The organism is Microcystis viridis FACHB-1342 (assembly GCF_014698335.1).
Classification (GTDB): Bacteria; Cyanobacteriota; Cyanobacteriia; order Cyanobacteriales; family Microcystaceae; genus Microcystis; species Microcystis ichthyoblabe_A.
In genome coordinates, this window is sequence record NZ_JACJSV010000032.1 from 1 (window position 1) to 53,803 (window position 53,803).

A 53,803-nucleotide genomic window follows, 5' to 3' on the forward strand; every position below is an offset into this window, starting at 1 on the left:
ATTTTGGGTCTGATTTGTTTTTGTTAATGATCAGACAGTACCTGATGAGCCTTTCTTTGTCAACTCTTGAGGTTGATGCGTTTCATTTTTGAATTGGCGAACCTTAACGGTCTCTTTGGTTTCCATTCAATTAATTTCTCTAGCGAGTAGAGAGCGGAATACTAAACGTCACCGATAACGGCGATTACGTTGTTTCCATTCAATTAATTTCTCTAGCGAGTAGAGAGGAGACAGCAATCGTTATCTTGCCGAATTTAACCCCAAGTTTCCATTCAATTAATTTCTCTAGCGAGTAGAGAGAGTAAAAAATGAAGACGGGTATTCGCATTGAAGGCATCTCGTTTCCATTCAATTAATTTCTCTAGCGAGTAGAGAGTTATCGAGGGGGATAGAGGCGCGGATCGACCTCTAGATTTCCATTCAATTAATTTCTCTAGCGAGTAGAGAGGTTTATCATCAGCCCAATAAACTGTATCTCCTTGTCTATTTCCATTCAATTAATTTCTCTAGCGAGTAGAGAGTTGACAACGGCGGCTACTATGATCTTTTTGATTACCATTTCCATTCAATTAATTTCTCTAGCGAGTAGAGAGTAGATTTAAGTAAGTCAAATATAGTTTAGCACTACTTTAATTTCCATTCAATTAATTTCTCTAGCGAGTAGAGAGAGCCGGTAGGCAAACGTCCGAACAGGATTGGGGTTCGGAAGCCAGTTGCGACGGATAAGTTAATTATAGCTAGATACGGTCGCACAGTCAACCCCATAAACCACAAAACCCTTATCCTGTGGTAGATCGAGGGATTTTACCGGAAACCGAGGTTATCTGCTCCCACCCCTATCCGTCGCTAGTCGATGATACCGAATCAGATGATCGTAGAACTTGGCGCTTTAGTTAGCGGGACACCGCCTAAAGTCTCTATTTGTGCTAAAGTATGGCCAGAGATGGGGTAAAATCGAATACTATCCTCGTTTTCTTTGATTTGCTTTTGCAGGCGTTCTCTTAACTGATTGTATAGAGATTTGCTTAAAACACACTCGAAAACTGAATACTGAACCCGTTGGCCGTATCCTTCTAGTAAATCAGCCACTTTTTTACGTCTTTTATTGCAGGGAATATCATAGGCGATGACATAAAATAACATGATTAAGTAGGTAGGTATTGAAAACTTTCAGATACCCCCCTTATTAAGGGGTGTGCCTGAGTTATTGGGTATTTCGCAATCTTAAAGTTTACGGCAGGAAGTATTGAAAACTTTCAGATACCCCCCTTATTAAGGGGGGATTAAGGGGGGATCCCCCCGCCTATCGGCACCCAAAGAGATCGCCCATAAAGAAAATCGGGTTCATGGCGAGGGATTAAGGGGGGATCCCCCCGCCTATCGGCACCCCCCTTATCAAGGGGGGCAGGGGGGATCGAACCTAAAATCCATTTTTAATTTAATTATAACCAGCTACTTAACGGATCAAATAGGGCTGATACCCATTACTGGGGGAATAAACAAAGGATTTAAAGCATTTAACCTGTTGGTATAACAAATCCCAGCGCGGTTGTTTTTCCTCCTCGCCGGATTGTACTTCTTCTTCCATTCGCTGAACAAAAGCTCTTAACATTTTTTTTCGCCCGGAACTATTTAAATAACAGCCACCATTTCGATAGTCAAAATCTTCCAGAACACTGATCACACTTCGATTAACAAGATACAACATCAAAGAATCGATAATCGGTGCGCGAAATTCCTCGATTAAATCAGACGCTAAGGCAGCGTGACGTTCCGAACTTTGATGCAAACAAGCATCATAAGGATCGAGTCCTTGAAGCTCGATTAAAGCCAGCAAATGGTTCCATAGTATCTGATAACCGAAACTCAAAATCGCATTGACCGGATTACCCGGAGGACGACGGGAACGACCTAAAAAGGTGAAATCAGGATTGATCAAACAGTCTCCCAACGCCGAAAAATAACTGTGGGCTGCCGCTCCCTCAAAACCGATCAGACGATCAATACTCTGGGCCTTGGCCGACTGTTCGATCAGATACTCGATACTTTGAATCGATCGAGCCATATTATCCGTTCCCCTTTTCCTCTGTTGTCGGAGCAGAATAACCCGACTATTTTTTAATTTAGCCCCCACGATCGCCCTAGCTACTATTAATCGATCGCTCGCGCTCAACTGCTGCTGGTAACGACTTAGATAACGATAACCTCGCTCGATCGAGATCGAGCGCCCGTAACAATAACCCATGCGTGACAGATAAACGATCGGGATATTTTTCCGTAAACAAGCGCGGATCGCCTCGGTCGTCATCTGAGACTTGCCGAAAATTAAAACCTGTTCCACCAGAGGTAATTGTACCGACCCTAGAACCTGCCCTTCTCGCTTAACTAGCAGGTTTTCCCCCTTGACAGACACATAACAACCCTGTTGGGAAACATACAGACATCTCATCTGGATACCTCCCTCACTCGTCCCGTCTTCTTTCGATCGAGCGATTGGCTTCCCGATGGGTGAGTCTGTATGTTTCTCTGATACTATCTGGTAATCGATCTCGCCAGAGCCAGATCACCACTCGATCGCCGAGAGAAACAACGATAAATGTGGAAAGCGTGATCAGGGCCGTGTTCACAATCACCGCCAGTAGTCCTAAAGGTGCAATTAAGAGGATAATCAGCGTAATTGTTCCATTAACTCCCGATACCGTACAATTCCGAATGAAAGCACTCCTTTTGGATATATACATAACCTTTTTCTCCTAGATAGAGAGCGACACTCCCTACCAAGATAGCCCTAAATATCTCTTCAATACCCTAAAAAGCCAATAATTTAACCCCTCGATCGATCGGCTAATTTTTCCAGTCCTGATCGGATTTTCTAGCCCTCGGGGTGAAGTAAATTTATATCGGCTTTCCCCTTGACTGAACCGATTGCATCTGTATGACTCAGCACCTCAAATCCCCTAGGGAAAGAACACTGCGTGAACGAGATAGTCGCGAGTTCCAGCGACTTATGCTCCTGATCGCCACCCTCGTCCGACACCCCGGAGTCGGTTATCAAACCCTCGATCCCTCGGAAAATTACCATTCGGGGAAAGATCACAACGCATTAACAGAAGTACAGGAACGGGTGAGAGAACTCGCCGCCACCCTCGCCCTCGGTTGGCCCGCGGAATATCCCTCCATTGCCACCCTGAGAAAAGACATAACGACCCTACGGGATTACAAAATTCTCGATCGCCACGTCTATCGCTGGGGGTATTATCTCGGCACCGGGGTTATGAGTCCCGACGAACTTAAAATCGCCTTTGATGCACTCCGCTCCCGGGCCCTCTATCAGGGTGATCCGAGAATCCGTCAGATCTATCACCAACTCGATCGCCGTCTTCAAGGGTTTACACTCGGCTCCCGGGCTGACTTTCTCTATCCCGTCTGGGAACAACTCGATCGACCGATCAACTATACCGATCCGGAAGAGATGATGGAACGGGGAAAATATCGCCAAACTTTATACGAGAAAATCGACACCCTAGAACAGGCCATTGTCCGGGGAGAGGTAATCGAGATCGCCCGACCGATCGATCCCTATCAAAAGAAATTTACCGGGCTTTTCCCGATCTATCCCCTCCAGCTAATTTACCGTGACATTGGCTGGTATCTCCTCTATGAAACCTATCCCGATGGCTGTCTGGCCATCGGCCGACTCAATCGTTTCGCCGGTCATTGTCGAATCCTCCCAGAACCCTCTCGCTCCCTCGAAGAACAGCGCCACAGCCTCAATAATGCCCACAAACTGATTAAAAATGGCTGGGGCTTGAATTTGGGGGATTTAGCAGCGCAAAAATTGGAATTAGCGGCACAATTAACCCTAATTACCGTTAAAGTTCGCTTTTTTCATCCTGTGAGTTACTTTATCCGGGAGGGAGAAGCACGTCACCCCCGGCAGCAGTTGACAAATCCCCAGATCGACCCGCAGACGAAAATCCTTAACTCGATCGATTACCACATCGCTCTCCCGTCCCGTTCCCTGGAAGAATTTCTCTGGTGGGTACAGCGTTATCTCGAACAGGCCCAGATTCTCTCTCCCCCAGAAATGGCCGAAAAACACCGGCGATCGGCGCAAATGTTGGTCGATCGATATTCTCCCCAAAAAGACGATAATCATAGTAAAAAATTCATACCACCAGAAACTTAGACAGGATAAGCTTTTGAAGCTTTTTAGAAAAAATCTTCAAAATATCGTGTTATCTCTAGCAGTTACTAGGGCATATTGATATACTGAGAACATCGGTCAGCAAGGAGTTGAGGCGTTTATGGCCCTAGGATACTGGCAAGCGAAAATCTGGGGATTACTCCACGATCCTATCTTCAAAGCCCTACATAGCAACTCAGGACGCGCTGATAACAGCTTCTGGAGAGATTTAGAAGTAATGAAGTTGTGGGGAAAACATAACCCCGAAGAATCGACTAAAAAAATTCTCAAACAAATCAAACTAGCTGACTATATCACCTCAGCCAGCGATCGATCGGCGATCGGTAGTTTAACCCAATTCGTTAACTACGATCGAGAAACAGGTCTAGAATTGCGTCACCTCCTCTCCGGAGAACCCTTAGATCTCAAATTAGCCGACACAACCCATCAGAAAATCGCTTCTAACCGCACAGATTACTTAAAAGAACAGGAAAAACGGCTATTTAACCAAATTCCCGACAGATTACGCACAGGAATCTCAGAAAACGAAGCTAAAGAACTATTTTGGTGGTTATGGCGCTGTCTTCCCCAAGCGGCGACGAAATTACTCGATGACGAAAATCTGCTTTTAATGCCCGCCGAAACCAGAATACCGGACGGATCGATCTGGAGTCATGCCAGTTTAACGGCAGCCATCGCCGGGGCCCTAGCGGGATATGATCTCACGTCCGAGGATGTGGTCAATAAATGGCCGACGGGAAAACAATTATCCCACGCTTATCTCGTTAGTTTCACCTTTTCCCCTGTGCAAGAACTAATCAAAGCCAGCCGCAAAATGCGCGATTTTTGGGCAGGTTCTTGGATTCTGCACTATCTATCTGCTCAAGTCTGCTGGCAACTGGCCCAACAATACGGTCCTGATAGTTTGATCTATCCCTCTCTCTACGCACAACCCTTAATCGATCGATGGTTACTAGAGAAATATCCCGATTTTAAACCCTGGATCGACCCACCGAGCGATCGACAATTACTAACCGCCGGATTTCCCAACATTATTATCCTCGTCTTGCCCAAAGATAAGGTGGCAGCGGCCATGCAAACCGCTAAATCTAGTTTATTAAAAGAATGGAAAGAAATTAGTCGGCAAGTTTTCGAGGAATTGGGAGAACGTCACTGGATGCCCAAATTAAAAGAAAATAGTCGTACCTGGGACAGTTGGTTAAATGCCCAATGGCAAACCTATTATGTGGGAGTCCCCATCGGTAGAGAAGACCAACTCCTCACCAGTAGCGAAATTTACCAAGAAAACGAAAATAGTGCCGAAAATCAAGCCGAAGACCCAGAAAAAGCGCAAAGCTGGCGAGACAAACAAAACGAACTTTATAATCTAAGTGGCGACAAGGCTTTATTCTTAACAAAAGAGCAGGAATTTCTGCAAAAAGCTGGAAAACTACGCCTTGAGAAATGGAAAAAACATCCCTTTAGTTCTAATGTTGGTTCTTGGTGGAGTAGTGCTTTCGATCAAAACCGTTCGGCCCTTGCTGCCGTCAAAAACGCCCGCGATTGGCAGATTCCCACCGCTTTCGGCCCCCGTTCCACCATTTCTGGACTTGGCCCCGTCGTCCATCCCGATAGTAACAACGATTGGATTAGCGAAAAAGCAAGCAAAGAATACTGGCAACGAAATGCCGGATTATTCGATGGGATCGAACAACTCAACGCCACGGAAACCGTTAAACGCGGATTACACCTAATCCTGCCAAAACTCTTAAAAAATAGCGACCAAGAGCGTCTAGATGCCGCTTATCCCGATTTAACCGTGGGAGTCGCCGGTTATCTCAAAACAGGCGGTGATCTCGACTATTTTCATCGAGTTTGTCGCACCATCTCGCGTAGGTTAAGAGAAGACGGGAAAAAGATTCCCCCGGCACTTACCCAACCCTGGGGAATCCCCTACATTGACGATCACATCGAACCAGAATATAAACGTTATCACCCTCGATTTCTCAATGCGGGATGGTTAGTAGAAGAACTAGAGATTACCGATGAAGAAATGGCTAATTATCGCCATCAATTAAGCCAATTAATTGACCAAAACTATCCCCACAATAACCCGGCTGATTGGTATGTTATCGCCGCAGGAGATGGTGACGGAATGGGGGAATGGTTAAAAGGCCAAAAAATGAAACCCTATCGAGAATATATCCCTAAGTCACTTCATCAATACGCCGATCATCCCCCGACCGAAACCGATACCCTAGAAAAAGAAGTACAAAAAGCTTTTGGCGATTTTGTCACCCTCAAAAAACGCATGGGACCATCTACCCATAGCGCCCTCAGTCGCGCCCTTTTAGACTTCTCTAATCAACTCGTTCCCTACCTCACCGAACAACGCTATGCAGGACGCTTAATCTATGGTGGCGGTGATGATGTTCTCGCCTATACTAATCTCTGGGAATGGGATAAATGGTTATGGGATATCCAGCAATGTTTTAAGGGAGAAAAAGACCCCCATGGGGAATTTAAGAACGCCGGTGACTATTGGCAATGGGAAGGCGAAAAACCTGCCGAAAATCTCTCCAAACGTCCCCTATTTACCATGGGAAAGCGGGCGACTATCAGTTTCGGTATTGTCATCGCTCATCATTCCGTACCCCTTGCTATCGCCCTAGAAAATCTCTGGGAAGCCGAGAAAAAAGCCAAGGAACACGCCTATAAAGGCTTTGACGGCAAAAAAGTCAAAAAAGATGCTGTACAAGTGCGCGTTCTCTACGGTAACGGTAACGTCCTAAAATCTACGGCTAAGTTTGATGTTTTTTATCAATGGCAACAACTTCTCGCCGGTAATTCCGATGCCAGTTTATTCGAGGCAGTGGCCGGCCTTTGGCAACAGCATCCTATACCAATGATAGAAGCGATCGAGGTTTGGGTCAAGGCGTTCTCTAGCCGTCGGGAAAATCTAACAACAGAGAACAGAGAAGCTTTTCAAAAAGACCTAAGCAACTTTCTCAAACATCTTTGGTTAACCACGGAAAATGATCCTAATGATCTTAACGAAGCCGTGCGTAGCTGGATGAAACTAGCGGCTTTTATGACTCGAAAAAGAGAGATTAAGATCGGAGGTTCCATTTAATGTATTGGTACACAATCACTCCCCTAGATGTTCTTCTCCTACGCGATGCCAAACCCTTTAGTCCAGGAGAAAGAGCCTGGGCCGGAAGTACATTTCCCCCCAACGGTCACACGATCGCCGGTGCTTTAAGTGCTTTACTAGATCGCTCTAAAAATAGTTATTTTAAAATCACCGGTTCATTCCTATCTTTTGCTGGAGATACTTTATATCTACCCCGTCCTTTAGGATTCGCCAATTCTGACCCATTAATTCCTATTTCTTGGAGTGATAATTTAACGATTTCAGAAAAGCATATATTTTGGGATCGATCGAAACCTGCCCCCTTAGCTAAGGCTAAACCTAACAAAAATTGCCAAAATCGAGAAAATGAAGCGGAAGAAGAGAAAGAAGGTAAATATCGTCAGTATCTACCTTTTAAAGTTATTCTCAATTATTTAAAAACAGGAGCGATCGACCCTTGCCAATGGTTAGTAAAACACAAAGGAGAAGATAAACCCTGGCAAGAAGAAATTCGTTCCCATAATGCCATGAAACCGGGAAGTAAACAGGTAGAAGATGCCGATGGATACTTTGTGGAAAAAGCGATCCGAATGCTACCCGGTTGGAGTATAGCGATCGGAATTGATGTTAATATTCCCACCCCCACAACTTTGCGGTTAGGAGGAGAAGGACACCGAGTTATACTGGAAAAATGCGATAATTTAGGTCAACAATGGCAAGAATTAAAACAACAATCCGAGGAGAACTTTAAACAAATAAATAAAGCGATCGCTTATCTCGTTACCCCCGGTATTTTTGAACGCCGTCACGATAATAATCAAGCCATTTGTCGCTCTTGGCCCTGGGAATGGAAACTCGCCCATACTGTTAATAGTAATCAGAAACCGGGCAATCTAGTCAGTGTCGCAACCGATCGAGCTATCCCGATCAGTTGCCGCATTCAATCAAAAGAAAATACTAGCATTCCCGCTCCCCAAGTCTTCGCGGCCCCCGCCGGTAGTCAATACTATTTAAATCAACCCGATCGCCTATTTCAAGAGCAGCCCAATAGTCCCGAATATCACCAACGCTGGCGCAAATTAGGCTACTCAGAATTACTTTGGATCAAATTTGATCGCTGTTTTTGGACAAGCGAATAGGGGCAAATTAGGCTACTCGGAATTACTTTGGATCAACTATAAAGGAGAATAATTAATCATGAACTTAATCCACTTTTATCTACTTTCTCCCCTACATACCGGAGGAACCACTCAAGAGGGGAATCTAGTGGGTATTGCTCGTGAATCCCATACCACTTTACCCTATATTCCCTCCAGTACAATTCGCGGGAAAATCCGTTCTTTAGCTACCGAAGAAAACCTAAAATTTAAGTTATTCGGTAATGAAATCGATAAAGGTGCAGAAAACTTGGAACAGGGAGACATCTGGATAGGAGATGGTTCGATTCTCTGGTTGCCCGTCCCTTCCCTTAGTCACGGTGTCGTCTGGATCACTTCTCCTTTACTTCTTCGTCGTTGGACAAGATTAACTAATCCTAGTCTGACAATTCCCCCCGAATATAGCTGTAGTTTTAAAAAGGCCAACACCAACGTTTATCTCAAGGATGCCATTCTCAAGGATAATGATCTAAAAGACTGGTCAAATTGGCAAAGTTTTATTCCCAACAACTCTGTCAGTAGTGGCATTAATAAAGTCTTAGTATTACCCGATCAGCATTGCACGACTCTAATTCAAATGAGTTTATGGAGACAAGTTAAAATTAAATTAGATGAGCATAAATCCGTCGATGGAGGATTTCGTTATGAAGAAGCTATTCCCCCCGACACCTTAATGTATTTTCCTTGGGGTATTACCTCTCAAGCTAATGGAACCAGACAACAATCCCAAGCTGATTTTAAACAGTTATTAGCAGATAATGACATTCTACAAATCGGCGGACAGGAAAGTTTAGGACGTGGTTTTGTGCAACAATGGTAGAGGTAATTTATGACAGCTAATCTTGCCTTAGCTAAATGGTCAGTGGTCGATTATCATCGCATGATTGCGGCGGGAATTTTAATCGATCGGCGTGTAGAATTACTGAATGGAGATATTCTCGAAATGAGTCCAGAAGGCCCTTTACATAAAGACAGTGGAGAAGGATTAGCCAACTTTCTCCGTCAACGTCTCAAGGATAAAGCATGGGTAAGAGAAGTTGGACCCATTACCTTAGAAAACTCAGAACCTGAACCCGATATCGCTGTAGTTTTTCCCCCTCGTTCTCGCTATCGAGATCATCATCCCTATGCCGATGAAATTTTTTGGTTAATCGAAATTTCCGACTCAACTCTCAGTAAAGACTTAACCGAAAAAAAACACATCTATGCCCAAGCTGGTATTGCAGAATATTGGGTAGTTGCCATCAAAAATCGAGAGATTTATGTTTTCCGTCAACCGATAAATTCTGATTATCAATATCAAGAAAAATTTAGTACAGGAACCTTATCTGCTGCTGCATTTCCCGATATTGTTATCTCTCTTGATGCCCTTTGGTCAGGTAATATTTTTTAACTTTTGGAGCCAAAATAACCATGACATTCGACCCTAGAACGATTAGCAATCCCGTATTCACTGCCTTGCAAAAATTGTCCTCAGATACTGCTGATAATAGTCGCCGCAAAGAACAAAAAAATCAAGCTCTTGAACTTTATACCTATCTTTCTACTTGGGGAATGATGCGCCTAAAAGCCGAAGAAACTGCCCTCAATCAAGAAGGAAAAAAACAGGTAGTTAAAAAGTATTTTCAATGCCTAGAAAAGTTATCTAAAAGAGATAATCTTTCTAATTCTCAAGGATTAACTACTCTCAAGGATTTATCTACCGATGATTATCTAGGACTAACGGGTTTAGGCTTGGAAATCGCCCAAGAATTTAGCTTCTGGGCTAATGCCATCTATTCCGATGTGGAAAGTGGGGACTAACTCAGGTAAATTGTCACCACAGTTTTTATAATTCATTGAACTAGAAAGGAAATTATAATTATTATGTCCCATAGCCCCTTACAACGTCCTAATCCCCCTCAAAAACCCACCCTAAAAAATCAAGCTATAAAACCCACAAATAACAACCAACCCCCTAAAAAGCCTCTTAGTGGTGGCGGCGGCAATAATAACGGCGGTGGCGGCAATAACAATCCTCCTCCACCCTCACCGTGGTTAGACCCCGAAAACGAACCTCAACCCGACCAATCAGCCAGTTTTGTCGAATATCTCCGTTGGATGCGTGCTGCCGACTATCCACACAAAGATGCGACTAAAACCCAAATTCTGCAAACAGCCCAAGAAAATGCTAACTATACTCAGCGTCTTGAGCAACTCAATCAACGTACCCAACTGTTAGCGAAAGACGGAATCGCTTTTCAAGTCAAATCCACTTGGCGTATTCGTGTCGGTGGTCATCGCGGACCGGAAAGTATTCTTTTACCTGCCTTTGATGCCCTCGGAATGCCCTATATTCCATCTAGTACATTGCGCGGTGTTGCCAGAAACCAAGCCATCCGAGAAATCATGGCGGAAAATAATCTGGAATGGAAAGACGCGGAAAAAGAAATCGCCCCCTATTTTGGTGATATAAACGCCAAAGAGGAAAAAAATAAAACGGGTAAAGTTGTCTTTTTTGATGCCTATCCTTTACCTTCTAAGAACGGGGGGTTAGAAATGGACATGGCTAATAATATTTGGTCATGGAAAGATGATTCTCTAGAATATTCTCCTAACCCTAATCCTTTTTTCTCTCTCAAAGAACTAACTTTTTTAATTGGTTTACGTTTACGTCTAGCTAGTAACTGTCAAGATGAAAAGATACTTGAAAAGGTAAAACAATGGCTGAAAAAAAGTTTACAGCTTGGCATAGGTTCACAAGTCAATACAGGTTATGGACAATTGATCTTATCTGGAAAAAACCCAAGATTAGAATCGGAATTTTATCGATTGGATTTTGAGCTAGAAGGTCAATTAATTCATGGTTATCAACGATTCACCCAATGGCAATGGAATGAGCGACGCAATGAATGGCAAATGCGGAGCGCACCCGTTGCAGAAGTTCGTCCGACAGCCTTTAAATCGATGATGCGATACTGGTTTCGTGTTTTTGCATCTGGAGTTTTACCTATTAACAAAGTTCAAGAGATTGAATCTAAATTAATTGGAGGTATTAATCCTAAAAAATACGGTGTTCAAGAGATTGAATCTGAATTATTTGGCGGTATTAATCCTAAAAAATACGGTTATCTACAAGTGAATATTCTTGAGGGTAAAGTTACCCAAAAAGAACCTCGAACCAATCCTCAGGGTAAAAATGATCCCTGTGGTGAACAACGGGGAACTTTAGTCTTATCTTTGTCTTCCGAAACTCCAAAAGATAAACAAGAAGCTGTCAAAAAATTAGCTAAATATTTGACTTGGTTTTTAGCTAATATGGGTGGTATTGGTCAAGGTGCGAGAAGACCTAATTATTCTCGCAAAAGTCGTGAAAGCGCCCCATGGTTTCGTGGTTCTACATTTTATATTGACAGTGAAGAAGATTTTTGGGCAATGCCCAATAATGTGCAGGGGTTTAAACAACAATTTCAGCAAAGATTGCGAGATTTTTATAAATCTTTAAATCAAGTTACTGGCACTAATATAAACTCTAATAATTTAAGGATAGCTGGTCAAGTTTCTCAAAGTAATTGGATTGATGCGGCCGATAGTAATTGTCAAATTTTTGTCTGTGCAGGAAATGAACAAAGAGGTAAACCCCATGCTTTAGCAATTCTTCACAGTGATACTTTGAAAATTACCGGTAAAAATGGTCAAAGAGAATATGATGGTAATCTCTGTGGTAAAGTCAGTGGTGGAGCTAAACCATCTCCCGTGTGGATTGCTGATTTAGGAGATTACCAGATAGTTACTGTATTCGGTGCTAATCTGAATCCCCGTCAAGAGTTTATCAAACAATTAAGAAGTAATACAAGTCCTCAAAATTTTGCTCAAATATTCCCTTTATAATCTCATGAAATCAATTTTAGTTGCAACGATCGGAACCAGAGATTTAATGTTTCAAGTCACCACTGGTGACTGGTATAATATTGGCGATGATCGCATGAAAGGTGATATTCTCGGAGAACAGATAGAAGTAGTGTCTGATTTAGCTCTGACCGAAAAATCATCTTTTCGAGAAATATCCCAATACCTTTGGGAAAACATTGAATATTATGGCGATCAAGTAAAACCAGTCATTTTGGGTAAACTTTTGGAAGATAAAATCAATGATCTCGAAAAAGTTTATTTAGTAGTAACTGATCAAAATGAAACAGTAAAAGAAAGAGAAAAAGATACTCTTTACTCAGGAGAATTAATTAAGTATTGGCTAAATAAATTAAATTCTGATTTGGTAGTAAATATTCTCTATATAGGTAGAAATGATGAAAACCCTTCTAACTTCGAGAAAATGTTCCGTTGGTGGCAACAAGTATGGAAAGAAAATATAGAACCTCAACCCGATCAACCCATTTTATTGTGCTTAAAAGGTGGGGTGGGGCAAGCTTCAGAAGCGTCGAGAATTTCGGGATTGAGTTTTTATGGAAACGATATTAAATTCTATGAATTTATTCCCACTCCTCATGACAATCAAAAGGGCATTTCTTCAGATTACACAGGGCCTTTTTTAGGGACTAACTATCTTTGGGATCGCACTCGACAACAAGCCCTACAATTATTAGAACGCTATGATTATGCTGGTCTTCAGAACTTAGTTAAACCTTACTATGAACAAAATAAACAAAAATGGAAAGAAACTTATGCTCTAATTAAATCTGGAGTAAGCTGGAATCAAGGACAATTTGAAGATTTTTTTCAGTCCGCTTCTTTTAGTTTCAATAATCAACAAAAAGAGCAGCATCAACAATATTGGTGGATGGCCTATGAACAAGCTTATACCGCAGTAGTTAGACTAAAACAAAAAAATACAACCGAGGCTATGCTTCATAGTTTCCGAGCGGTAGAAGGCTTAATTTATGAGTGTTTAAAACATGAATTTAAAGACTATATGGTTAATTCTGAATATACTTATTCATCTTTAAAATCTTCGGTCTTAACTAAGTATCCTGATTTGAGCATATTGTTTGTTAATGGGACAAATAAAACTGACATATTATTAGACAGTCGCAATCAACAACGAGTAATTGAGTTGTCTATTAATGTCGATCTAAAGGATTGGGGTTCTGCAGAATTGCGTAATCATAGAAATCGATTATCTCACAAATTAGGAGGTATTAGTGAGAAGGAATTATATCAAGCTTGGGGAAAAGATACTTACAATCAAAAAGACTGGGAAAAGCGAATTTTAAATTGTCTCAATCTAATCACAGAAAATAAATTTAATTATTTATGGCAAGGAAGTTTATTTGCTTCTATTCATGAGAGAGTCAGAACAGCTATCAAAAATTATAATGTTGTTTAAAGTACAAAATGCAATTAGCTCCTACAATATACACCCGGGATGCTGCCGATAAATGGCTCTCTTGTTCTTGGTGTGATCTCGCGTAGCGAGCGCGTTGCGACCAGTTTAACTTATATAAGACCGATCGATCTTTGTGTCCTTTGTGTCTTTGCGGTTCGTTCCAGTCGCTCGCTGGCAAGACTGTATTTTAGAACACATTTTACCCACCAAACCCTAAGAGAACCGATAAATTAGCCAGTCAAAAGACTATTTAGGGTGTGCTGAATAAATCTAAAAACCTTGTTGGATAAGAATTTTAGACTTTTTTCCCATCAAAAAGTGCCAGACCTTGGGGTGATCGGGGGGGAAATTTAGGCACTTTTTCCCTGAAAATTAGGTAATTGACCCCCTGAAAATCGGTAAAACCCTACACCCCACACCCCACACCCTACCCCCAGGAAAAACTTTTTCAGCAGACCCTATTTAAAAATCAAACTCGTCTAACCCCGATTCTGGGGGAGAAAAGCGACTGCGAGGAGATTTTTTCGACTTTCTCAAAAAAGCGGGAATAACTGCGGCCATAAAAAATCCCATTCCCAAAGAAAAAGCCAATAAAATGCCGATGGGTACTTTAATTGACTCAAATTGTAGAAACTTTAAAGAAACTGGTTGGATATTTTGGATAGCAAAAACTGCCATGGTCATAATCCAACCACCGACAATAGCACTAGCTAAAAAATTAGTGATTGTATTCATGTTTGTCCTCGCTAGGTTTGTAGGAGATTTTTTAACCTTTTGTAGGCTAAGTAGGTAGGCTTGAAAAATTATCAGATGCCCCCCTTATTAAGGGGGGACTAAGGGGGGATCGAACCTAAAATCCATTTTTAATTTAATTATAACCAGCTACTTAATTTGGGAGTTATATCCCTATTAATTTAACTTTCCTGGGGCGGAAATTACCGTTAATTGACTAAAACGTTACAATTGTCGATCGATCTCAAATAAATCTCGATCGCGATAATATAATTGTGGTCTGATCGCCCTCAGCTAGAGCTAGTAAATATAAATAGCACCCTGTTGATTGAGGTTAAAGGTGGTATAACCGGGGGTACTCCCCGGAACTTTGGTGACAGTAATCGTGACTAAATTATCTTTATTGACTTCTACGGCATAGATTAAACTAGAAGAATCGGGATCCGAGGCGGCATTAGCCCGATTAATCAGAATATATGCTGGAATTACGAAACCTTTTAGGGTTGTCTCCGTACCAGGAGATAATAATTGGGGAGAGGAATCAATATTGGCCGATAGGTCATAATTGAGGTCAATATCGGTTTGATTGATAATTTTAATCTCCACAGGACGACTCATATTCACCCTAGCGACAGGCTGCCAAGGACCCGGTTGAAAGGTGGTAGCGGGGGGATTTTGAGCGGGTAAAGAGGGGGGAAAAACTAATCCCAGACTGAAGACGAGGGAAAGAGTTAAAAAGCGATCGCATTTCATAGATAAATCCTGGTCTAGGGTTGTCATCCTATTTTAGGGAGGTATCCCCAGTGTTTTATACTTAAAGTAGAAGCTTTTGAAATTGTCTATAGCATTGATTGATCAGCTATCAGGGAAAATCCTAAGCTTCCCTGATTTTGCTCTATAAACAAGGCTAAATACACCGATTTTTCTCTAGAAGTTTCCCTAGTAACCCCTATCAACGGTTTAACTTAGGTTGAGATTGATTATATGCCTACCATCGACATATCGGGAGTATCCCACAGTTACGAGTTATTTTCGCCCCAAGCGGATAAACCGGTTTTAGTCTTTATACACGGTTGGCTGCTGAGTCGTCACTACTGGCAGCCTTTGGTAGATATTCTCTCCCCAGACTATCCCTGTCTAGTTTATGATCTCCGGGGCTTTGGCGACTCCCAAAAAATCACCTCTAACAGTCCTCCTAGCAGTTATAACCTTGAATCCTACTCCCAAGACGTTATTACCCTTCTTAACCGCTTAAACCTCGATGCTGCTTGGTTAGTCGGTCATTCCCTCGGTGGTAGTGTTGCTTTGTGGGCCGCGGATAGCTGTCCTGAACGCATTAAAGGGGTAATCTGTATGAATGCCGGCGGCGGCATCTATCTAAAGGAGGAATTTGAGCGATTTCGGGAAGCCGGAAGACAGATTTTAGAGAGAAGACCGCCTTGGTTGCCCCGTGTTCCCTTGATTGATGTTTTATTCTCGCGGATGATGGTCAAGCAAACCCTAAGTAAAAAATGGGGCAAACAGCGAGTGATTGATTTTGTCCGGGCCGATTACCAAGCGGCCCTGGGGTCACTTTTGGAAACCACCACTATCAGCGAAGTTCATCTTTTACCCCAGATTGTCTCCCGTCTCCCGCAGCCGGTCTATTTTCTGGCGGGGAAAGAGGATACGATTATGGAAGTTAAGTACGTTAACCATCTGGCCAGTTTTCATCCCTTGTTTGAAACTGGCGGCAACGTGATTGAGTTATCCGATTGTGGTCACTTTGCCATGCTCGAACAAACAGCAGCGGTGGCCGAAAAGATGATGGCTATTTTAAATCAGCATCGGGGTTAGGGGGTTTAAGTGTTGAGGTTTTAGTGGAAATTTCCCTATCTCCCCATTTCCCGATTCCATCCACAGATACTGTTATGAAGTGAAAATTTATGTAACAATGACTCTATAAGGGCGATTTTTTACCGATCGCCGAGGCCGTCTATTAATCGAATCGATGTCTTTGAAGAACGTAGTCCCAAACTGGAAACCTGACTTTCCTTTCCCATTCTTGCCACTACTAGCGGAATTTTTCTCCTTTTTGTGTTACCCACGGGAATTCTTGAGCTATTGCTGAGATTGGCATTTTGTCACTTCCCGTTAGTTAAATCCAACAAAAGAAGCTGTTTAGGAGCAATTTATGTTACACCGCAAGATTTATCAATTCTGTATGGATGGTCAGGAAGTCTGCATTTTCTTGCGCGATCAGCAAAGATGGATCGATAATGCTCGTATTGTCGATCTAGAAAGCGATCTCGTCACCATTCGCTACGAAACAGAAGAAGAAGACGAGATTAGTTCTTGGGAAGAAATGGTGCGTTTAGAAAGTATCGGTGCGGTGAGCAGAAAACTGGCCTCCGTGTCGCGGACGAATCCTGATATTAATGTCTCGGAAGATTGTCCAGAAGCAGAACAACTTTATCCCCATTCTCCCGATAGCTTAGATTAATTTTGTCGATTTAAATTACAGTGGCTAGAAGTCCCGAGGTTTGAACAGTGGCCAAGGGACTTTGAGGGAATGGAAGGGAAGAGAGCCGCTAAGAATCGCCACTTGTTCTAAAATTATCGTCAAAGCCGCCAGATTTTCTCTATAAGCTGCAGGAGCAAAATGAATTCTAATCCCTACTTCCCTGTCCAGGATATCTATCAAAAATTTGTGGCAGTAGTAATAGTTTTAATTAGTTGTTGGTTAGTGACTTTTCCCGCCTTCGCTGCATCCGCCCCTCTAGAAGTTAAAATTAGTCTAGGCTCCGGGCAAGGAGAATTAAAATTCTTTCCTAGTCAATTAGACTTTATTGCCGGACAAAAATACAAATTAATCCTCGATAATCCCAGTCCTACTAAACATTATTTTACCGCTAAAGACTTCGCTGATGCTAGTTGGACCCAGAAAGTTGAAGCGGGAAAAGTGGAGATTAAAGGGGCAATTCACGAACTAGAATTAAAACCTAATGCACAGGCGGAATGGGTGATAGTTCCTCTCAAAACTGGTAAGTATAAATTAATCTGTACTATTCCGGGTCATGCCGAAGCGGGAATGGTGGGAGAAATTGCCATTAATAACCCATGAATTTAAGAAAAATTGTCTCCTTTGCTTTCCTATTATTTATTCCCCTATCGGTGGTCGCTAGTCGTCTTAATTGGGGAGATCAAGCTATTTTTATTACTGCCGCTTTATCGATCATTCCCCTGTCAATTTGGTTAAGTACGTCTGTGGAAAGAGTTGCCGTAGTAACCGGGCCAACTTTGGGAGGATTAGTTAATGCTATCTTTGGCAATACTACCACTTTAGTTATTGCCTTAATTGCCCTAAAAAAAGGCTTGGTGGACATCGTACAAGCCAGTATTACTGGCAGTATTCTCAGCGATTTATTATTATTTATGGGCATGGGAATGCTCACGGGAGGAATTCGCTACAAAGAGCAGGAATTTAAACCGATTTTAGCGCGGGTAAATGGTTCTTCCATGACTTTAGCAGTAATAGCGATCGCTTTACCAACTTTGGTAATATATACTTCTAACGTGGTGGAAGTTGCCGATATTCTCAGTCTTTCCCTAGTCACCGCCACGGTTTTATTAATAGTTTACGGGTTAACTTTATTATTTTCCCTGAAAACCCATAGCTATCTCTACGAAGTGGGATTAAGTAACGAAAATACCCCCGACAATCAGGTTAGTGAGGAAGAAAAAGCTCAAGTCTGGATTTGGTTACTTGTGCTGCTTACTTCCACCGTAGCTGTAGCCTATGAGTCGGATTTATTTGTTGATGTAGTGGAATCGGTGATGGAAGGATTTAATCTCACTCCTCTCTTTATCGGGGTGATTTTTATTCCTTTAATTAGCGATGTTTCTGGAATAGTTACCGTCACTCAATTAGCCCTAAAAAATCAGATGGATTTAACGGTTTCTGTGGCTATGGGTGATAGTTTATTGGTGGCTTTATTCGTGGCACCTTTATTAGTTTTTATCGGTCAATTTTGGCAGCAGCCGATGGATTTAAATTTTAATCCCTTTAACGTGGTGGCTTTAATTGTAGCGGTGGTTGTCACTAATTTAATCAGCTTTACCGGTCGTTCCAATTGGTTAGATGGAACCCTATTACTAGCCACCTATTTAATCTTGGCAGTAGCTTTTTATTACCATCCCACCTAGCCAAAAAAGAGATTCCGGTATTTTCTGAGATTTCTGTCTTAGAATGGATCGGTATCACCTTACTGCCGCAGGATTGCTGATGATGAAAAGAGGGTTTTGGTTTGTCGTCGGGTTAGTAGTAACGATAATTCTGCTTCCTTCCCTAGTTCTTTCTAATTCCATCGGTGAACAGGGAATTTATGCCGATCGCCTGCGGGCGGAACCCTATAATTTATTAGGGCGAAAAATTGCCATCGGTCAAGTGGAAATCGGACGACCGGCTCAGTTCGGTTATGATAAAGTGGCGGCTTGGCAGCCTCCCTATAAATTAGCTGGTGTTTTTTTTCGCGATCAAATTGCCAAACCCAACACCTATCTAGATAATCACGCCGCTATGGTGGCAACGGTGATGGTCAGTGATGATAAAAAAATCCCCGGAGTAGCCCCAAAAGCGAGATTATATTCGGGGGCGGTGGGTTCTTTGCGACGCGGCGGACAACCGGAAGAATGTCTTACCAGTCAAAATATTGCCCGACAAAATAGCGGTGATGTGCGAGCAATTAACTTTAGTTTTGGGGAATCTTTGCAAAGAGATCAACGACAGGAACCAAAATTAGATGGTCAAGCTTTATTAACTCAATGTGTTGATTGGTCATCGCGAGTTGAGGATGTTCTTTATGTAATTGCTGGTAATCAAGGTAAGGGAGGAATTCCCATTCCCACCGATCATTTTAACGGCATTACTACCGCTTATACAGCGAAAAGAGAGGGAAAATTTACTAAAGTTGATTTTGCTAATATTAGTGCTTTGCCAGTGGGTATTGGTCGCAGTTTAATTAAACGGGAAATTAATGATGGTTCGCGGCGGTCAATTAATTTAGTTGCCCCCGGCAATAAAATAGAGCTTTATGATCTCAAAGGTAAATTAAATACTGTTAGTGGCACCAGTTTCGCCGCTCCTCATATTACGGCATCGGTGGCACTTTTACAAGAATACGGCGATCAACAAATTAATCAAAAAAATCCCCATTGGAGTCTCGATTCTCGTCATCATCAAGTGATGAAAGCAGTAATGCTTAATGCTGCCGATAAAATTAAAGATAAGGGCGATGGGTTACGATTAGGTATGAGACGGACGGTCTTAACTAAAGACCAAAAAACTTGGTTAGAGTCCGATGCTTATAAAGACCCGAAAATTCCTTTAGATATGCAGATGGGGACGGGACATCTTAACACTTTTCGCGCCTACCAACAGTTTAGTAATGGTCAATGGTCGGCCGCAGAATCTATTCCTGCTATTGGTTGGGATTACACTACAGTTACCGCTAATGGTTATCAAGATTATGCCCTAGAGAATCCCTTAAAAGCTAATAGTTTTGTTTCGATAACTTTAGCTTGGGATCGTTTGGTAGAACTAATCGATACTAATCGTAATAATCTCTATGATATCGATGAAAGTTTCCAGGATCGCGGCCTGAATAATTTAGATGTTTATCTTTTACCTGCTCAGGAGGATAATAATGCTAAATACACCTGTGCTTCCCTGAGTGATAGTGATAGTTTAGAGCATATTTTTTGTCCTGTCCCCATCTCTGGAAACTATAAAATTCGGGTTCAATATCGTCAACAAGTTAACGAGAAAGAACAAGCTTTTGCTCTCGCTTGGTGGACGGTTCCCGAATAATAAAAATGATAGTAAATTCTGTTTAAAAAGTATAGGAGAGTGAGAAGATGGGAGCGAGTTTGTCAAGTTCGATTGGCAGTTAATAGTACTATCTCTAAGATACACCTCGTTTTCTTTTCGCGATAACATCGTCAGAGATTCCCCAATAGTTTGATGCCTGAGACATATTATATAGCAATAAGTCTTCGGGCATTTTTTCCAAAATAAGCTGGTCGAAATTGGCTGGATTAATATTCATTGCTCCCATCACAGAAGAGCCAAGTTCTTTCGATAATAGCGGAATAACTGCATTACCAATCTCACGAAAACCATGCCATATTGTGCGGTGAAACTGAAACCAATCGGGGAATGTATGTAATCTGGCGGCTTCTCGTACAGTAATACAACGAGGAATAGAATAGTGAATGGGTCTAGGAGCAGTATAGGCCCCTTTGTCACTATTAGTTCCGGCCCGGAGAGTGTTACATAAACCAGTAGGAGAAAGCTTGAAAAAGCGACTTTTTGGTTCCACTGTACCCGGTTCGGTTACGATAAATCTATCAATTGATCTTTGGGTATGAACTGAGCCTATATGTCCATAGATTTTTGTATCTACTATTCTTTGATGGCAAAGTTTAAAAATATCCCCTGGCTGCACTGAATATTTTTTCCTCTTACCACTATAATCTAATTTTGATGCAGGTATGCCTAAATCAGTATCGATAAAGGCAGGTATTAATTCTAAATCTGAAATCGCATCATAGACGCTGGTAAAAGCTGATTTTTTGGCTGAGTTTAAATCGACGGTCTTTGTCAAAGGATATTTAGCCATCGGCACGTCTTTTCGACTACCAATTAAGATTAATCTTCTGCGCTTTTGTGGTGCGCCATATTCACTGGCATCCAGGATTTTAATTGGCTGATTAATTGTATAGCCAATAGCTTCAAATTCAGAAATTAACTCCTCTAAAAATTGTTTGTGTTTACCCGTAGCCATGCCGGGGACATTTTCAAAGATAAAATACTTGGGTTTAATTTCTGCTACAATCCGCAGATATTCAAATACAAGAGAATTTCTAGGATCATCTATTTGTCGTTTACCAATCAATGAAAAACCTTGGCAGGGGGGACCGCCGGCAATTAAACTAACATCGGTGGCATAGCCTTTTAGTTTTAATAATTCCCATATTTCTCTACTTGTTACTTTGGCTATATCCCGGCAAATAGTTTGACAATAGGGAAAGTTAAAATGATGAACCAAGGAATGGACTGCATCAAACTCCACCGCTACAGCAATATCAAATCCCGCCGCTTCTAGACCAAGGGACATCCCACCGCAGCCGGCAAATAAATCGATCGCAATTGGTCTATGTTTCACTTTGATGATTAGCTCTCTATTGTCTGCCTTTTATTATACTGTATTTCTGATATAATTAACAATTTAAGTTTTATTAAGAGTGGAATTACTTGAGCAAGTTAGTAATCAATTGATCGACTTTCTCTAATTCTTGAATAATTTGTTTAACTCTCTCTAATTCGTCGGCAGGGTTAGGCGTTTTTTTCGTTTTTATTCCCGAAGAATGAGCGATTTCACCGCGTTCTTCTCCAAAAGTATTCATATTGGCTAACCAAACTTTATCTAAGTCATCACTATCGATGCCGATTGGTAAGAGTAATTTTAATAGGTTAGTTTCCTTAATCCCATGATTTTGATCGATAACTGATTTAAAACATCTAATCACTATGTCAATTTTTTTAGTTATTTTCAGTTTGTCTAGGGAGACATTTTTGTTACCTTTAAGAGGAGTAATGGTATCGGGAGGATTTTCCATTTCTTGACCAGAAAAAGCGATTACACATAACAAAACTCCACTAGCTTTACCTTGATTATCCCAGATATTTTTTGCTGTCTGTACTGTATCCCAAACTCGATCTTCAAGATAAGATTCAATCTCAGCATGAGCAAAAACTCGATAGGCAAAAGTTAAAGCTAATTGTCTTTCAGAATAGTCATTTATCTCGCTGAATTTACGAGGTAGGAATTGTTTTTTGAGTCGATTTAATTCTTTGGTTAGTTGTCTAAATCTTAGAGATTTCGGCATAGTAAAAAAACAACTATCTTAACCCCTTAAAAATAATACGATTGTCTTCCATCTGAGGAATATTGAAGTTAATATCTAATACTTTTGATAAAGCTTGACCCCATAAATTAAAACGATTGTAAGTTGCTCTAATACTTTTAGTAGTTTTTTCTACTGAGTTCCTAAATTCATTGTCAGGGTTAGATAATAATTCTTTAAAAGCATTTTCTATCTGTTCTTTGTTTTTCTCGGCAGCTGCTCTAATTAGATCATCGCAAAAGTAAAAAACCATCACATCTAAAATTGCTCGATTGAACTGACTTCGATACTTTCCTTCTTTATATAACCAGAGACGAGAAAAGTTTTTCTCTCCAAAAATATTAATTGTTGTTTGGACAGCTTTTTCAAATTGATCAACAACATTGATAATTTCATCTGAGCGTTTTTCCCATTCTTGATTGAAATTTTGACAGGTTTTATCTAGAAGTATCTTAACATCACCGCGATAATCGGATAAATAATAATGAAAAGCTACATAACGCAATAATATATCAGTGTCGCGCATCCGGAAATCGGGATAGGAAGATTTAAATATTTTCTTTAATGCTTGACTTTCGATCGCTCGATCATCTAAAAAATTAATAAAACCCCCTGGGTGTAATGCTTGTCTTAATTCTTGAGAAGACAAAGGGGTATTTTCCACATTGAGACGCAGAAAAATTTTATGGAGGAAACTCTCCGTTTTCCAATTACGGATAACAATCGTGCGGATAGTTTGATTATCCAGTTGGTCTAAGAAATCATTTAAATTGAAGTCATTTTTTAGATCTTGATATTGGCAGCCATTGAGATTATCTAGAAATTCTAAATCTTTTAAAGTAAAACTATTATTAGGTGTGGCACTGTCACCATAAAACTGTAAAATTGTTAGTAGGCGTTGTTTGCCATCAAGAACGATAAATTTACCTTTTTCCTTATTATTAGCAGCTAAGACAATCAGTGGGACTGGAAACCCTAGAATTAGGGATTCAATAAATCGACTTTTACGAGTAATATTCCAAGCATCTCGTCTTTGAAAGCGCGGATTGAGTTGAATATTTTCTCGAATTAATTGATCGCGGATCGTTGCGGTAGTCCAATCACTGCTGGCAACAACAGTCTCGGAGATTTCTTTGAGTTGTAGCTTTTTTTGGTTTGCTGATTCTCCTGCAATATCTTCTTCTTCTTCGGCAAAATCCACCGCTTCTCTTTCTTCCAACATCTCTAACTGTGCCATGGTAGTAATTAATCTCCTCAATTGTCTATTCTGCAAAAATCCCGCCCCAATATTTGGACGGGACTAATAATCAATCAATAATTCAATACTACTCCCATTCTATAGTTCCGGGAGGCTTAGAAGTAATATCATAAACCACGCGGTTAACTCCCTTAACTTCATTGACAATACGATTAGAAATTGTCTCCAATAAATCATAGGGAACCCGGGACCAATCGGCAGTCATTCCGTCTTCACTGCTGACTAAACGTAGGACAATAGGATAAGCGTAGGTACGTTGATCTCCCATCACTCCCACACTGCGGACAGGCAATAAAACTGCGAAAGCTTGCCAGAAATCGTGATACATTCCCTGCTTATTAATCTCGTCGCGCACCACCCAATCTGCATCGCGCAAAATATTTAATTTATCTGCGGTGACTTCCCCTAAAATGCGAATCGCTAAACCAGGGCCGGGGAAAGGTTGACGACGAACAATTTCTTCTGGAAGACCGATCGATCGGCCTAATTTTCTCACCTCATCCTTAAATAATTTTCGCAGAGGTTCGACTAATTTAAACCGGAGATTTTTCGGCAGTCCACCAACGTTATGATGACTTTTAATTTTAACCGCTACTCTTTCCCCGGTTTTGGGATCCACATTACTATCGGCCGATTCAATCACATCGGGATATAAAGTTCCTTGGGCCAGATAATCAAAGGGTCCCAAACGATTCGATTCTTCTTCAAACACCTGAATAAATTCATGGCCGATACGACGGCGCTTTTCTTCGGGATCGGTGACACCGGCCACTTGCGCTAAAAATCGCTTTCTAGCGTTGACATACTGGACTCCGATATGGAATTGCTCGTTAAATATCTGCATTAATCGTTCGGGTTCACCCTTACGCATGAATCCCTGATCGATAAACATACAGGTTAGTTGATCACCGATCGCTCGATGCAAGAGGAATGCTAAGGTAGAGGAGTCCACACCGCCGGATAAAGCCAATAAAACTCGCTTATCGCCCACTTTTGCCCTAATTTCTCGGATCGATTCCTCGACAAAAGCTTCCGTGGTCCAAGTGGGTTCGCATTTGCAGATATGATAGACGAAATTGCGAATTAAGGCGATTCCTCCCACAGAATGGACAACTTCCGGGTGAAACTGCACTCCAAAGAGTTTTTTCTCGTGATCGGCAATGGCCGCACAATCGGTATTATCGGTATGAGCGAGAATTTCAAAACCCGCAGGCAATTCCACGCAGGAATCCCCGTGACTCATCCAAGCGGTGGAACCGTCCTCGACATTGGTTAATAAATCGGTAGGATCGTTGATAAATAGGGATGCTTTGCCGTATTCGGCCCGTTTTGCCCGTTCTACCCTGCCCCCTAACTGCTGTACCATCAATTGCATCCCGTAGCAAACTCCGAGGATGGGTACACCTAAATTCCAAATTTCGGGATCACAGTGGGGCGCTCCAGGATCATAGACGGAATTGGGACCGCCCGAAAGAATTATTCCTTTCGGGTTGATTTGGGCTAATTGTTCGGCGCTGGTACGATAGGAGAGAACTTCGGAGTAAACGTTCGTTTCCCGGATTCTGCGGGCGATTAATTCAGAATACTGGGAGCCAAAGTCAAGAATGATGATTATTTGACGATTAAGGCTATTAGTGAAGGACTCTGAGGGCAAAGTCTCTTGGGGGGTGGGAAGGGGGGTTTGAGTTGTCACTACGATCAAGAAAAGAAACTGGCAGGAAAAGGTTAAAGATTTGTAAACTAAATCGGCTATTTTTCTGAAAATAAGCTACAATAGCATCGCCTTATTAGTTTCATTTTTTAAGACTAAATAGGGCTTGCTGAATAAATGTGAAATGTAGGCAAAGTAAGGGTTTTGGGGCTTTACGAGCGAAACAGGTGCAAGATTTTGAGAGAATCGTCGTTCAAAACCTTGCGTCTTCATCGGCCCGCGTCCTGTAGGGGCGAAGCATTCGGGCAATAACCTATCGGTGAAACCGTAGATTTTCTATCCGAATGCTTCGCCCGTACTTTTTCAGCAAGCCCTAAATATTCCCACGATCATAGCACAGTCACTGGGGAGTAACTGGTAGATTTTGCAAAAATTTAAGGCCATTTTCGCTTTTGCTGATCAAAGAACGAGAGCGATCGAATAAAATACAACCGACCCCAAGATGACCGTTACTGTGGTTATAAACGTATTCTTGGCAACGGCGATCGATAGTATTAGCCATTTCTCCATAGATGCGTTCCACCCAATTATCTCCCGTTTGCCGGTCTAATTGACGCAGATATTCCAGACCGTTTTCGCTGGTGCTGCTGTCAAAAATTTGCTGGAGATGGGGGGTAGCTAAACCCATTTTAGCGGCGTAGGCGGTAAGAATTTCCCGACGACCATCGGCGAGATGATGGTGAGTCTGAAAGATTCCCCCGGCAAGTTTAATTAATTTACCGTGATAACCAAACAAAAGAATTTCAGAGATTCCCTGTAATTGTGCCTCTAATAACATCGGCCCGATCCAATTGGCTGTTTTTACCAAAATATCAGGATTAATACCCATTTGAGGGGCTAAATCTAAGCCATTTTCCCCGATACAAAACACCAAGCGATCGAAACGAAGAGATAAAATTTTTAATTGCTCGCGAAAGATTTCCAACTGTCCGGGAGCGCTGAGGGGTTGGGAAATGCCGGTGGTACCCAACAAAGATAATCCCTCTACCACCCCAAAAGCGGCGTTAGAAGTCCTTGTGGCCAGTTTTTTGCCTTCTGGCAGGATAATCGTCACTTTGATGCTTTCTTGGGGCAGTAACAGGGGTCTGAGGTTTTCTTGCAGCAGACGCTGGGCATAACTATAAATAGCTGATTTTCCGCTATTATCAATCTGTAGGCCGATTCCTGCGCCTCCTTGAATCTCTATCTCTTGATTACCTGTTTTTCTTTCTACTAACGCCCATATAGGGGTATTTCTAGTTAAATCTAAATTGTCCCCTGGATCGCTGCGGGTGATAGCTAGGGCAGCATCGGGGTTAAGTTGGGCAACTTGTTCGATGGCAATTGTAACGGTTTCTGGCGGTTCTAAAAGATTAAAAGTAACGGAATTTAGCTCATTTTCGCCGTGGAGATGCTGGAGAGATGCGATCGCACTGGCACAGGCAAAAACTGGTAAAGTGTAACCCGGACGGGGTGGGGAGATAGACATGAATAGGGTCGATAGCCAATCAAATTAGCCGTGATCTGATTATAGAACTAGGGGGCAACCGCTGCTATTTTTGATGATTGTTTGACATCCTCACCACCGGGGGTGAGCGCATCTCAAACGCTATTGACAATTGGCCAATTTTGTGATCCTTGTGAGAATTTCAAGGGATACTAGCAATCAGAATAGTTACAAACTCGACCTATTTGGTCGATTGTTGCTTAACAATTGAGATGGCAAATTCTCCTCAAATATGCCTTAATTGTCGGTAGGCAACCCACATAAAATGGCTAATTCAAGTCTAAATTGGCGATTCTATATACCCCAGAGTCCCAGAAGAGCGATAAGCAGAATCATCTCGATCCCGTTACAAATCACTGATTACTGTTGACTAACTCCTGCTTAATTACTCTAGAATTTTGATGAGCAAGGGGTAAAGTAAACCAAAACTGTGAACCAACCCGCGGGGTACTTTTTACTCCAATTCTCCCAGAGTGAGCCTCGATAATTTGCCGACATTGGTAGGAACCTAAACCAATCCCCGTTAGGTGTTGATTATGAAGATTTCTTACATATAAATGGAAAAGATGTTGACATTGTTCCTCATCCATGCCAATACCATTATCGCTTAAAGTGCAGTAGAGCATATCTTGGTCAATACGAGCATCTAAAGCTAATTGAATTGGTGAAGGATTATGTTTTAAGGCATTATTTAATAATTGTTCAAAAACACTTCTTAGCTGACAAGGATCGGCATCAATAGCGGGTAAGTTATCGGGGAGAAGATTAATAAAAGTAGCTTGGTATAAATCAAAATCTTTTTGCCAATCTTTCAGCCAAATTTCCACCTGTTCTTTTAAAAATAGAGGTTGACGATGCAAGATTAAAGGCCGTTCTTCAGCAAAATGATTTTCTGATAAAGCATTAATTAAAGTTAATTGTCGATCGCAACTACGCACCACCTGATCGAGCATTGCTCGCGAGATAGTTACTTTTTCTGTTTGCCGACACTGGAAATTTTTTAATAACATCACTAATCCCATAATCGAAGTGCGTAGATCGTGGGATACTGCCTGTAAAAAAACCGTTTTCATTTCGTATAAACGCTGAATTTCCCGGACTTTTTCTCGCAGTTCTAGGGTTCTAGCTGCCACTTCCTGTTCTAAATTATTATTCAAGCTTTGCACCCTCTGATATAGTTGCGCTTGGCCGATAGCGATACAAACTTGGGTGGCTAACTGTTCTAATAATTTGACCTCGCTTTTTTGCCAATGACGGGGATGGGAATATTGATGGACAACTAAAGCACCTAAATGTTGATTATTAACCGTTAGAGGTAAAACTAAAGAGGATTTAACTTGCAGGTATTCATAATAACCCTTGAGAGTGGGCAGCGTTTGCACCTTAGCGGTATTATCAGCAATAATTAACTTATCTAAAGAAAATAATTGTCCCAATTCTTCCAGTAATTCTGGTTCGGGAAACCAACCCATCAGCGAGGGAATCTCGGGACGACGGGACTCAGCGATTACCTTAGACCAACCCCGCTCTTGACAGTGACCGATATAGACTTGATCGGCATCGAGAAAATTTCTGATTTCCCCAACAATGGTATTTAAAACTTGATCTATATCTAAAGATTGATGGACTTTTAAAGCAACTTGTGTGACTAAATGTTCCCGTTCTAAAGTTTCATTTAAAGCTCGATCGATCTGTTGTCTTTCGGTAATCGCCGCCGATAAAAACAGAGAAGTTGACATGACAATGACCAAAAAGATTTGTAAGATCAGGACACCTCTGGTATGGTCGGGGGCTTGTAGGATAAAAGGACTGATTCCCCCGACCAATCCCATCAAAGCTAAAATAGATACTAAAAAATTGGCTATTACCGCTCCCCAGGTCTGAAAACGCATAGCAGCCCAAACCACAAAAGGAAAAGGCAGATATTCGAGGTACTGCACCATACTCCAATCGGGGTTAAGAAAATCCTGTTGACCACCAAAAACCACGAAAGTCACCACCGTTAGCAAACTCATACAAAGTAATGCCTCGCCAAGGCGTTGGGGTTGCCGGGGTTCCCGCAGGGAGTGACGATTGAAGCAAAAACGCAACAGCAGCGGCGTGGTCATTAAGATCCCTGTACTATCTCCGAGCCAGATCATGCCCCAAGACTGTCCAAATTGCCGCCAATCCCAAGTATTTAGCCAACTACGGGCAAAAGTATCGATAGTGGCATTAACTGCCGAGGCCAATAAGGCCGCTAAAAATACCAGTAAGAGAATATCGCGAATACGCTGTAAAGTGGCGGAAAATCTCAGATAATGTAGGAATTGCGCCCCTAACAGAGCCGATACACTGCTACCGAGCGCCGAAAATAGAGCTATGGGCCAACTGCCCCCTAAAAAGAAGGTTAGAAGCAAATCTCCGATAAAAACGCCTAAAACTAGCCTTTTTCCCCCTAAAAAAACAGCAGTTAAGCCAATACCAGCACTCATCCAAATTGGGGCAGGTCGCGACCCTAAATTTAAGCAGAGATAGCCTAGCCAACCAACACCCAGATAAGCTAGGGCAACAAGCACAATTTTAGACCGATCTGATGAAATCCGCAGCATTTTCAGTTATCAGTTATCAGTTATCAGTTATCAGTTATCAGTTATCAGTTATCAGTTATCAGTTATCAGTTATCAGTTATCAGTTATCAGTTATCAGGTTTAAGTTTTAAGTTTTAAGTTATTAGGTTTAAGTTTTAAGTTATTAGGTTTAAGTTTTCAATTTTCAATAAATTTAGTATCTTTCACTGGTCACTGGTCACTGGTCACTGGTTACTGGTCACTGGTTACTGGTCACTGGTTACTGAATCACTGAATCACTGTTAATCTCTCTCCAGATTGCCTAAACTAGGAGTAGTTCTGCTTCATGCAGATGGGTGAAAACCGTACATTTTCCTTTTAGGACTCAAAGATCATGCGGATTTTAATTGTTGAAGACGATCCTTTAATGCAGTTAGGTTTAGAACAAGCGCTCGGTGAACAGCCAGATTTTGAGATCGTCGGTCAAGCTAGTGATGGTCTAGCAGGGGTACAATTAGCCCTATCCCTACGGCCAGATTTAGTGGTCATGGACATCGGTTTACCCCGTCTCGATGGCATTGCGGCAACTAAACAGATTAAGGAGGGTTTAGCTAATGTTCATGTGGTCATGCTCACTTCCCACACTCTCCAACAGGAAGTGATCGCAGCTCTGGCCAGTGGCGCTGATGCCTATTGTATCAAGGGAGCGAGTCTCGATCGCCTTTTGGCCGCCATTGAAGCAGCTAAGGACGGGGCCACCTATTTAGACCCTCAAATTGCCCGTTTAGTCATGGATAATCTCAAACCGCCGGCAGTGCAACCTAATCCCAATCTAGCACTTTTATCGGAGCGAGAAATGGAGGTTTTAAAGTTAATTGTTGAGGGCAAAAGTAACGCTGAAATCGCCGAACAACTTTATTTAAGCACCAATACGATTAAAACCCATGTGCGGGGAATTATGAATAAATTGGCCGTGGACGACCGAGTACAAGCGGCCGTAATTGCCCTGCGATCTGGTATTGTTTAAGGGAAAAATGACGATTTACCCACAGGAATATTCTACCTCAATTGCTACTGCTACAATTGCTCAAAAAATCCCTTCAATGATTTATAATAAGTTGTTGACCTATCTCTGTTGGACTAACCATGACTATCGCTGAAAGCTTACCCCTAGTGGAGTCCCATGTAAACCCTGAGATAATCTTCCCAGAAGGCGAATTTTGGAGTGATGAACCACCCTTGGAAAGTAACCTACATCTACAACAAATTATTTTATTAATTCAGTGTTTAGAATGGTGGTGGCGCGAGCGAGAAGATTATTTTGCCGCCGGCAATTTAACCATTTATTACAGTCCCAACCAGAAAAAGTCAGAATTCTTCCGTGGTCCAGATTTTTTCGTCGTTTTGGGGACAAATCCCAACCCCAACCGCAGAAGTTGGGTAATTTGGCGAGAAGAGGGCAAATATCCCAATTTAATTATCGAAATTCTCTCCGATAGTACCGCCAAAGTTGACCGAGAGGAGAAAAAACAAATTTATCAGGATATATTTCGCACTCCCGATTATTTTTGGTTTGACCCAGAAAGCTTAGAATTTCAGGGATTTACCCTAATTAGCGGTCAATATCAACCGATTACCCCCAATCCCCAGGGATGGCTCTGGAGTCAACAATTAGGCTTATATTTGGGTTTATCTGCCAATAAATTGCGCTATTTTACCTCCAAAGGCGAATTAGTACCCACTCCCGCAGAAGCGGCACAACAGGCAGAAAATCGGGCTGTAGAGGCAGAAAATCGGGTTTTAGAGGCAGAAAACCAAGTCGAGCAAGAAAAGCAAAAAGCGGCGAAATTAGCGGCTAAACTGCGGGAATTGGGCATAGATGCCGAGGAAAATCTCTAATCTTCTTTTTTGATTAGATGACACTGTTTTCCGTCAGCGGTGAGGGGATTTGGTGTCATCTAGAGGCCCCATACTAAATCCGGTTATTAAAAACTGATTATTTATTCTCCCCTTTGCCTTTTGCCTCTTGCCTTTTGACTGTCTTGATATGTAGCCTATACTCAACGGATTTAGTATCATAGTTGACTAATCGCAGAAAGCTCCGCGCAAGCGTAAATTTTCCCGCAATTCCTCAGTCATCCCCACGTTATCGGCAAACTTTGCCCCCTGCACTTTTGCCCCGCTAAAATTCGCTTGAGTGATGTTGACTTCAACCAAATTAGCTCCTTCTAAATTGGAGCCAATTAAATTAGCTAAAGCCAAACTAGAACGGTAAAAATCAGCATAACTTAAATCGGCATTAGCTAATAAGGCTCCGCTTAAATCCGCTCCCTTAAAACTAGCATGACTGCCATTAATTTCGCTTAAATCAGCATCGGTTAAATTAGCCCCCCGCAGATTAGCTTGATAGAGATTAGCCATGCCTAAAGATATGCCACTTAATTCCGCTGCTAGGAGATTTGCCCCGGTAAAATCCGTTAGGGGATTGAGTTCAGCTAATTGGGCTAATTTCAGAAAATCATCACTAACAGCAGCATAAATTCCCTCGATTTGTGTCTGCAATTTCTCTAAATTTTCTGATGCTGCCGGTTGCGGTTCAACTAGAACATTATCTAATTCCACCTGCGATGAACCCAAAGAAATACGACTTAAAAAAGCATCAAATTGATTTTCCATTAGGAAAAATGCTAACTTTCGCTCTAAAATACTATGTTTATTGGGACTTAGATCGTGTTTCCATAATCCCGATGTTTCCGTGATACAGATATCCGCAGCTGTCAGCGAAAATTGCACCGTCAGATGATAAGGTTCTTCCTCCACACTGACGGTTCCTAGGTTAATCCTTTCGAGCGCTCCTGTAAATATTGACTGAGGACTTTTGAAAGATAACCGCCATTGATGATTATTAATACGATTTATGTATAACTCTTGACTAGAAAGAGGATTTGGTGTTAGGTGACAATTAACTAAAAGAAAATCTAATTTTCCTCCTTTTAGTCCCCATTTGATTTCCCCGCCAAGGAGAGATTGAATTTGAGCTTGTAGGTGTAAAGTTAAATATAAATCAAATTTTTGCGAGTCGGTGGCTACTGGTTCTAGGGTTAACGATACACTATCGGGGTAGCGATCAAAGGAAGCTAAAAGACGCATAATCTAAAAAAGAAAAGTCAAAATAAACAGTAAAAAAGTGGTGTTTCTCTGGCCCCAAAGCCGAGAACTCACCCCTATTTAAAACAATAGCTGATTTTCTCGATCCTCGATGAACATTTCTTCAGCGATCGCTGAAGGATTGCCCCCGAAAATCAAGATTAAATTAGTTGACTTTCTCTTTTTTGCCGATATTGCCGTCCGCATTAAAAAACATCGGTAAAAAGCGTTCCATAAACATTTGTGGATCACGATTCCAGGCTTTTTGAGCCGCTTCTACCCGGAATAATTGCAATTTCGGGTCGAGAAGGGTTTGGGGTAAACGTTCCATCAGATATTGAGGACGTTCCCAGAGTGGCATAGTGGCGGCGATTTCCATTAAATGACCGAAGCGGCGCAATTCTGCCCCCAGGGTGATATCCATCCCCGATTCATAGGCGGCCTGTTCGATCGCTGAGTATTTGGCCTTAGCTTTTTCGACTTTTTGCCGATGTTCGGGGCTTTTTTGAGCAATTTTGGCTAACCAACGATTACCCCAACGCACATGGCCCGCTTCTTCGGGAAAGATTTTGGCGATCGTTTCCTGAATTTTCAGATTTTCCGGGGTTTGTTCCCCTGCTTTGAGGGCATAAATATGGGCGGCAAAGTATTCGCATCCCCGTTTTTCCGTGACGTTAATTGCCGCTAGGGCCGCAATCAGTCCATCTTCCCTTTGTTCTTCGCCTTGGAATTGATCTTGATCGAGAAGACGTTCAAATTCGTCGATATAGGACAACCCCGGCGGTTTCCCCACATCGGCCCCCAATTCGATTAATAAATCGGTTAACCAGTAGGCATGGCGGGCCTCATCGGCGACGTGACGGGAAAGCTCCTGGATCAGTTCTTTTGGTTGTCCGTCTAGGGTTTCGATCAGTTCGGTCAGGTCTTTACAGCTACGTTGTTCGTTGTAGCGGTAGCGGTTGAGGGTGACAAGATGAATTTCGCGATCGCTAATGACACGCTTCATGATGTCGCGAGCGCTCATCGTCTTCTTGAATTTACGAGGGTAAGCAACGGTCATGATTTTGTATCGTTTTGTAAACGGCTTTCCGTATTCTAACGGAGTTTTTTGGCTCTCTTGGATTTGGTGGGTAAAATGTATTCTAAAATACATTCCTTCTAGAGAGGGGGTGGAACGAACCACAAAGACACAAAGGACACAAAGATCGATCAATCATATAGTAAGTTAAACTTATCACACACAACCTAGAAGAGCCGTTTTTTCCCGATCTGGCAAGGGATTGGCAAGTGGCCAGCTTTTTTCAGTGATCAGTGAAAGATAAGCTGCCCGCGCATTTAAATTGCTTGTGGAGATGAGATACTCTTTACTGTTGGCTCTTGCAAGAGTCAAGAGATTGGGGGAAGATTCGGCTAATCTAAGAATAAGCGGTTAAAATGCGTCTTAGCTTATCAAGGAAAACTAGAATTGTCTATGAACACATTCACTCCCCATCAAATTGTTAGTTTATTCTGCAAAAATCGAACTTTATACGGAGAAGTAATTCAGGTGATCGAAAGTCGTTCGGCTCTTTGGGTGCGTCCTCTCTGGTTAATTATAGCCGATAATTTTGAGACCATTGATGTGCGGGAATGTTCCGATTTAATTCTACCTATCAACTTATTTAACCCCGCCTTAGATACGGAAGTTTTACCCCTATTTTCTCAAGCAATTAAAGATAATTATATCGCCAATATTTCCTATCCTCTCCAGGACTTTGTGCAGAAAGTTTGTCAAAGTTATCCCGAATATTTTCAGAAAAATCTATGATTGACGAAGGCTACGTTAAATACAATTGTACTTGGATTCCTGACCGTCCCTTAATAAGCTCAGAGATTGCAGAATTAAATTATTGGCGCAATCGCCTCTATCGACTGGGATTAATCGGTCAATACGATAACGGAATCGGTTTTGGGAATGTGAGTCAACGAGGAAAAATAGACAAAGAAATCATTATTTCTGGCACTAACACCGGGGGAATCCCAGTATTAAATGAATCCCATTACACCACGGTTATAGACTACGATTGGCAAGAAAATCGTGTCACTTGTTGGGGGACAATCGCCGCTTCTTCAGAAACTCTCACCCATGCAGCGATTTATGAAGCGAATCCCCAGATTAATGGGGTGATTCATATTCACCATCGCCCCCTGTGGCAAAATTTAATGTATCGAGTGCCGACCACTCAAGAAAATATCGCCTATGGAACCCCAGAAATGGCCGCAGAAATTATCCGTTTATGTCAAGAAGAGCGTCTAGAGGAGCAACAAATTTTAGTGATGAGTGGTCACGAAGAAGGAATTATCGCCTTTGGGCAAGATTTAGCAAAAGCGGGCAATTTACTATTATCCTATTACCAGCAATCTCAATCATCTTGAAAGTGACCTCCTTTCCAACTCACCACCAGGGAGACAAAAGCGGTTTTGATTTAGTCGTTTTCATGTTAACTTATTCTGTAGATTTTCGTCTTTGAGGAATGCCATCGTGATCGACATCTTCCATCATCTATCCGTCTCGATCGACTTTTCGCCCCTTACCAATGTCTTGATGACTATTTCCGAGCAAGACGTGGATATCATCGGCAATGTTCAGAAATCCTTCTCAAATTTCGTCAAAACTGGGCAAGCATGGGCCCTATTAATCGGTTTCATTGCCGGTTATATGTTTCGAGGTTTTACTTCTTATTAGCTTTTCGCCTATGGGCATTCAGCCAGAGCGAGCAATTCTTGCTATTCTTATGTTTGTAGGGTTGGAGATTTTTCTAACCTGAAGCGGTAATGCTATCAGCACCGGATTATTCCCCAAAATTGTCCAGCATATTTTGGTTAACTTTATCCACAATCATCTAACGAAAACAGTGACAGCAAAGAAAACTTGGAGCGATCGCTTTGAAGGTAGTCTCCATCCTACGATCGTAGAATTTAACGCCAGTATTGGCTTTGATATCGAATTAATCGAGTATGATCTCACCGGATCGATCGCTCACGCTAAAATGCTCGCCTATACGGGTATTATCAGCCCCGAAGAAGCTGATAGTCTCGTCTCTGGATTGGAACAAATTCGTCAAGAATACCGCACCGGCAATTTTAACCCCGGCATCGATCAAGAGGACGTGCATTTTGCCGTGGAACGTCGTTTAACCGAGATTGTGGGAGATGTGGGCAAAAAACTGCACACGGCCCGTTCGCGGAACGATCAGGTAGGAACGGATATACGTCTGTATCTTAGACAACAAATTGATGATATTAGGCAAGAAATTCGCAATTTTCAGCAAGCTTTAGTCAATCACGCTGAAAACCATCTGGAAACCCTGATCCCCGGTTACACCCACCTGCAGCGCGCTCAACCGATTAGTTTAGCCCATCATCTCCTCGCTTATTTTCAAATGGCCGAACGGGATCACCAAAGATTAGGGCAAATTCGCGCCAGGACTAATATTTCGCCCCTAGGATGTGGCGCTTTAGCGGGGACGACTTTTCCGATTGATCGTCATTACAGTGCCAATTTACTCGATTTTGAGCAGGTGTATAACAATAGTCTCGATGGAGTCAGCGATCGAGATTTTGCTATTGAATTTATGACGGCCGCTAGTCTGATTATGGTCCACCTGAGCCGTTTGAGCGAAGAAATGATTCTCTGGTCTTCCCAAGAATTTAGTTTTATCACTCTCACCGATAGTTGTGCCACGGGATCTAGCATTATGCCCCAGAAAAAAAACCCCGACGTTCCCGAATTGGTGCGCGGCAAAACAGGGCGGGTTTTTGGGCATTTACAAGCGTTATTGACCTTAATGAAGGGTTTACCCCTGGCATATAACAAAGACTTGCAGGAGGACAAGGAGGCGTTATTTGATGGCGTTAAAACCGTGCGGATTTGTTTGCAAGCGATGACGGTACTTTTAGCCACCGGGATTCAATTTAAAACCGACCGATTAGCTAACGCGGTGGCGGAAGATTTTTCTAATGCGACGGATGTGGCGGATTATTTAGCCAGTAAGGGGATTCCCTTCCGAGAAGCTTATAATTTAGTCGGGAAAGTCGTTAAAAGCAGTTTGGCAGCGGGTAAGTTATTGAAAGATTTAACCCTGACGGAATGGCAAGAATTACATCCGGCTTTTGAGGCCGATATCTACGACGCGATCGCTCCTCGTCAGGTGGTAGCGGCCCGTAATAGCTATGGTGGCACAGGTTTTGAACAAGTGCGATCGGCTTTAATTCAAGCTAAAGCCATTCTCGATCATGATTGATATTGTTAGGGGTTTTGGGGTTTTGGGGTTTTGGGATATTAGTTAAAATTTCCCTATCTCCCTATCTTCCTATCTTCCTATCTTCCTATCTCCTAATTCCTATGGGTCGTGTTTGGCATTTTATTAAAAGTGTGATGGGAATTATCTTTCGTCATCCTGTAACTGGGGTGACAATAATTCCGCTGCTTGCTGATGGTACAATTGTTTTAATCCGACGCAGAGACACCGGCAAATGGGCCCTACCGGGGGGAATGATCGATTGGGGGGAAGATATTTTTAATACTGCTCAAAGGGAATTAAAAGAGGAAACAGGATTAAATTTAGTCAGTTTAGGGCGTTTAGTCGGGGTTTATTCCTCTTTTGAGCGTGATCCGCGCATTCACTCCATTTCAGTGTTAATTGAAGTTACAGCTGCGGGGAATTTTCAGATCAAAGATACATTAGAAGTTAGCGAGGTGAGAGCTTTTAGCGTCGAAACTTTACCTCTAGGCAATCTCAGTCACGATAATGGTCGCCAACTAGAAGATTATCTCAGGGGTGCCACTGTAGTGGCTTGATTTTTTTCTAGTATCTGCGACCCTAAGTAGCTGGTTATAATTAAATTAAAAATAGATTTTAGGTTCGATCCCCCCCAACCCCCCTTAAAAAGGGGGAAGAAGAGTTCATAGTAGGGTGGGTTAGACGGCAACAATCTAGGCGTTAAAGTCAATCTAACAATCCGTCGTAACCCACCGTTTTAGTCAACCGAAAGGATATTTGATTTATGTTTGAAAATAAGATTGATCTGGTTTTACGCGCGTTATAAGGAGATGTTGGGATGAATAGAGATTTATTATCTGGAGAGTACAAGCGCTTTCCAAAACACTGGGATGTAATTCCATTTACTAAAGCTTTTAAAGATATGACAGGGGGACAAACCAAAATTCCAAAAGGAGATTATTTAGAAAGGGGAGATATTCCCATAATAGATCAGGGGCAAGACTTGATTGGTGGTTATACTAACGAATACCAAGCTGTATGCGATATAAGACTTCCATGTGTGCTGTTTGGCGACCATACAAAAATATTCAAATTTATCACCAAACCATTCGCTTTAGGGGCTGATGGTGTCAAGGTATTGAGCGAGGCTAATAATATTGACCCTAAATTTGCGTATTATTTTCTGAATACGCTGAATCTCCCTGATGTCGGCTATAGCAGACATTTCCGCTTTCTGAAAAGAACTTTTTTCCCCCTCCCACCCCTCGAAGAACAGCGAAGAATTGCGGCAATTTTAGATAAAGCGGATGGGGTGCGACGCAAGCGCAAGGAGGCGATTCGGTTGACTGAGGAGTTATTGCGATCAACTTTCCTAGAGATGTTCGGTGATCCTGTTACTAATCCGAAAGGGTGGGAGATATGTGAAATTGGAAAGATAACAGATGTAAAAACTGGCAAGACTCCAAGTCGTGAAGATGAAGAAAACTATGGCGGAGATATTAGATGGGTAAAAACGACTGAAGTAAGAGAATTGATAATTAAAGAAACTGAGGAGTTTTTAACCAAAAAAGGAGCATCACAAGTATCCATTTTCCCCAAAAATACTATTTTGATAGCTATGTATGGGCAGGGCGCAACTAGAGGAAGAACAGCACTCTTGGGATTACCTTGTGCGACTAATCAAGCTTGTGCAGCAATTATGCCAAGCGAAAAATATGCGCCATTTTATTTATGGACATTGTTAAGGCTTTCATACGAAAGACTTAGAGAACTTGGACGTGGAGGAAATCAGCCGAATCTTAATCTTAGCATGGTCAAAAATTTTTTGATCCCCATGCCACCTCTGGAAAAACAAATATACTTCCAAAATATTGTACTGAACTTACAGTCTCAACGACAAAAAATGGATCTAAATCTGCAATATCATGACAATCTCTTTAATTCCCTTTTACAAAAGGCATTTAGGGGGGAATTGTAGCCATGGCAGCTGGCGGATTACTGCCATAATCTTGTGGGAAATGCCATTAAAAAAGACCGTTGGACAATTAACCAAGATTCAGCTACCGCTGCGGCGACTTCGACCTCTGCGGTTTTCGGGTAGTCTGCGTATTCGGGAGAACTCTCTAACCCTTTTTCTCTTTTTTTCCCTTTTTACCCTCATTCTCTATTTTTTCTTTTTTCTTTTCTTTCCCGCTCTTAGGCGGGTCGATTTTTTTGAGAAAATGGCGTTAATGTTAAATTTTATTAAGGCAATGAAAGAATTATCGGTTATCAGTTGGGAAGGTGGTGTTATATTATGGGCAGTAAAGTTGCTCAAAAAGCCAGCTACAACCATGAGCGCTCTTGTCAAACCCTCTAGCCTGATTCCCAAAGGATTGCGGGTGCAACAGATTAATAATCTCACCCTATTCAAATTTACAGATGAACTGGGCGATCGGATGCAGACGCTTCTTGACAAAAAAAAAGCTGATGATCTCACCCCGGAGGAAGTCCTTGAGCTAGAAGCGATTGGCGAACTCGACCAAATTTTCAGCTACATCAACGCTGTCATTGCCGCCAGAGTAAATGGTCATTCCTAAATCGCTCTACCATATTGTTCGACAACGCGCTAGGTTCCGGTGTGAATACTGTCACTATCCCGAACTCCTCAGTTCCGCCCCTCTTTCGATTGACCATATTCAACCCTTTATCCAGAATGCCCGACGGCAATGGATAGCCGGCCAACTCCATCCACCCAAGGATGACCCACGACAGGAAATTAGTGAGACTTAAGGCGTGGTTTAAAAAAGGTTGATCGGGAGTAACAAAAGCTTAATCCTGATTATTTATTCGCCTTTTTGTCGTTTGCATGAGCAGAAACGGGTTTCTCCGAGAAACCCGTTTTCTGTGCGTTACTCAAGAGTTATCGGTTATCAGTTGGGAAGGTGGTGTGATATTATGGGTAGTAAAGTTGCTCAAAAAGCTGGTCAGGTTGCTATTAGAATAGTAAACGCTGATAAATATCTCAGCCCAGAAAAGAAAGAAGTTATCCTGTTATAATAAAGTTAATTGATACTTGCTTAATTTAAGTTATGAACCTCAATCTTTATCTGGAAGATGAATTAAGTCAGCAACTACAGGCTTTATCTCACTCTACAGGCAAATCCCAGAATGCTTTGATTCGAGAAGCAATACAGCTTTTAATTACCACAAAAGAACAGTCGCAATGGTCGTCAACTATCCTTAATTTTCAAGGTATAAGTGATGCTATTGTTTTTGAAGCTTATAGAGAGGAACTTTCCCCACCTAGAGAAGATGAGGTGATTTAGTGCTGGTTTTGCTCGATACTTGTACGATTAGTGATTTTGTCAAAGGTGATAGCAACACTCTAGTGCAGATCAAAAATCACTCTCCTAGGGAAATTGCCGTTTCTGCGATAACTTTAATGGAAATCGAATATGGACTACTTCTTAATCCAGCGAAGGCAAAGAAAATAAGACCCATTCTTGACAAATTTCTTGCTTCTATCTCAATTCTTGCCTTTGGCAATCAAGAAGCGATTTGCGCCGCTCAAATTAGAGCAGCTCTCAAACAATCCGGCACTCCCATTGGTGCTTACGATCTGTTAATCGGTGCAACGGCGATTACTCATAATCTTAAATTAATTACGGCCAATCCCCAAGAATTTGCTCGTATTCAAGGATTATCGTGGGAGAATTGGCGTTAAAGCTAATCGCCTAACTAATTCGAGAATATATAGGGTTTGCTGAATAAATCTAAAAACCTTGTTGGATAAGGTTTTTAGACTTTTTTTCCCTCAAAAAGTGCCGACCATTGGAGTGATTGGGGGGAAAATTCAGGGACTTTTTCCCTGAAAATTAGGTAAAACCCCACACTCGGCCACCGGGAAAAACTTTTTGCCGCATACCCTAAATACTGGCTTTCTCTCTTCAACGGCTGATTCCGCGAAGTTGCTGCAGAAGTTGATCAAGAATGTCTTCCATCTCTTCCGGGCTTCTGCCCATCCTGACCGGTCCGCGCAGAAACTCTTTAACCGTTATTTTTTTATCGCGGAAGTCACGGACAAAATTATAGATTTTTTCGGTGGATTGAACTTGTAATTTCATCTCCTCTAGCATTTGCTCAATCGGGTCGATGCCATCCTTCTCACAAGCGCGGCTGGCCCTCACCATCTCGCCTTCCGGGGTATTTCGCACCGAGCGCAGTTCTCTTTTCAGGTTCTCGTATTGCTTTTTAAGTAGTTCGTTATTGGTTTCAACCCTCTCGCACTGTCGTTGGAGGTCGCTTTCCGATGAGCCTTCAACCGCGAAAGAGTCCCCCATTTGATGCTGTCGTTCGATTTCCAGCAGTCTGGCAATATCTCCCTCTTTATAGGCACGGTTGACTTCCTTCATAATCTCGTTGTGACGCATCCGAGTTTCGGGGTCTGTAACCTTGTCGGGGTGAAAAATCTCGGCCATTCTCAGGAAAGTGCGGCGTATTTGTCTAGATTCAGGAGATTTAGGCGAGCTTTCAGGTGATAGCTCTGTTCCATCATCGTGACGGTTATAGGAGTCTCCCCCAGAGAAGAAATCCTGCGCGGATTGCTCCGATGCTCCTTCTGGTTCTTCGTCTCCGAAAAGTTCGTCTAGTTCTTCATCTCCATCGTCAAATTTCGGGCTAATCACCCCCGTTAACTGAAGTGTCTCGTAAATTCCGAGAATCCTTTTTTTTGTCTGCTGCCCCAATTTTCTAGCGGTGAGGATTTCGTCAAAAAGGGCGTGTATTTCGCGGTCGAGGTCGGTAAGTTTTTCATAGAGAGGTTGCCCTCTCTGGAAAATCTCCGTCGCTAAGGAACGCATCTGGTCGAGGAATTTCTTCAGTTCGTTGCGTTTTCTGCCAATCTGCTTGAGGAGCCACTGATGCTCCTCCTCTAAAGCTTGGAGACGAAAATGTAGGGAAGACAGAGCCAAGGAAGGAGAGGTAGGCGAATCAGAGGAGTTCGGTGATTTAGGCTTTTTAGATCTGGTCATTACTTTGGGGTGAAAGCATATTGTCCATTCTACCAAGCCGCAAGGAACCGCATTCCCAAAACTTACCCTTGGCTCATTTTATTGTTTCTCCCCACCTCCCTGCTCCCCATCACCCCTCTCCCCTCTCCCCTCTCCCCAATTCATAATTCATAATTCATAATTCATAATTCCCCACTCCCCTGCTCCAGCGCCCTACGGAAACCTTTTTAAGTGGCTAGAAGCTAGATATATCAATGGTCTTAATTAATTCTTATCAATCGAATTAAATTTTTGTACATAAAATTCTCGCTCGGATTAATTATTTTTTCCAAATTCCGCTAGACTTATTTAGTAAGTTCAATCGAGATTCAATATTCCATAGCTAAATTTCTATAGCACAGGCTAGAAGGAAAGTTTAGCGAGGGATTCCTTTACCCATAATTCAGCACACATATTTGCTTTAGCAAGCAGGTAGGAGATTCTATGTCAAATTTTTCGAGACGGAAATTTTTAACCACAGCGGCAGTTTCAGCGGCAGGGGCTGTTGTCCTGAAAGGTTGTGTGGGTAATCCTCCCGACAGTACGGGTGGAACCAGCAGCACCGCACCCGCTTCCCCGGTTGCTTCTCCCGTTGCGGTGGCTCCCGGAGAGGCCCCCGAAACCACCAAAATTAAATTAGGTTATATTCCTATTGTTGAGGCCGCACCTTTAATTATTGCCAAGGAAAAAGGCTTTTTCGCTAAACACGGGATGCCCGATGTGGAAGTCTCCAAACAAGCAAACTGGGGATCCGCTAGAGATAACGTCGAAATTGGGGCAGATGCGGGCGGAATTGACGGAGGACAGTGGCAAATGCCCATGCCTTACCTAATTTCCGAGGGACTAATCACCAAAAATAACGTTAAAGTCCCCATGTATGTGTTAGCGCAGTTAAACACCCAGGGTAACGCAATCGCGATCGCAGGTAAACACGAGGGCAAAAATATCGGTTTAGACTTGAAACCCGCCAAAGATTACATCCTCGGCATGAAAACGACGGGAACTCCCTTCAAAGCTGCCTATACTTTCCCGAAAGCTAATCAAGACTTCTGGATTCGTTACTGGTTAGCCGCCGGTGGGATTAACCCCGATACGGATATTAACCTAATTGCCGTACCCGCAGCCCAAACCGTGGCCAACATGAAAACGGGAACCATGGATGCGTTTAGTACCGGTGATCCTTGGCCGGCGCGAATTGTGGCTGATCAGATCGGTTTTATGTCAGCTTTAACCGCAGAAATCTGGCCCTATCACCCGGAAGAATACCTCGCTATCCGCGCCGGTTGGGTGGATAAAAACCCGAAAGCCACCAAAGCGGTGTTAAAAGGAATTATGGAAGCGCAGCAATGGCTCGATCAAGAGGCAAATCGGGCAGAAGCGGCGGCAATTCTCGCTAAACCGGCTTATTTCAACCTCAAAGAAGAAATTATCGCCGGTCCCCTCAAAGGAATGCAGAAAATGGGTGACGGTAAACCGGAAATCACCGACAAAAATAAAGGGGTTTTCTACTGGAAAGATCCCGCCGGTAGCGTTTCCTATCCCTACAAGAGTCATGATCTCTGGTTTTTAACCGAAAGTGTTCGTTGGGGTTTCTTGCCGAAAGAAACTTTAACCACTGCCTCAGCATTAATCGACAAAGTTAACCGCGAGGATCTTTGGAAAGCGGCAGCCACAGAATTAGGGGTTCCCGCAGCTGATATTCCCACCAGTACCTCCCGCGGTGTCGAAAAATTCTTTGATGGCAAAACTTTTGATCCTGCCAATCCCCAAGCTTATCTCGATAGCTTGGCGATCAAAAAATAGCGAGCTTTTCTCGATAGGCTAGGTGCATAAAATATCTAGTCTATCAATCCCAAAAATGTTTTCTTCTCTTCCCAATCAAGTAACTTTATCTTCAACAAAGGAAAACGGCAAAATGGCAAGTAGCGTCAGCAGAACAGGTAAAGGTGGTTTCAACTTCGGTAAATTCTGGAAAAAGCATTCCCAAGACATTCTTCCCCCTATTATCGGTACCTTGGGTTTTCTGATTGTTTGGCAATTAGTCTCGATGGTGGGATTAATCAAATTACCCCCCCCATCCGACCTAATCACCAATGAGCGTACCCGTACTTATTTAATGTATCCTTTCTTTGATCGTGGGGGCATTGATAAAGGACTATTCTGGCAAACTTTAGCCAGTCTGCAACGGGTATTAATCGGTTATTTTTTTGCCGCAGTGGTGGGTATTGGCGTTGGGATTATGGTCGGTTTAAATTCTTTCTTAAATAAGGCACTCGATCCCCTTTTCCAATTCCTGAGAACAGTTCCTCCTCTTGCTTGGGTTCCCCTATCTTTGGCCGCTTTACAACAAAACCAACCTGCTGCTTTATTCGTTATCTTTATTACCGCAGTTTGGCCGATTTTGATTAATACCACCGTCGGTGTCCAACAAATTCCCCAAGACTATATCAACGTTAAACAAGTCTTGCAATTGTCCAGCAAAAAATTCTTTTTCAAGATATTAATTCCCTCGGCCCTTCCCTACATCTTCACTGGTTTGAGAATTGCGATCGGTTTAGCTTGGTTAGCGATTATTGCGGCGGAAATTGTTATGTCGGGTATCGTCGGTATCGGTTTCTTTATCTGGGATGCCTACCAAAATAACTACATCAGCGATATTATTCTTGCGCTGTTTTATATCGGTGGTGTGGGTTTATTACTCGATCGCTTTATGGCTTGGTTGCAAACTCAAATCGTTCGTCAATAGGGAATCAATGGGGAAACTTTCCCCATTTCTAAATAACTAAAACTTGAGCCAATTTAAGGAGAAAAAAACTATGAGTTTGTTTGTCGCTGTCGATAACATTGATAAAGTATTCCCCCTCAGTGGTGGCGGTGAATATGTGGCCTTGAAAGGTATCGATTTACAGATAAAAAAAGGGGAATTTATCTCCCTTATCGGTCACTCCGGTTGCGGAAAATCAACCCTCTTAAACATGATCGCTGGTTTAGATTTGCCCACGGAAGGAGTGGTGACTTTGCAAGGTCAAAGCATTAAAAAACCAGGGCCCGATCGCATGGTAGTCTTCCAAAACTATTCCCTTTTACCCTGGTTAACCGTCAAAGAAAATATCACTCTAGCCGTCGATCAAGTTCTCACCCAACTGTCAGAAGAAGAAAGAAAAGCCGAAGTCGAAAAATATATCGATCTGGTCAATCTTCGTCATGCAGTGGATAAACGTCCCAACGAATTATCGGGGGGGATGAAACAACGGGTAGCGATCGCTCGCGCCCTAGCCATTCGTCCGAAAGTCCTACTTTTAGATGAACCCTTTGGGGCGTTAGATGCCCTGACTAGAGGTAATCTACAGGAACAGTTAATGCAGCTGTGCGAAGAATACGAAATGACCTCGGTAATGGTGACGCACGATGTGGATGAAGCGGTGCTATTATCCGATCGCATCGTCATGCTCACCAACGGTCCCGGCTCAAAAATTGGCGGTATTTTGGAAGTAGATATCCCCCGTCCCCGCAAACGCATGGAAGTGGTGGAACACCCCAGTTACTACAGTCTCCGGAGTGAGATTATCTATTTCCTCAACCAACAAAAACGGATCAAAAAACTACGCGCTCGCAAAGTCGAAGTAATTGCCCGTCACGGTTTAGAAAAAGTCAATCTAGAAATCGGTTTTGTTCCCCTCACCGCTTGCGCGCCCCTAGCAGTGGCCAAAGAAAAGGGATTCTTTACTAAACATGGTCTAGATGAGGTGAATTTAGTCCGGGAAACCAGTTGGCGAGGGGTTGTGGATGGGATCGCAGGGGGATTCCTCGACGGGGCGCAAATGCCTTCAGGAATGCCCACCTGGTTAACCGTCGGTGGTTATCAGGAGCAACCTTTGCCGATTGTCAGCGCCCTGACTATGACTCGTAACGGTAACGGTGTCACCCTCGCTAAACGCTTCTATGACGAGGGAGTGATTGACGGTAACGCCTTAAGACAGATGCTATTGGAATCGAAGGAGCAGCGCCATATTTTTGGCATTGTTCACCCCTCCTCGATGCACAATTTGCTCCTGCGTTACTGGTTAGCGGCAGCGGGAATTGACCCCGATAAAGACGTTCACCTCGAAACTATTCCCCCGGCCCAAATGGTAGCCGACCTGAAAACCGGTAGTATTGACGGTTACTGTGTCGGTGAACCCTGGAACCTACGGGCCGCTATGGAAGATATCGGTTACACTGTCGCTACCGACTTAGAAATCTGGCAGGGCCACCCGGGTAAGGCCCTGGGAGTCCGGGAAGATTGGGCCAATAAATACCCTAATACCCACGTCGCTTTAGTTAAAGCACTGCTGGAAGGTTGTCGCTACTGTGCCGAGGAAGGGAATCAGGAAGAAATTCGTCGAATCCTCGCCAGTCGTCAGTACCTTAGTACCAATATCGATTATATCCAACTGGGTGATCCCAACTCCTATGCGTGCAGTCTCGATCGACCGATGAAAGAATATGCACACCATCTGTTCTATGGAGATGGGGTAAATCGTCCCAGTCGTACCGAACACCTCTGGATGATGACCCAAATGGCACGCTGGGGCCACATTCCTTTCCCGCGTAACTGGGTAGAAATTCTCGAACGCGTCTGTCGGGTGGGTGTCTTCAGTACCGCGGCCCGGGAATTGGGTCTAGGGGATATTAAATATCGTCGCACACCGATCCTTTTATTCGATGGTATCGAGTTTGATGCCGAGGATCCGATCGGTTATCTCAATAGTTTAGAGATCAAACAAAACGTCACCATGGCCGAAGTGGCTATTGATGCTCGTCCTAGTGCCAGTGAATCTCGCAAAATTGCCTAAAAATCGACTAAGGGGATAATTCCTAGCCAATTATCCCTAGCCATTGCTCCTATTATCTAATTTCCCCCAAAGACTAATCATGTACACCACCACCGACACCGTTAACCGAGTAACCCAGACCCCCACTAAAGAAGCTTTTGTTACCATTGAAGGAGTTTCTAAGGTTTATCCCACTCCCAGAGGCCCCTACACCGTCCTCAAGGATGTTAATCTCAGCATCAATGAAGGTGAATTTATCTGCGTGATCGGTCACTCTGGTTGCGGTAAATCGACCCTATTAAATATGGTGTCGGGTTTTTCTTCTCCCACCGATGGCATCGTTAAAGTTAACGGTAAGACAATTACTAAACCCGGGCCCGATCGCATGGTAGTGTTTCAAAACTATGCTTTATTGCCTTGGTTAAGCGTTTTTGAAAATGTCTATCTCGCGGTAGATGCGGTGTCTCCCAATGCTCCAGAGGCACAAAAACGCTCGATCGTGCGCGACCATTTAGCTATGGTGGGTTTAACCGAAGCTATGGACAAAACCCCTCCCCAAATCTCCGGGGGGATGAAACAACGGGTTTCGATCGCCCGGGCCCTTTCTATCCGTCCGGAAGTGTTGATTCTTGATGAACCTTTCGGCGCTTTGGATGCGATTACCAAAGAGGAATTACAGGAAGAATTGCTGAAAATCTGGCAAGATAAACGCTGTACGGTCTTGATGATTACCCACGATATCGATGAGGCTCTTTTCCTCGCTGATAAGCTGGTAATGATGACCAATGGACCGGAAGCGAAAATCGGCGAAGTGATGAATATTCATTTCCCCCGTCCCCGCGATCGGGAGAGAATTATGGAGGATCCGGAATATTATCGTCTGCGTAACTATGCCCTCGACTTCCTCTATAATCGTTTCGCTCACGATGATGTCAGCTAGATGCGAGCATTTGTATTAGTTTGGGGTGCGGTTGACTTAATAGCGATCGCACCTAGATTTTTTTTCTAAGGAAGCCTTCTTCAAGTAAAATTATTTCTAAGTAGGTAGATTTTAAAAATTGTCAGATACCCCCCTTAATAAGGGGGCAGGGGGGATCAACGCCCCCTTATTAAGGGGGGATCAAGGGGGGATCAACGCCCCCCCTTATTAAGGGGGGATTAAGGGGGGATCAGCTTACTTGTCAACTAAATAGAACAATTAGCAATCAAATACAATAATAATTTTTACTTTTTACTTAATTGATCATGCTCAAACAGATACGGAAACTACTTATCAATTTCGGTCAACAATGGCGCGATGAAAATTTTATGAAGTCGATTCATGTCGTTGAAAACTTAGTTTCTAAGGTTTTATCCGTAGCCTTAATTATTGTTATTATTGTTTCTCTTTATGATCTAGTAGTTATCCTAATCCGAGATTTATTTACTACGGAACCCATCGGTTTTTTTGGCAAAACTTTAATTGAAATTTTCGGTTTATTTCTCAATATTTTAATTGCATTAGAGTTATTAGAAAACATCACTGCTTACCTAAGAAAACACATCGTACAGGTTGAATTAGTCGTAGTTACGGCTTTAATTGCCATCTCTCGAAAAATTATTATTTTCGATCCCAACAAATACAGTAAAGATGATTTAATTGCGCTCACCGTGGGAACCTTAGCTTTAGCGGCAAGTTATTGGTTAATCAGAAAAGTTAATCGCGATAATCGCTCTTGAATTAAGGGAAAGGGATAGATTTTCTAAATCTATCCCTTCTAAATAGGGTGTGCTGAAAAAGTTTGTTGGTGGGGTTAAGGAGTCAGGAGTCAGGAGTCGGGAGTTTCAGGCCTTGTTGCCCTCTCTTTTTGTACCAATTTATGTACTAAAAGAAGGATAATGCAAGGTTTTTGAGAGTCCCAATCCGATTTTCGCAGCATGAACATCGGATTTTAACAGGTCAAAAGCCTTATTTTAAAAGGGTTTTACCATTATTCAGCAAACCCTAAATATTTAGGGTTTGCTGAATAAATCTAAAAACATTGTTCGATAATACTTTTAGACTTTTTTCCCCTTAAAAAGTGCCGGCCATTGGAGTAATCGGGGGGAAAATTCAGGGACTTTTTCCCTGAAAATTAGGTAATTGACCCCCTGAAAATGGGTAAAACCCTACACCCCACACCCTACACCCTACACCCCACCCCCAGGAAAAACTTTTTGCCGCAAACCCTATTTACTGGACTCTAGAAATATTACCCGCTTTAATCCAACCTTCGCGACCATCGGACAGACGCACGCGATGCCATTGCCCATCGCTGCTGGTTCCCACCACACTGACTTTAGTATTATAATCCAGACCGCCGAGACGAGTGGATTCACTGGTAGGTTCCGAGCGCAGACTTAAACCGCTTTGCCATGTCACCCGCGCTTGATAACCCTCGGATGTGGTTTCTTTTTTTGTTTCTTCGGGACTGGGTTTCGGGGCAGCTTTTGGTGCTGGGGCAGCTGTGGGAGACTCTTTCACCTCAGCTTGGGGTTGTTCTTGGACGGGAGTAGTGGGGATGGGTTTAGCGGCTTTTTCCTCCTTAGTTTCCTCTTTTTTCTCCTCGGTAAAGACGGGTTTAGGAGGATTAGAATTCATACCAGAGAGAAGTATATAGGCGACAGCAGTGGCCCCACCGACTAAAATGACCACTCCCAGGACAAAACCAACCATAAATTGTAATAAACCAGATAAACGCTTCATATTGGTGCTAAATTAACTGTTAGGATTAACATTAAAACGATCATCGCGAGAGGCTAAACGAGCTTTACCGGACTTGGCCCAATCCTGTAGAAACTGGATCTGTTCTTGAGCAGTGCGGGCTAGGGGTATAATCTGACTAGCGGCCTCAAGCACATCATCGGTGCTAAAGTCGCGATTTTGACTAAACCCGATGTGCATCGCTTCCACGATGGTTTGTTCGATTTCTGCCCCCGAAAAATCGGGAGTTTCGTAGGCTAGTCGCTTTATATCATAACTTTTTAGATTATGGGGCCGGACTTTCCCCAGATGAACGCTAAAAATCTCCTCGCGGGACTTTTGGCTAGGTAGTCCGACAAAAAATATCTCATCGAAGCGTCCTTTTCGCAACATTTCCGGGGGCAAAGATTGGATGTTATTAGCCGTAGCGACGACAAAAACTGGCGATTGTTTCTCCGCTAACCAAGTGATAAAAGTCCCGAAAACCCGTCCGGTGGTTCCTCCGTCGCCTTTTCCCTCCGCTCCGGCAAAAGCTTTATCGATTTCGTCTATCCACAGCACACAGGGAGCTAAAGCTTCGGCGAGATTAATCATCTGACGGGTGCGCGATTCCGATTCTCCCACCAATCCGCCAAATAAACGCCCCACGTCTAGACGTAGTAGGGGTAAGTGCCAATGATGGGAAATAGCTTTCGCTGTCAGGGATTTACCCGTTCCTTGAATTCCCACCAATAGTAAACCCCGGGGATTGGGTAAACCGTAGGCGCGGGCGCGTTCACTAAAAGCACCACCGCGACGAATCAGCCAATCTTTGAGATTATCTAGGCCGCCGATGTCAGAAATCTGCTCTGTGGCGGGATAAAAGTCCAATATCTGGGTTTGACGAATCGATTGGCGTTTTTCTGCCAAAATTAATTCCACGTCCTCTGGCTCAATTTTGCCGTGACTGGCTAAACATTTAGCTAAAACCCGACGAATTCTCTCTAGGGATAATCCTTGGGCAGAAAGCACTAATTCATCGAGGAGTGGTTCTTTGACGGGTTGTCCGGTGGCAGCGATTAATCGCTGAATTTCCTGTTTAATTTCTTCGCCACTGGGGAGGGGAAAATCGACGACGGTGATTACTTCGGTGAGATCCGAGGGGATAGACAGTTCGGGAGCGACGATAATTAGGTTTTTAGGCTGAGATTTCAGGGAACGGGCAAGATTACGCAATTTTCTGGCGATGGAAATATCTTCGAGAAAGCGCTGGAAATCGCGTAAAATCATGATGGCGGCGATGTTAGTCGGCAGCTTTTCGACGAATTCAAGAGCTTGCAGGGGATTACGCCGAGCAAAGTTCTCATTATTGGGATTATCTTGATAACCATCCACGAAATCCCAGACATAGACAGCACGGTTATTGCTCTGTTTGGCAATATCGGCGATCGCTTTTTCGAGACGTTCTTCTTCTAGGGTGGTAATATAGATGAGAGGATAGCGCGCCCGCAGCAGTAATTGAAATTCTTCACCAAAGCTCATAGCTATTCGTCTATAGTTGTTGCTATTTATATCATCATCAGAAAATATAGCAGTTAGCCGTCAGTCAAATAAGGATGGCAGGTAAGCCGTACACTACATTTTAAGATAAGTTAAGCTCGTCTATAAAAAGATTTTAAAAAAACCAATTTACGCTTGTATTTTTTTAAATGTATGGTATAATGTTATTGCCTTAATCGAGATTAAACCTGTATTAACTAAATCAATATCTTGTTAATTAGATTAAGCTTTAGTAAATTAAATCGGCCCATTAGGAGGGTAAGCCAATCTTAACAATCCTTGATCAAATAAACTTTATGTGAGTTGCTTACCCAGAGGCCGGTTCAGGCATATTTAAGTAGAATTTGCCATCTCAATTGTTAAGCAAAAATCAACCAAATGGGTCGAGTTCGTAACTATGATGATTGACTGGTATCACTTGAAATGCCGACGCGGATCACAAGTCAATTGTCAATAGCGTTTGAGATGCTCTCACCCTGGCCTATTAGGGGTTAACCACAGAAACCAAAAACCTAACTAAAGCTTTTTAAAGTTACTCATTCCTGTAGCTATATAACTAAAATAAGTAACTTTTGCCACCGATAGATTTTAAGAACGTTAAGTACCTAAGCAAAATTAATTACACATTTCGATAAAGCTTTTGCCTCTTGCCTATTGCCTCTTGCCTGTTTTCACTAGGAAATTTATTTTGCACGACTACTTATCAGGTATAATCAAGATATGAAGCTAGTTGAACGTCATATTATCAGTCAAAACCATCCCTTCTGGTCAGAAATCGACCATTATGCCTTTTTGTCAAAAAATTTGTTCAATCTAGCTAACTACCATTATCGCCAATATTTCTTTGAAAACTCCCAAAAACTGAGTTTCAATCAACTCTATTATCTGGTATCTAAAACCTCAGATTATTTAGCTTTACCCACGAAAGTGAGCAAGCAGATAATCAGAAGATTGGAGCAAGCTTGGGTTAGTTATTTTGCCGCTTTTAGAGCTTGGAAAAAACACCCTGAAAAATTTTTAGGAAAACCCAAAATTATTAAGTATAAGGACAAAACCAAAGGAAGAAACCTGCTGATATATTCTCAGGAATCAATTTATAAAAAACCTCTAAAAGAAGGAATTTGTCACTTGTCTATGAGCGACTTAAAAATTACCACTTCCCGAAGAGAAATAATTGAGGTGAGAATTGTCCCCAAAAGTAGCTGTTATGTCATTGAAATAGTCTATGAAAGACGGTCGGAAACCACAGATAAACAAGAGATAGCTGGGATAGATTTAGGAGTTAATAACTTAATGGCTGTAACTACAAATCAAACAGGTGTAGCACCTCTTTTGGTAAATGGCAGACCGTTAAAAGCAATTAACACCTTCTACAACAAACAACGTTCCCGCTTACAATCTCAACTGAAAACCCAAAATAATCAACCCTCATCTAAGAGATTGCTATTCCTGACCCATAAACGAAACTGTCGAGTAGAAAATTATCTACACACAGCCAGTAAAAGAGTAATAGATTGGTGTACTATTCATCAAATAGGGACGTTAATAATTGGGCATAATGAGTGGATGAAACAATCTCTTAATCTAGGAAAAAGGAATAATCAACAATTTGTCAATATTCCCCATAATAGATTAATAGAAATGTTAACCTACAAAGCTCAATTAAAAGGAATAAAAGTTATAATAACTGAAGAATCCTATACCTCACAATCCATTGCTTTAGATAGGGATGAGTTACCTAAATATGGTGAAGAAAAACCATTATTTAAGGGAAAAAGGTTAGCTAGGGGACTTTATAAAATGGAAACAAATCAGTTGTTAAATGCCGATGTCAATGGGGCATTTAACATCATTAGAAAAGTAATTCCTGATGTCATTGACCAGGGAATAAAGGGTTTGCCGTTTAATCCTGTAGTGCTTGACCCACTACGAATGACTAAGCTTTCAGGCTTTTAAGTAAGTTTGAGTAAGTTTAGTTGAGCGGTAACAAAAGTTAGTCATAGGTTGGCCGTTTCTTTTCTGTAAATTAATTTCAGCCTTTCTCACAACCATTTCCTAAGGAGGGTTCAATTCATGTTTAAACTAGCTGCAGACTTTTTATCTTTGGATTTTCTCTGCCGACCAAATCAGAAAAATAAGCCAGAAAGTAAGGTTCTTCGGTTTGTCTTATGCAATGGACGGGGTTATAAGGAATGAAACCTTTATAGAGACAGACATTGCCGCAATTTTTGTCAATTGTTTGCGATCTGGAGCGAACTAATCAATTAAATCTCTTGCCAGATAAGGATTGAGTCGATTTATGCCCCCATATCGAACCATACCAAGTAACGAAGAGCCGAATTTCGGCTCTTCGGGAATTGTTATGCAAATAATTAACTTAAAATAAAATTCGATGAGAGTACCTAAGCTCAAAAGTAGCTGAAATCCATACAGAGAAGGACTTAAGGCACAAACAGGTTAATATCAAAAGATAGACAATCGAGTTAAGATTTGATATAATAGCCAAAAACCAGAGTATTTTACCTATGATACTTGACAAATTTTTGAACCTAAAAGGAACGTCTATTCAAGGCTATCTACACCTAGAAAATATCGGTATAGTTTGCCGAATCGAATCGAAAAATAAAAAAGCAGCCTGTCCTCGTTGTGGGTTAGAGAGCGATAAACTTCACCAAAATCATCGACATTTAGTCAAAGATTTACCGCTCTCAGGTCAACCAGTGTACCTACAAGTTAATCGTCGTCAATTTAAGTGCGGTAATTGTCAGAAACCCTTTAGCGAAGAGTTAGATTTTGTCGCCAAGAAA

At 42.4% G+C, this 53,803-nt stretch carries 48 protein-coding genes and 1 CRISPR repeat array; of the genes, 32 read left to right on the forward strand and 16 right to left on the reverse strand.

Annotated elements, in window-relative coordinates:
* Nucleotides 1–118 precede the first annotated feature (118 nt).
* Nucleotides 119–668: a CRISPR direct-repeat array (repeat unit 36 nt; unit sequence GTTTCCATTCAATTAATTTCTCTAGCGAGTAGAGAG).
* A 196-nt stretch (nt 669–864) separates the two neighbouring features.
* The 3 genes from cas2 to csx18 all read right to left on the reverse strand — a co-directional run bounded on the left by cas2 (nt 865) and on the right by csx18 (nt 2,741).
* The gene (gene cas2, locus H6G40_RS11975; protein WP_002741946.1) at nt 865–1,143 is read right to left on the reverse strand and encodes a CRISPR-associated endonuclease Cas2; all 279 of its coding nucleotides are present in this window, start codon (nt 1,141–1,143) and stop codon (nt 865–867) included.
* Between the two features lie 313 nt (nt 1,144–1,456).
* A complete protein-coding gene (gene cas1 / locus H6G40_RS11980) occupies nt 1,457–2,449 on the reverse strand; it encodes a CRISPR-associated endonuclease Cas1 (RefSeq protein WP_002800581.1) in 993 nt (330 codons plus the stop codon).
* A gap of 13 nt (nt 2,450–2,462) precedes the next feature.
* Complete coding sequence (csx18, locus tag H6G40_RS11985; RefSeq protein WP_002741944.1) at nt 2,463–2,741, reverse strand: CRISPR-associated protein Csx18; 279 nt, start codon at nt 2,739–2,741, stop codon at nt 2,463–2,465.
* Nucleotides 2,742–2,935: 194 nt separating this feature from the next.
* On the opposite strand from csx18, the gene H6G40_RS11990 reads away from it, so the two are divergent.
* The 8 genes from H6G40_RS11990 (at nt 2,936) to H6G40_RS12025 (ending at nt 13,799) form a co-directional block, all read left to right on the forward strand.
* Nucleotides 2,936–4,189, forward strand: coding sequence for a helix-turn-helix transcriptional regulator (locus tag H6G40_RS11990; RefSeq protein WP_190537728.1), 1,254 nt, complete (start codon nt 2,936–2,938; stop codon nt 4,187–4,189).
* A gap of 118 nt (nt 4,190–4,307) precedes the next feature.
* The gene (gene cas10 / locus H6G40_RS11995; protein ID WP_190537730.1) at nt 4,308–7,319 is read left to right on the forward strand and encodes a type III-B CRISPR-associated protein Cas10/Cmr2; all 3,012 of its coding nucleotides are present in this window, start codon (nt 4,308–4,310) and stop codon (nt 7,317–7,319) included.
* Nucleotides 7,319–8,458, forward strand: coding sequence for a type III-B CRISPR module-associated Cmr3 family protein (locus H6G40_RS12000; protein WP_190537732.1), 1,140 nt, complete (start codon nt 7,319–7,321; stop codon nt 8,456–8,458). Before cas10 ends, H6G40_RS12000 begins: the two co-directional genes overlap by 1 nt.
* A 58-nt stretch (nt 8,459–8,516) precedes the next feature.
* Nucleotides 8,517–9,296: a type III-B CRISPR module RAMP protein Cmr4 gene (cmr4, locus tag H6G40_RS12005; protein WP_069474357.1), complete on the forward strand. Its 780-nt coding sequence runs from the start codon at nt 8,517–8,519 to the stop codon at nt 9,294–9,296.
* 9 nt (nt 9,297–9,305) lie between these two features.
* Nucleotides 9,306–9,869, forward strand: coding sequence for a Uma2 family endonuclease (locus H6G40_RS12010; RefSeq protein ID WP_002751434.1), 564 nt, complete (start codon nt 9,306–9,308; stop codon nt 9,867–9,869).
* Between the two features lie 20 nt (nt 9,870–9,889).
* Nucleotides 9,890–10,279, forward strand: a complete 390-nt coding sequence (locus H6G40_RS12015; protein ID WP_069474356.1) for a hypothetical protein — start codon at nt 9,890–9,892, stop codon at nt 10,277–10,279.
* Between the two features lie 63 nt (nt 10,280–10,342).
* A complete protein-coding gene (gene cmr6 / locus H6G40_RS12020) occupies nt 10,343–12,346 on the forward strand; it encodes a type III-B CRISPR module RAMP protein Cmr6 (RefSeq protein WP_069474355.1) in 2,004 nt (667 codons plus the stop codon).
* A 4-nt stretch (nt 12,347–12,350) separates the two neighbouring features.
* Entirely contained in the window at nt 12,351–13,799 is a 1,449-nt protein-coding gene (locus H6G40_RS12025) for a hypothetical protein (protein WP_069474354.1), read from the forward strand.
* Nucleotides 13,800–14,261: 462 nt separating this feature from the next.
* On the opposite strand, the gene H6G40_RS12030 is transcribed toward H6G40_RS12025, so the two are convergent.
* Together H6G40_RS12030 and H6G40_RS12035 are read right to left on the reverse strand one after the other, a co-directional pair.
* Nucleotides 14,262–14,534: a lipopolysaccharide assembly protein LapA domain-containing protein gene (locus H6G40_RS12030; RefSeq protein WP_002736670.1), complete on the reverse strand. Its 273-nt coding sequence runs from the start codon at nt 14,532–14,534 to the stop codon at nt 14,262–14,264.
* Between the two features lie 297 nt (nt 14,535–14,831).
* A complete protein-coding gene (locus H6G40_RS12035; RefSeq protein ID WP_002737059.1) occupies nt 14,832–15,284 on the reverse strand; it encodes a hypothetical protein in 453 nt (150 codons plus the stop codon).
* Nucleotides 15,285–15,515: 231 nt separating this feature from the next.
* Here H6G40_RS12035 and H6G40_RS12040 point away from each other — a divergent pair, with 231 nt between their 5' ends.
* The 5 genes from H6G40_RS12040 to H6G40_RS12060 all read left to right on the forward strand — a co-directional run bounded on the left by H6G40_RS12040 (nt 15,516) and on the right by H6G40_RS12060 (nt 20,379).
* Nucleotides 15,516–16,367 (forward strand): alpha/beta fold hydrolase, encoded by an 852-nt coding sequence (locus H6G40_RS12040; protein WP_002736085.1) that lies wholly within the window; start codon nt 15,516–15,518, stop codon nt 16,365–16,367.
* Nucleotides 16,368–16,704: 337 nt separating this feature from the next.
* Nucleotides 16,705–17,013, forward strand: coding sequence for a DUF6679 family protein (locus tag H6G40_RS12045; RefSeq protein ID WP_002757875.1), 309 nt, complete (start codon nt 16,705–16,707; stop codon nt 17,011–17,013).
* 159 nt (nt 17,014–17,172) lie between these two features.
* Entirely contained in the window at nt 17,173–17,634 is a 462-nt protein-coding gene (locus H6G40_RS12050; protein WP_002735338.1) for a cupredoxin domain-containing protein, read from the forward strand.
* Nucleotides 17,631–18,716: a calcium/proton exchanger gene (cax, locus tag H6G40_RS12055; protein ID WP_002735957.1), complete on the forward strand. Its 1,086-nt coding sequence runs from the start codon at nt 17,631–17,633 to the stop codon at nt 18,714–18,716. Before H6G40_RS12050 ends, cax begins: the two co-directional genes overlap by 4 nt.
* Nucleotides 18,717–18,759: 43 nt before the next feature.
* Nucleotides 18,760–20,379, forward strand: coding sequence for a S8 family serine peptidase (locus H6G40_RS12060; RefSeq protein ID WP_069474353.1), 1,620 nt, complete (start codon nt 18,760–18,762; stop codon nt 20,377–20,379).
* A gap of 94 nt (nt 20,380–20,473) precedes the next feature.
* Here H6G40_RS12060 and H6G40_RS12065 read toward each other — a convergent pair whose 3' ends face one another.
* From H6G40_RS12065 to H6G40_RS12090, 6 genes are all read right to left on the reverse strand, one after another.
* Nucleotides 20,474–21,736 carry a DNA cytosine methyltransferase gene (locus H6G40_RS12065; protein WP_069474352.1) on the reverse strand — a complete coding sequence of 421 codons (1,263 nt, stop codon included), beginning with the start codon at nt 21,734–21,736 and terminating at the stop codon, nt 20,474–20,476.
* 85 nt (nt 21,737–21,821) lie between these two features.
* Nucleotides 21,822–22,460 (reverse strand): HEPN domain-containing protein, encoded by a 639-nt coding sequence (locus tag H6G40_RS12070; protein WP_002736282.1) that lies wholly within the window; start codon nt 22,458–22,460, stop codon nt 21,822–21,824.
* Between the two features lie 13 nt (nt 22,461–22,473).
* Nucleotides 22,474–23,715: a DUF262 domain-containing protein gene (locus H6G40_RS12075; protein ID WP_002737003.1), complete on the reverse strand. Its 1,242-nt coding sequence runs from the start codon at nt 23,713–23,715 to the stop codon at nt 22,474–22,476.
* A gap of 88 nt (nt 23,716–23,803) precedes the next feature.
* Complete coding sequence (gene guaA, locus H6G40_RS12080) at nt 23,804–25,429, reverse strand: glutamine-hydrolyzing GMP synthase (protein ID WP_002737357.1); 1,626 nt, start codon at nt 25,427–25,429, stop codon at nt 23,804–23,806.
* A 358-nt stretch (nt 25,430–25,787) separates the two neighbouring features.
* Entirely contained in the window at nt 25,788–26,915 is a 1,128-nt protein-coding gene (gene cbiD / locus H6G40_RS12085; RefSeq protein WP_002737891.1) for a cobalt-precorrin-5B (C(1))-methyltransferase CbiD, read from the reverse strand.
* 371 nt (nt 26,916–27,286) lie between these two features.
* Nucleotides 27,287–29,524, reverse strand: coding sequence for a sensor histidine kinase (locus H6G40_RS12090; protein ID WP_042790772.1), 2,238 nt, complete (start codon nt 29,522–29,524; stop codon nt 27,287–27,289).
* 352 nt (nt 29,525–29,876) lie between these two features.
* Between H6G40_RS12090 and H6G40_RS12095 the strand changes: the two genes are divergently transcribed.
* Together H6G40_RS12095 and H6G40_RS12100 are read left to right on the forward strand one after the other, a co-directional pair.
* Nucleotides 29,877–30,509 carry a response regulator gene (locus H6G40_RS12095; RefSeq protein WP_002737320.1) on the forward strand — a complete coding sequence of 211 codons (633 nt, stop codon included), beginning with the start codon at nt 29,877–29,879 and terminating at the stop codon, nt 30,507–30,509.
* Nucleotides 30,510–30,628: 119 nt separating this feature from the next.
* Complete coding sequence (locus H6G40_RS12100) at nt 30,629–31,381, forward strand: Uma2 family endonuclease (protein WP_002735706.1); 753 nt, start codon at nt 30,629–30,631, stop codon at nt 31,379–31,381.
* A 186-nt stretch (nt 31,382–31,567) separates the two neighbouring features.
* Here the strand turns inward: H6G40_RS12100 and H6G40_RS12105 are convergent, their stop codons facing one another.
* Both H6G40_RS12105 and H6G40_RS12110 read right to left on the reverse strand, forming a co-directional pair.
* Nucleotides 31,568–32,632 (reverse strand): pentapeptide repeat-containing protein, encoded by a 1,065-nt coding sequence (locus H6G40_RS12105; protein ID WP_002737309.1) that lies wholly within the window; start codon nt 32,630–32,632, stop codon nt 31,568–31,570.
* Between the two features lie 163 nt (nt 32,633–32,795).
* The gene (locus tag H6G40_RS12110; protein ID WP_042790771.1) at nt 32,796–33,689 is read right to left on the reverse strand and encodes a ferritin-like domain-containing protein; all 894 of its coding nucleotides are present in this window, start codon (nt 33,687–33,689) and stop codon (nt 32,796–32,798) included.
* A 411-nt stretch (nt 33,690–34,100) separates the two neighbouring features.
* Here H6G40_RS12110 and H6G40_RS12115 point away from each other — a divergent pair, with 411 nt between their 5' ends.
* The 10 genes from H6G40_RS12115 to H6G40_RS12160 all read left to right on the forward strand — a co-directional run bounded on the left by H6G40_RS12115 (nt 34,101) and on the right by H6G40_RS12160 (nt 40,597).
* Entirely contained in the window at nt 34,101–34,436 is a 336-nt protein-coding gene (locus tag H6G40_RS12115) for a hypothetical protein (protein WP_002773358.1), read from the forward strand.
* Nucleotides 34,433–35,044, forward strand: a complete 612-nt coding sequence (locus H6G40_RS12120) for a class II aldolase/adducin family protein (RefSeq protein ID WP_002737248.1) — start codon at nt 34,433–34,435, stop codon at nt 35,042–35,044. The genes H6G40_RS12115 and H6G40_RS12120 overlap by 4 nt, the downstream gene beginning before the upstream one ends.
* Nucleotides 35,045–35,150: 106 nt before the next feature.
* Nucleotides 35,151–35,354, forward strand: coding sequence for a hypothetical protein (locus H6G40_RS12125; RefSeq protein ID WP_002735090.1), 204 nt, complete (start codon nt 35,151–35,153; stop codon nt 35,352–35,354).
* A gap of 169 nt (nt 35,355–35,523) precedes the next feature.
* Complete coding sequence (gene argH / locus H6G40_RS12130) at nt 35,524–36,912, forward strand: argininosuccinate lyase (protein WP_002735516.1); 1,389 nt, start codon at nt 35,524–35,526, stop codon at nt 36,910–36,912.
* A 101-nt stretch (nt 36,913–37,013) separates the two neighbouring features.
* Nucleotides 37,014–37,469, forward strand: a complete 456-nt coding sequence (locus H6G40_RS12135; RefSeq protein ID WP_069474351.1) for an NUDIX hydrolase — start codon at nt 37,014–37,016, stop codon at nt 37,467–37,469.
* Nucleotides 37,470–37,729: 260 nt separating this feature from the next.
* On the forward strand, nt 37,730–38,869 hold the full coding sequence (locus tag H6G40_RS12140) for a restriction endonuclease subunit S (protein WP_069474350.1): 1,140 nt from the start codon (nt 37,730–37,732) through the stop codon (nt 38,867–38,869).
* Nucleotides 38,870–38,909: 40 nt separating this feature from the next.
* Nucleotides 38,910–39,470, forward strand: a complete 561-nt coding sequence (locus tag H6G40_RS23285; RefSeq protein WP_242028749.1) for a hypothetical protein — start codon at nt 38,910–38,912, stop codon at nt 39,468–39,470.
* Nucleotides 39,457–39,663, forward strand: coding sequence for an HNH endonuclease (locus H6G40_RS12150; protein WP_081330836.1), 207 nt, complete (start codon nt 39,457–39,459; stop codon nt 39,661–39,663). The genes H6G40_RS23285 and H6G40_RS12150 overlap by 14 nt, the downstream gene beginning before the upstream one ends.
* A 299-nt stretch (nt 39,664–39,962) precedes the next feature.
* The gene (locus H6G40_RS12155; protein WP_002736406.1) at nt 39,963–40,199 is read left to right on the forward strand and encodes a ribbon-helix-helix domain-containing protein; all 237 of its coding nucleotides are present in this window, start codon (nt 39,963–39,965) and stop codon (nt 40,197–40,199) included.
* The gene (locus tag H6G40_RS12160) at nt 40,199–40,597 is read left to right on the forward strand and encodes a type II toxin-antitoxin system VapC family toxin (protein ID WP_002737815.1); all 399 of its coding nucleotides are present in this window, start codon (nt 40,199–40,201) and stop codon (nt 40,595–40,597) included. The genes H6G40_RS12155 and H6G40_RS12160 overlap by 1 nt, the downstream gene beginning before the upstream one ends.
* A 223-nt stretch (nt 40,598–40,820) precedes the next feature.
* Here the strand turns inward: H6G40_RS12160 and H6G40_RS12165 are convergent, their stop codons facing one another.
* Complete coding sequence (locus tag H6G40_RS12165) at nt 40,821–41,903, reverse strand: molecular chaperone DnaJ (protein ID WP_190537734.1); 1,083 nt, start codon at nt 41,901–41,903, stop codon at nt 40,821–40,823.
* A 462-nt stretch (nt 41,904–42,365) separates the two neighbouring features.
* On the opposite strand from H6G40_RS12165, the gene H6G40_RS12170 reads away from it, so the two are divergent.
* From H6G40_RS12170 to H6G40_RS12190, 5 genes are all read left to right on the forward strand, one after another.
* Entirely contained in the window at nt 42,366–43,724 is a 1,359-nt protein-coding gene (locus tag H6G40_RS12170; RefSeq protein WP_190537736.1) for a CmpA/NrtA family ABC transporter substrate-binding protein, read from the forward strand.
* 112 nt (nt 43,725–43,836) lie between these two features.
* Nucleotides 43,837–44,667: a nitrate ABC transporter permease gene (gene ntrB / locus H6G40_RS12175; RefSeq protein ID WP_069474383.1), complete on the forward strand. Its 831-nt coding sequence runs from the start codon at nt 43,837–43,839 to the stop codon at nt 44,665–44,667.
* Nucleotides 44,668–44,737: 70 nt separating this feature from the next.
* Nucleotides 44,738–46,756: an ABC transporter ATP-binding/substrate-binding protein gene (locus tag H6G40_RS12180; protein ID WP_069474348.1), complete on the forward strand. Its 2,019-nt coding sequence runs from the start codon at nt 44,738–44,740 to the stop codon at nt 46,754–46,756.
* 79 nt (nt 46,757–46,835) lie between these two features.
* Nucleotides 46,836–47,675: a nitrate ABC transporter ATP-binding protein gene (locus H6G40_RS12185; RefSeq protein ID WP_002737031.1), complete on the forward strand. Its 840-nt coding sequence runs from the start codon at nt 46,836–46,838 to the stop codon at nt 47,673–47,675.
* 305 nt (nt 47,676–47,980) lie between these two features.
* Nucleotides 47,981–48,454: a phosphate-starvation-inducible PsiE family protein gene (locus H6G40_RS12190; RefSeq protein ID WP_002736649.1), complete on the forward strand. Its 474-nt coding sequence runs from the start codon at nt 47,981–47,983 to the stop codon at nt 48,452–48,454.
* A gap of 493 nt (nt 48,455–48,947) precedes the next feature.
* Here the strand turns inward: H6G40_RS12190 and H6G40_RS12195 are convergent, their stop codons facing one another.
* Together H6G40_RS12195 and H6G40_RS12200 are read right to left on the reverse strand one after the other, a co-directional pair.
* On the reverse strand, nt 48,948–49,460 hold the full coding sequence (locus H6G40_RS12195; RefSeq protein WP_002737354.1) for an SH3 domain-containing protein: 513 nt from the start codon (nt 49,458–49,460) through the stop codon (nt 48,948–48,950).
* A 12-nt stretch (nt 49,461–49,472) separates the two neighbouring features.
* A complete protein-coding gene (locus H6G40_RS12200) occupies nt 49,473–50,978 on the reverse strand; it encodes an AAA family ATPase (protein WP_002738147.1) in 1,506 nt (501 codons plus the stop codon).
* 738 nt (nt 50,979–51,716) lie between these two features.
* Between H6G40_RS12200 and H6G40_RS12205 the strand changes: the two genes are divergently transcribed.
* Together H6G40_RS12205 and H6G40_RS12210 are read left to right on the forward strand one after the other, a co-directional pair.
* On the forward strand, nt 51,717–52,952 hold the full coding sequence (locus tag H6G40_RS12205) for an RNA-guided endonuclease InsQ/TnpB family protein (RefSeq protein ID WP_002737665.1): 1,236 nt from the start codon (nt 51,717–51,719) through the stop codon (nt 52,950–52,952).
* Between the two features lie 569 nt (nt 52,953–53,521).
* Nucleotides 53,522–53,803 (forward strand): transposase family protein (locus H6G40_RS12210; RefSeq protein ID WP_190537737.1); only part of this gene is annotated, 282 nt, incomplete at its 3' end.

Excerpts from the sequence above, each read along its gene's own strand:
- H6G40_RS12150 (WP_081330836.1), top strand. The coding sequence starts at position 39,457 with ATGGTCATTCCTAAATCGCTCTACCATATTGTTCGACAACGCGCTAGG.
- H6G40_RS12185 (WP_002737031.1), top strand. The coding sequence starts at position 46,836 with ATGTACACCACCACCGACACCGTTAACCGAGTAACCCAGACCCCCACT.
- H6G40_RS12205 (WP_002737665.1), top strand. The coding sequence starts at position 51,717 with ATGAAGCTAGTTGAACGTCATATTATCAGTCAAAACCATCCCTTCTGG.
- H6G40_RS12090 (WP_042790772.1), bottom strand. The coding sequence starts at position 29,524 with ATGCTGCGGATTTCATCAGATCGGTCTAAAATTGTGCTTGTTGCCCTA.
- H6G40_RS12015 (WP_069474356.1), top strand. The coding sequence starts at position 9,890 with ATGACATTCGACCCTAGAACGATTAGCAATCCCGTATTCACTGCCTTG.
- cmr4 (WP_069474357.1), top strand. The coding sequence starts at position 8,517 with ATGAACTTAATCCACTTTTATCTACTTTCTCCCCTACATACCGGAGGA.
- H6G40_RS12010 (WP_002751434.1), top strand. The coding sequence starts at position 9,306 with ATGACAGCTAATCTTGCCTTAGCTAAATGGTCAGTGGTCGATTATCAT.
- H6G40_RS12070 (WP_002736282.1), bottom strand. The coding sequence starts at position 22,460 with ATGCCGAAATCTCTAAGATTTAGACAACTAACCAAAGAATTAAATCGA.
- cmr6 (WP_069474355.1), top strand. The coding sequence starts at position 10,343 with ATGTCCCATAGCCCCTTACAACGTCCTAATCCCCCTCAAAAACCCACC.
- H6G40_RS12000 (WP_190537732.1), top strand. The coding sequence starts at position 7,319 with ATGTATTGGTACACAATCACTCCCCTAGATGTTCTTCTCCTACGCGAT.
- H6G40_RS12045 (WP_002757875.1), top strand. The coding sequence starts at position 16,705 with ATGTTACACCGCAAGATTTATCAATTCTGTATGGATGGTCAGGAAGTC.
- cas10 (WP_190537730.1), top strand. The coding sequence starts at position 4,308 with ATGGCCCTAGGATACTGGCAAGCGAAAATCTGGGGATTACTCCACGAT.
- cas2 (WP_002741946.1), bottom strand. The coding sequence starts at position 1,143 with ATGTTATTTTATGTCATCGCCTATGATATTCCCTGCAATAAAAGACGT.
- H6G40_RS12155 (WP_002736406.1), top strand. The coding sequence starts at position 39,963 with ATGAACCTCAATCTTTATCTGGAAGATGAATTAAGTCAGCAACTACAG.
- csx18 (WP_002741944.1), bottom strand. The coding sequence starts at position 2,741 with ATGTATATATCCAAAAGGAGTGCTTTCATTCGGAATTGTACGGTATCG.
- H6G40_RS12195 (WP_002737354.1), bottom strand. The coding sequence starts at position 49,460 with ATGAAGCGTTTATCTGGTTTATTACAATTTATGGTTGGTTTTGTCCTG.
- H6G40_RS12025 (WP_069474354.1), top strand. The coding sequence starts at position 12,351 with ATGAAATCAATTTTAGTTGCAACGATCGGAACCAGAGATTTAATGTTT.
- cas1 (WP_002800581.1), bottom strand. The coding sequence starts at position 2,449 with ATGAGATGTCTGTATGTTTCCCAACAGGGTTGTTATGTGTCTGTCAAG.
- H6G40_RS12050 (WP_002735338.1), top strand. The coding sequence starts at position 17,173 with ATGAATTCTAATCCCTACTTCCCTGTCCAGGATATCTATCAAAAATTT.
- cax (WP_002735957.1), top strand. The coding sequence starts at position 17,631 with ATGAATTTAAGAAAAATTGTCTCCTTTGCTTTCCTATTATTTATTCCC.
- H6G40_RS12060 (WP_069474353.1), top strand. The coding sequence starts at position 18,760 with ATGGATCGGTATCACCTTACTGCCGCAGGATTGCTGATGATGAAAAGA.
- H6G40_RS12170 (WP_190537736.1), top strand. The coding sequence starts at position 42,366 with ATGTCAAATTTTTCGAGACGGAAATTTTTAACCACAGCGGCAGTTTCA.
- H6G40_RS12110 (WP_042790771.1), bottom strand. The coding sequence starts at position 33,689 with ATGACCGTTGCTTACCCTCGTAAATTCAAGAAGACGATGAGCGCTCGC.
- H6G40_RS12030 (WP_002736670.1), bottom strand. The coding sequence starts at position 14,534 with ATGAATACAATCACTAATTTTTTAGCTAGTGCTATTGTCGGTGGTTGG.
- H6G40_RS12190 (WP_002736649.1), top strand. The coding sequence starts at position 47,981 with ATGCTCAAACAGATACGGAAACTACTTATCAATTTCGGTCAACAATGG.
- H6G40_RS12115 (WP_002773358.1), top strand. The coding sequence starts at position 34,101 with ATGAACACATTCACTCCCCATCAAATTGTTAGTTTATTCTGCAAAAAT.
- H6G40_RS12180 (WP_069474348.1), top strand. The coding sequence starts at position 44,738 with ATGAGTTTGTTTGTCGCTGTCGATAACATTGATAAAGTATTCCCCCTC.
- H6G40_RS12100 (WP_002735706.1), top strand. The coding sequence starts at position 30,629 with ATGACTATCGCTGAAAGCTTACCCCTAGTGGAGTCCCATGTAAACCCT.
- H6G40_RS12140 (WP_069474350.1), top strand. The coding sequence starts at position 37,730 with ATGAATAGAGATTTATTATCTGGAGAGTACAAGCGCTTTCCAAAACAC.
- H6G40_RS12040 (WP_002736085.1), top strand. The coding sequence starts at position 15,516 with ATGCCTACCATCGACATATCGGGAGTATCCCACAGTTACGAGTTATTT.
- H6G40_RS11990 (WP_190537728.1), top strand. The coding sequence starts at position 2,936 with ATGACTCAGCACCTCAAATCCCCTAGGGAAAGAACACTGCGTGAACGA.
- H6G40_RS12035 (WP_002737059.1), bottom strand. The coding sequence starts at position 15,284 with ATGAAATGCGATCGCTTTTTAACTCTTTCCCTCGTCTTCAGTCTGGGA.
- H6G40_RS12200 (WP_002738147.1), bottom strand. The coding sequence starts at position 50,978 with ATGAGCTTTGGTGAAGAATTTCAATTACTGCTGCGGGCGCGCTATCCT.
- H6G40_RS12165 (WP_190537734.1), bottom strand. The coding sequence starts at position 41,903 with ATGACCAGATCTAAAAAGCCTAAATCACCGAACTCCTCTGATTCGCCT.
- H6G40_RS12105 (WP_002737309.1), bottom strand. The coding sequence starts at position 32,632 with ATGCGTCTTTTAGCTTCCTTTGATCGCTACCCCGATAGTGTATCGTTA.
- H6G40_RS12095 (WP_002737320.1), top strand. The coding sequence starts at position 29,877 with ATGCGGATTTTAATTGTTGAAGACGATCCTTTAATGCAGTTAGGTTTA.
- H6G40_RS23285 (WP_242028749.1), top strand. The coding sequence starts at position 38,910 with ATGCCATTAAAAAAGACCGTTGGACAATTAACCAAGATTCAGCTACCG.
- H6G40_RS12135 (WP_069474351.1), top strand. The coding sequence starts at position 37,014 with ATGGGTCGTGTTTGGCATTTTATTAAAAGTGTGATGGGAATTATCTTT.
- ntrB (WP_069474383.1), top strand. The coding sequence starts at position 43,837 with ATGGCAAGTAGCGTCAGCAGAACAGGTAAAGGTGGTTTCAACTTCGGT.
- cbiD (WP_002737891.1), bottom strand. The coding sequence starts at position 26,915 with ATGTCTATCTCCCCACCCCGTCCGGGTTACACTTTACCAGTTTTTGCC.
- H6G40_RS12120 (WP_002737248.1), top strand. The coding sequence starts at position 34,433 with ATGATTGACGAAGGCTACGTTAAATACAATTGTACTTGGATTCCTGAC.
- H6G40_RS12075 (WP_002737003.1), bottom strand. The coding sequence starts at position 23,715 with ATGGCACAGTTAGAGATGTTGGAAGAAAGAGAAGCGGTGGATTTTGCC.